Source organism: Vibrio profundum (genome assembly GCF_050337555.1).
Classification (GTDB): domain Bacteria; phylum Pseudomonadota; class Gammaproteobacteria; order Enterobacterales; family Vibrionaceae; genus Vibrio; species Vibrio profundum.
On the sequence record NZ_JAKJTA010000016.1, the window covers coordinates 1 to 57,671 of the forward strand.

At 43.1% G+C, this 57,671-nt stretch carries 47 protein-coding genes and 1 pseudogene (1 of these 48 running past the window's edge); 23 read left to right on the forward strand and 25 right to left on the reverse strand.

Translation table 11 applies throughout. The features are described 5' to 3' along the window. From L4C34_RS15125 to L4C34_RS15135, 3 genes and pseudogenes are all read right to left on the reverse strand, one after another. The coding region (locus L4C34_RS15125) for an IS110 family transposase (protein WP_428790183.1) at positions 1 to 390 on the reverse strand (390 nt) is incomplete at its 3' end. A 66-nt stretch (positions 391 to 456) separates the two neighbouring features. Then, positions 457 to 815 (reverse strand): annotated as a pseudogene (locus L4C34_RS15130) (solute carrier family 23 protein). A 57-nt stretch (positions 816 to 872) separates the two neighbouring features. Then, positions 873 to 2,117, reverse strand: a complete 1,245-nt coding sequence (locus tag L4C34_RS15135) for a substrate-binding periplasmic protein (protein WP_428790184.1) — start codon at positions 2,115 to 2,117, stop codon at positions 873 to 875. A gap of 434 nt (positions 2,118 to 2,551) precedes the next feature. Here L4C34_RS15135 and L4C34_RS15140 point away from each other — a divergent pair, with 434 nt between their 5' ends. Next, positions 2,552 to 2,929: a DUF4345 family protein gene (locus L4C34_RS15140; RefSeq protein ID WP_428790185.1), complete on the forward strand. Its 378-nt coding sequence runs from the start codon at positions 2,552 to 2,554 to the stop codon at positions 2,927 to 2,929. A gap of 226 nt (positions 2,930 to 3,155) precedes the next feature. On the opposite strand, the gene L4C34_RS15145 is transcribed toward L4C34_RS15140, so the two are convergent. Both L4C34_RS15145 and L4C34_RS15150 read right to left on the reverse strand, forming a co-directional pair. Then, a complete protein-coding gene (locus L4C34_RS15145) occupies positions 3,156 to 4,145 on the reverse strand; it encodes a GlxA family transcriptional regulator (protein ID WP_428790186.1) in 990 nt (329 codons plus the stop codon). Between the two features lie 441 nt (positions 4,146 to 4,586). Then, entirely contained in the window at positions 4,587 to 4,898 is a 312-nt protein-coding gene (locus tag L4C34_RS15150) for a DUF1330 domain-containing protein (RefSeq protein ID WP_428790187.1), read from the reverse strand. A 368-nt stretch (positions 4,899 to 5,266) separates the two neighbouring features. Between L4C34_RS15150 and L4C34_RS15155 the strand changes: the two genes are divergently transcribed. Next, complete coding sequence (locus L4C34_RS15155) at positions 5,267 to 5,812, forward strand: hypothetical protein (protein WP_428790188.1); 546 nt, start codon at positions 5,267 to 5,269, stop codon at positions 5,810 to 5,812. A gap of 50 nt (positions 5,813 to 5,862) precedes the next feature. On the opposite strand, the gene L4C34_RS15160 is transcribed toward L4C34_RS15155, so the two are convergent. Further along, positions 5,863 to 7,122 carry a serine hydrolase domain-containing protein gene (locus L4C34_RS15160; RefSeq protein ID WP_428790189.1) on the reverse strand — a complete coding sequence of 420 codons (1,260 nt, stop codon included), beginning with the start codon at positions 7,120 to 7,122 and terminating at the stop codon, positions 5,863 to 5,865. Positions 7,123 to 7,448: 326 nt separating this feature from the next. Between L4C34_RS15160 and L4C34_RS15165 the strand changes: the two genes are divergently transcribed. The 6 genes from L4C34_RS15165 to L4C34_RS15190 all read left to right on the forward strand — a co-directional run bounded on the left by L4C34_RS15165 (position 7,449) and on the right by L4C34_RS15190 (position 15,459). Beyond that, a complete protein-coding gene (locus L4C34_RS15165) occupies positions 7,449 to 8,162 on the forward strand; it encodes a helix-turn-helix domain-containing protein (protein ID WP_428790190.1) in 714 nt (237 codons plus the stop codon). A 64-nt stretch (positions 8,163 to 8,226) separates the two neighbouring features. Then, entirely contained in the window at positions 8,227 to 9,204 is a 978-nt protein-coding gene (locus L4C34_RS15170) for a DMT family transporter (protein WP_428790191.1), read from the forward strand. 208 nt (positions 9,205 to 9,412) lie between these two features. Further along, entirely contained in the window at positions 9,413 to 10,972 is a 1,560-nt protein-coding gene (locus L4C34_RS15175; protein ID WP_428790192.1) for a glutamate synthase-related protein, read from the forward strand. A 677-nt stretch (positions 10,973 to 11,649) separates the two neighbouring features. Next, the gene (locus L4C34_RS15180; protein ID WP_428790193.1) at positions 11,650 to 12,198 is read left to right on the forward strand and encodes a hypothetical protein; all 549 of its coding nucleotides are present in this window, start codon (positions 11,650 to 11,652) and stop codon (positions 12,196 to 12,198) included. 48 nt (positions 12,199 to 12,246) lie between these two features. Next, positions 12,247 to 12,978, forward strand: coding sequence for a fimbrial biogenesis chaperone (locus tag L4C34_RS15185; RefSeq protein ID WP_428790194.1), 732 nt, complete (start codon positions 12,247 to 12,249; stop codon positions 12,976 to 12,978). 30 nt (positions 12,979 to 13,008) lie between these two features. Next, positions 13,009 to 15,459, forward strand: coding sequence for a TcfC E-set like domain-containing protein (locus L4C34_RS15190; protein ID WP_428790195.1), 2,451 nt, complete (start codon positions 13,009 to 13,011; stop codon positions 15,457 to 15,459). Positions 15,460 to 15,657: 198 nt separating this feature from the next. Here L4C34_RS15190 and rplY read toward each other — a convergent pair whose 3' ends face one another. From rplY to radD, 8 genes are all read right to left on the reverse strand, one after another. Continuing rightward, complete coding sequence (rplY, locus tag L4C34_RS15195; RefSeq protein ID WP_428790196.1) at positions 15,658 to 15,936, reverse strand: 50S ribosomal protein L25; 279 nt, start codon at positions 15,934 to 15,936, stop codon at positions 15,658 to 15,660. A 386-nt stretch (positions 15,937 to 16,322) separates the two neighbouring features. Next, positions 16,323 to 16,748, reverse strand: a complete 426-nt coding sequence (locus tag L4C34_RS15200) for a hypothetical protein (protein ID WP_428790197.1) — start codon at positions 16,746 to 16,748, stop codon at positions 16,323 to 16,325. Between the two features lie 313 nt (positions 16,749 to 17,061). Continuing rightward, entirely contained in the window at positions 17,062 to 18,057 is a 996-nt protein-coding gene (locus L4C34_RS15205) for a nuclear transport factor 2 family protein (RefSeq protein WP_428790198.1), read from the reverse strand. A 355-nt stretch (positions 18,058 to 18,412) separates the two neighbouring features. Then, a complete protein-coding gene (locus tag L4C34_RS15210) occupies positions 18,413 to 19,633 on the reverse strand; it encodes an MFS transporter (protein WP_428790199.1) in 1,221 nt (406 codons plus the stop codon). Between the two features lie 514 nt (positions 19,634 to 20,147). Next, positions 20,148 to 21,497 carry an ATP-binding protein gene (locus L4C34_RS15215; RefSeq protein WP_428790200.1) on the reverse strand — a complete coding sequence of 450 codons (1,350 nt, stop codon included), beginning with the start codon at positions 21,495 to 21,497 and terminating at the stop codon, positions 20,148 to 20,150. Continuing rightward, positions 21,481 to 22,146: a response regulator transcription factor gene (locus L4C34_RS15220; RefSeq protein WP_428790201.1), complete on the reverse strand. Its 666-nt coding sequence runs from the start codon at positions 22,144 to 22,146 to the stop codon at positions 21,481 to 21,483. The genes L4C34_RS15215 and L4C34_RS15220 overlap by 17 nt, the downstream gene beginning before the upstream one ends. A 12-nt stretch (positions 22,147 to 22,158) precedes the next feature. Continuing rightward, positions 22,159 to 22,557, reverse strand: a complete 399-nt coding sequence (locus tag L4C34_RS15225) for a PepSY domain-containing protein (RefSeq protein ID WP_428790202.1) — start codon at positions 22,555 to 22,557, stop codon at positions 22,159 to 22,161. 220 nt (positions 22,558 to 22,777) lie between these two features. Then, complete coding sequence (gene radD / locus L4C34_RS15230; RefSeq protein ID WP_428790203.1) at positions 22,778 to 24,526, reverse strand: DNA repair helicase RadD; 1,749 nt, start codon at positions 24,524 to 24,526, stop codon at positions 22,778 to 22,780. Positions 24,527 to 24,699: 173 nt separating this feature from the next. On the opposite strand from radD, the gene rsuA reads away from it, so the two are divergent. The 3 genes from rsuA (at position 24,700) to L4C34_RS15245 (ending at position 27,393) form a co-directional block, all read left to right on the forward strand. Further along, positions 24,700 to 25,401: a 16S rRNA pseudouridine(516) synthase RsuA gene (gene rsuA / locus L4C34_RS15235; protein WP_428790254.1), complete on the forward strand. Its 702-nt coding sequence runs from the start codon at positions 24,700 to 24,702 to the stop codon at positions 25,399 to 25,401. A gap of 172 nt (positions 25,402 to 25,573) precedes the next feature. After that, entirely contained in the window at positions 25,574 to 26,740 is a 1,167-nt protein-coding gene (locus tag L4C34_RS15240) for a Bcr/CflA family multidrug efflux MFS transporter (RefSeq protein WP_428790204.1), read from the forward strand. After that, the gene (locus L4C34_RS15245; RefSeq protein WP_428790205.1) at positions 26,740 to 27,393 is read left to right on the forward strand and encodes a DUF2913 family protein; all 654 of its coding nucleotides are present in this window, start codon (positions 26,740 to 26,742) and stop codon (positions 27,391 to 27,393) included. The genes L4C34_RS15240 and L4C34_RS15245 overlap by 1 nt, the downstream gene beginning before the upstream one ends. Before the next feature lie 239 nt (positions 27,394 to 27,632). Here the strand turns inward: L4C34_RS15245 and L4C34_RS15250 are convergent, their stop codons facing one another. Beyond that, positions 27,633 to 27,788 carry a hypothetical protein gene (locus L4C34_RS15250; protein ID WP_428790206.1) on the reverse strand — a complete coding sequence of 52 codons (156 nt, stop codon included), beginning with the start codon at positions 27,786 to 27,788 and terminating at the stop codon, positions 27,633 to 27,635. Between the two features lie 91 nt (positions 27,789 to 27,879). On the opposite strand from L4C34_RS15250, the gene L4C34_RS15255 reads away from it, so the two are divergent. The 6 genes from L4C34_RS15255 (at position 27,880) to nspC (ending at position 38,414) form a co-directional block, all read left to right on the forward strand. Continuing rightward, positions 27,880 to 28,551: an ABC transporter ATP-binding protein gene (locus L4C34_RS15255; RefSeq protein WP_428790207.1), complete on the forward strand. Its 672-nt coding sequence runs from the start codon at positions 27,880 to 27,882 to the stop codon at positions 28,549 to 28,551. Then, the gene (locus L4C34_RS15260; protein ID WP_428790208.1) at positions 28,532 to 30,982 is read left to right on the forward strand and encodes an ABC transporter permease; all 2,451 of its coding nucleotides are present in this window, start codon (positions 28,532 to 28,534) and stop codon (positions 30,980 to 30,982) included. Before L4C34_RS15255 ends, L4C34_RS15260 begins: the two co-directional genes overlap by 20 nt. Positions 30,983 to 31,325: 343 nt before the next feature. Next, entirely contained in the window at positions 31,326 to 32,474 is a 1,149-nt protein-coding gene (gene nhaA, locus L4C34_RS15265; RefSeq protein ID WP_428790209.1) for a Na+/H+ antiporter NhaA, read from the forward strand. A gap of 550 nt (positions 32,475 to 33,024) precedes the next feature. Further along, entirely contained in the window at positions 33,025 to 35,913 is a 2,889-nt protein-coding gene (locus L4C34_RS15270; protein ID WP_428790210.1) for a pyridoxal phosphate-dependent class III aminotransferase, read from the forward strand. A 13-nt stretch (positions 35,914 to 35,926) separates the two neighbouring features. Continuing rightward, positions 35,927 to 37,171, forward strand: coding sequence for a carboxynorspermidine synthase (locus L4C34_RS15275; RefSeq protein ID WP_428790211.1), 1,245 nt, complete (start codon positions 35,927 to 35,929; stop codon positions 37,169 to 37,171). A 109-nt stretch (positions 37,172 to 37,280) separates the two neighbouring features. After that, positions 37,281 to 38,414, forward strand: a complete 1,134-nt coding sequence (gene nspC, locus L4C34_RS15280; protein ID WP_428790212.1) for a carboxynorspermidine decarboxylase — start codon at positions 37,281 to 37,283, stop codon at positions 38,412 to 38,414. Positions 38,415 to 38,465: 51 nt separating this feature from the next. Here the strand turns inward: nspC and L4C34_RS15285 are convergent, their stop codons facing one another. Both L4C34_RS15285 and L4C34_RS15290 read right to left on the reverse strand, forming a co-directional pair. Next, positions 38,466 to 38,978 carry a glycine cleavage system transcriptional repressor gene (locus L4C34_RS15285; RefSeq protein WP_428790213.1) on the reverse strand — a complete coding sequence of 171 codons (513 nt, stop codon included), beginning with the start codon at positions 38,976 to 38,978 and terminating at the stop codon, positions 38,466 to 38,468. A 127-nt stretch (positions 38,979 to 39,105) separates the two neighbouring features. Further along, positions 39,106 to 40,008 carry a DUF3943 domain-containing protein gene (locus tag L4C34_RS15290; RefSeq protein ID WP_428790214.1) on the reverse strand — a complete coding sequence of 301 codons (903 nt, stop codon included), beginning with the start codon at positions 40,006 to 40,008 and terminating at the stop codon, positions 39,106 to 39,108. A 264-nt stretch (positions 40,009 to 40,272) separates the two neighbouring features. On the opposite strand from L4C34_RS15290, the gene L4C34_RS15295 reads away from it, so the two are divergent. The 3 genes from L4C34_RS15295 (at position 40,273) to L4C34_RS15305 (ending at position 43,089) form a co-directional block, all read left to right on the forward strand. Next, positions 40,273 to 41,508 carry a CinA family nicotinamide mononucleotide deamidase-related protein gene (locus L4C34_RS15295; RefSeq protein WP_428790215.1) on the forward strand — a complete coding sequence of 412 codons (1,236 nt, stop codon included), beginning with the start codon at positions 40,273 to 40,275 and terminating at the stop codon, positions 41,506 to 41,508. Positions 41,509 to 41,765: 257 nt separating this feature from the next. Continuing rightward, on the forward strand, positions 41,766 to 42,002 hold the full coding sequence (locus L4C34_RS15300) for a hypothetical protein (protein WP_428790216.1): 237 nt from the start codon (positions 41,766 to 41,768) through the stop codon (positions 42,000 to 42,002). A gap of 313 nt (positions 42,003 to 42,315) precedes the next feature. Further along, positions 42,316 to 43,089 (forward strand): substrate-binding periplasmic protein, encoded by a 774-nt coding sequence (locus tag L4C34_RS15305; protein ID WP_428790217.1) that lies wholly within the window; start codon positions 42,316 to 42,318, stop codon positions 43,087 to 43,089. 175 nt (positions 43,090 to 43,264) lie between these two features. Here L4C34_RS15305 and yfaE read toward each other — a convergent pair whose 3' ends face one another. The 4 genes from yfaE to ubiG form a co-directional block, all read right to left on the reverse strand. Then, a complete protein-coding gene (gene yfaE / locus L4C34_RS15310; protein ID WP_428790218.1) occupies positions 43,265 to 43,546 on the reverse strand; it encodes a class I ribonucleotide reductase maintenance protein YfaE in 282 nt (93 codons plus the stop codon). Beyond that, entirely contained in the window at positions 43,546 to 44,679 is a 1,134-nt protein-coding gene (gene nrdB, locus L4C34_RS15315) for a class Ia ribonucleoside-diphosphate reductase subunit beta (protein ID WP_428790219.1), read from the reverse strand. Before nrdB ends, yfaE begins: the two co-directional genes overlap by 1 nt. Before the next feature lie 96 nt (positions 44,680 to 44,775). Beyond that, the gene (gene nrdA, locus L4C34_RS15320; protein WP_428790220.1) at positions 44,776 to 47,058 is read right to left on the reverse strand and encodes a class 1a ribonucleoside-diphosphate reductase subunit alpha; all 2,283 of its coding nucleotides are present in this window, start codon (positions 47,056 to 47,058) and stop codon (positions 44,776 to 44,778) included. A gap of 452 nt (positions 47,059 to 47,510) precedes the next feature. After that, the gene (ubiG, locus tag L4C34_RS15325) at positions 47,511 to 48,221 is read right to left on the reverse strand and encodes a bifunctional 2-polyprenyl-6-hydroxyphenol methylase/3-demethylubiquinol 3-O-methyltransferase UbiG (protein ID WP_428790221.1); all 711 of its coding nucleotides are present in this window, start codon (positions 48,219 to 48,221) and stop codon (positions 47,511 to 47,513) included. 318 nt (positions 48,222 to 48,539) lie between these two features. On the opposite strand from ubiG, the gene gyrA reads away from it, so the two are divergent. Together gyrA and L4C34_RS15335 are read left to right on the forward strand one after the other, a co-directional pair. Then, positions 48,540 to 51,218, forward strand: coding sequence for a DNA topoisomerase (ATP-hydrolyzing) subunit A (gene gyrA / locus L4C34_RS15330; protein ID WP_428790222.1), 2,679 nt, complete (start codon positions 48,540 to 48,542; stop codon positions 51,216 to 51,218). 292 nt (positions 51,219 to 51,510) lie between these two features. Further along, the gene (locus L4C34_RS15335; RefSeq protein ID WP_428790223.1) at positions 51,511 to 54,006 is read left to right on the forward strand and encodes a bifunctional diguanylate cyclase/phosphodiesterase; all 2,496 of its coding nucleotides are present in this window, start codon (positions 51,511 to 51,513) and stop codon (positions 54,004 to 54,006) included. Positions 54,007 to 54,257: 251 nt separating this feature from the next. Here the strand turns inward: L4C34_RS15335 and L4C34_RS15340 are convergent, their stop codons facing one another. After that, positions 54,258 to 55,361, reverse strand: a complete 1,104-nt coding sequence (locus tag L4C34_RS15340; RefSeq protein ID WP_428790224.1) for a phosphoribosylaminoimidazolesuccinocarboxamide synthase — start codon at positions 55,359 to 55,361, stop codon at positions 54,258 to 54,260. A gap of 215 nt (positions 55,362 to 55,576) precedes the next feature. Beyond that, positions 55,577 to 55,981 (reverse strand): SulA-like leucine-rich domain-containing protein, encoded by a 405-nt coding sequence (locus L4C34_RS15345; RefSeq protein WP_428790225.1) that lies wholly within the window; start codon positions 55,979 to 55,981, stop codon positions 55,577 to 55,579. Between the two features lie 148 nt (positions 55,982 to 56,129). On the opposite strand from L4C34_RS15345, the gene L4C34_RS15350 reads away from it, so the two are divergent. After that, positions 56,130 to 56,603 carry a GNAT family N-acetyltransferase gene (locus L4C34_RS15350; protein WP_428790226.1) on the forward strand — a complete coding sequence of 158 codons (474 nt, stop codon included), beginning with the start codon at positions 56,130 to 56,132 and terminating at the stop codon, positions 56,601 to 56,603. Between the two features lie 150 nt (positions 56,604 to 56,753). Here the strand turns inward: L4C34_RS15350 and L4C34_RS15355 are convergent, their stop codons facing one another. After that, on the reverse strand, positions 56,754 to 56,945 hold the full coding sequence (locus L4C34_RS15355; protein ID WP_428790227.1) for a hypothetical protein: 192 nt from the start codon (positions 56,943 to 56,945) through the stop codon (positions 56,754 to 56,756). Between the two features lie 257 nt (positions 56,946 to 57,202). Beyond that, positions 57,203 to 57,671: the 3' end of a J domain-containing protein gene (locus L4C34_RS15360; protein WP_428790228.1), read on the reverse strand. It continues 563 nt past the right edge of the window; only the last 469 of its 1,032 coding nucleotides appear in the window; its start codon lies off the right edge, out of view; its stop codon occupies positions 57,203 to 57,205.

Below are 57,671 nucleotides of genomic sequence, written 5' to 3' on the forward strand. Positions count from 1 at the left end.
AATATATCCACAGCGAATTTTTCGAATAGTACAAATCACTTGAGCTGATTCAGTTTTGGCTGATGTAAACCTCATCGTAGGTCGAGAAGCCGCTTCAGCAATAGCATCGGCATCAATGAAGTCGTTTTTATTTGTTTTAACGTAAGGTTTCACGTATTGAGGAGGGATCAACTTAGCTGTGTGACCATATTCAGCACACTTTCTAGCTAGCCAATGGGAGCCGCCACATGATTCCATTGCGATAATTACAGGCTCATGGAAAGATAAAAATTCGAGGAGCTTTTGGCGAGTAAACTTCTTCTTAAACAATTGATGCCCAGACTGGTCGTGACCAACTAAATGAAAAGAGTTCTTACCTAAATCGATTCCAATAATGTATGGGATATTCATCTGGTACTTTCCTTTTTAAGACTAAACCTATTCGAGTTTAGCTGTAGGGAGGGACGTACCATCTCATTAGATATGCTGGATACTGTCGGGTAGCTGGCGCAATATCTCTGGGACGGCTTCAATACCTAACCCGACACTAAATAACAAGGCGACAATGAGCATTGCACGTTGCCCAAGTGGTTTTTGGGTGATGATGCGAATGCCAGTGGCGACTACGCTACCAAACATAACTAGGGTAGCGCCCCCTAAAACAGGCGTGGGGATTTGTTCAATGAGGTTGGCGAAAAACGGCAGTAATCCTAATATCCACAAAATTGCACCAATATAGGCCCCGACATATCGGCTAGCAACCCCGTCATTTGGATCACGCCATTGTTTTGTGCGTAGGTCGTGCTTGGCAGTGAACCAAAAATCGCCGAGATCATGCTATAAAGACGTCACGAGCATTTTTTCGGTAAGCAGAACGCCTAACTCTTAGTGTTTTATGGAGATTTTTGTCTGGATACGTTAGTCGTGAGAGTTTCGGAGGACAATCTCAGAGCCTCTTCGACATTAACTCCAAATGTAATTGCGCCAATAGCTTTGTTCTCTTTGAAAACGCTTATACTGATTTGAGACTGGAATAGATGTGTTGAATGGTCATATTTTATGTCATCGATGAACGCTTCTTTTGACTCTAGTCCAAAGGTATTAATGAATTTAGACTCATCCCCTTGCCAATAATCGCTCGTTATATCACTTTGACCAACATTTAAACCGTGTTTGTTCATCGCAAATATTTCGGTGTATAAGTTTGGGTGATTTGTTTTTATTTCTCTTAAATATGACGATAATTTATTCGACATAATCCGTTGGATTAACTCTCCTGATTGTGATTTTCGTTCTTCAATCCAAGTTTGGTCAAGCTTACTGATCTCCTCGAAATCTATACTGTCCATCTTCTTATTCGATGCGCTAATCGACTCAATCAATACGCTAGACTCAGCGACTTTAGCGATTGCTCTAGCCTGAGTGTCTAGAACCGATTTAAACTTTTTATTTAACTTTGAGCCTACTGGTTCACAGCTTTTAATGCTTTCATTTAGTAGTGCAAAGTAATTAGGGTTATTTTTAATAAATTTGTTGGATATATAGGCACCTAGTGTCGAAAATCGGATGAATTCTCTGCCAAACTTTCCCAAATCTATCCCCATTTTTTGAGATGTTGCCTCGATTTGAGTGCTATCGGATAAAAGAAGGTCCACTCTTCCTATACTTAATAGTCCTAATGCTTGCTCAATCGACAGGACAGGGTGGACTTTTTTGTATTGATTGTCTGCTAGCCATCGCTCTTGACTGCTACCTAATACAACAGCAATGGATGAATCATGATAATCGCCGTTGACTTCTGGGAGTGTTTTAGTCCAATACCAATACCAAGATTCGAGTACTAACGGAGTGGAAAATTGGGCAACGGAATCTAACGCTGAATTTTGTTCATAGCTGAATATAATATCCACCACAGATGCCCTTAGAAAACCAACCGATCTTTTCCAAGGATACACAGAGATTTTGTAGGGAGTTTCCAACTTATCTAATGAGCATTTCATTAAGGCCACGACACTTCCGGATAACCCCGATGTATCCTCTACTTGATAGGGCGCATTGATACTCATCCCTATACGAACTTCATCCGCTAACGTAATACTGGAGTATACTAGGATAAAAATTAGTATGATTTTTTTCATAGGGTTGGCACACATTACTTTTCTCTAATTCACTAAGTTTAGTTGGTTGTGTAGCTCTAACGACTTTCTTTTGTTATTTGCGTATACGCCTGACCTCGGAGGCCAATAGTGTTTGATCGGAAATCTTCGTCCTTTTCTAATCATTAGCTTATCTAAAGGGTAATCTTGTTTATTTTCATTAGGTTAGAGTGGTGGCTCTTCTTGAGTTACGGCAGGCAGATGCCGGAATATGAGTAGATGAGATTTGTGCTCAACCTGTCCGGATCAGACTTTAATTGTCCTCTTTAAGTCTAGTAAAGAATTGAGAGAAATATATGCTGGAACTGCATACGAGGAAGCATTCAGCGTGACAGGATCGGAACATATTTGAGATCTGGGATAGCGTTAAACGAATTCAACCTCAGAAATTAAACCTAATATTTGAGGGGATTAGTATGATGGACACTATCTTGCAGGGCTTGGTGCTGTTAAGCAGTTTATTTTTGGCCGGTCTAGGTATTAGAACGGTGTTCGTACCTAAGTCGATGGTTGAAGTTCTCGATATTGGAATAGAAACAGCAGCAGGTCTCAATACGGTGCGGGGGTTTCTCGGTGGTTTGTTTATAGGTTCTTCAGTTATATTGGTGACTGGGCTGGTCACCGGCAATACTACTTTTTTCCTCGCAGTGGCAATGACAATGAGTGCTGTCGTTTTTGGTCGATGGGTCGGCATCGCTGGGGATGGTTTTGACAGAAAAATTGGCTTCCCATTGGTTATGGAGATGATTATGGTGACCATTTTTGTTGTCGCTTACACGTATCTCGGAGTTTAATTTTTAATGAAAGATTAAACTTCTAAGTATTTGGGAAATTTCTTTTGGTAAGCGGCTGGGTTAGCCTTATCGACTGTTTAAATACGCGGCGGAAGAAACAGACGCTCTTATTTTTTCTTTTGCCACAGCATGAGACCCAATGCCGAAAACCCAGTTCCGCCGTCAGTATGTTATTCGCACTGCAACAAACCTTTTCTCAGGATATTAAGCAATATGAAAACTAAAGTTAGTCTTCGGTATGCTGAACAGTAACCTTCTTTTTATAGGCAGAAGGCGATAACCCTGTGGAGCGCTTGAACACTCGGCGAAAAAAGCTAACATTCTTGTAGCCGACATCGTATGAGATCTCATCAAATGAACGTTGACTGGTTTCAAGTTCCCTCTTTGCCGCTTCGATTCTCACCATTTGGAGGTAGTTCAACGCCGTTTCCCCTACGGCTTGTTTGAATCGGCGATGGAAGTTTCGTGGGCTCATCGCAGCACGTTCAGCCATCGCCTCCATCGATAAACTTCGATTCGAGTTTTTTTCAATCCATTCTTGGATTTTTAAGATCACAAAATCTTGGTGATTTTTCTCAGGAAGAAAAATAGGGATATTAGGTGAAGGCTTGTGGGTTAGATCCATAAAAGCATACAGCGAAGATTGTAAGGCGATAGCACTTCCACAATATCGGTTTATTAAATAGGACGTTAGATTGAGATCCGCAGTTGTCCCTCGGCTACATAGCAAGTTCCCCTCATCAATAACTGCCTGATCAGTGCATAACTCAACCTTTGGATATCGTGCTCTAAAATCTTTTTCAGCTGCTCGGTGCGTCGTGGCCTTTTTTCCATTGAGTAGCCCCGTTTCGGCAAGCGTAAAAGCGCCTGTGCCTATAGAAGCGAGATCTGCGCCTTCTTTATGCCACTTAACCATCCACTGTATTTGTAAATTTAAAGTCGGATCTGAACCATTGAACCTAGGTCCTTGAGAAGGAATAATAATGAGATCAGTATGGACCACCTCGTTTATCGAACAGTGTGGTGTGATTGGCACTTGGTTGGATGCCATCACGGCTTGGCCATCAACTGTGGCAATCTTTACATCAAAAAAAGGAGATTGCTTAGCTTTTACATGGCCGCTCCATAGAGCACCAGCATGTAGCAACATATCCATCGGCCCTCCAATACTTGAGAATAAACAATGATCGGTAGCTAAGATGATCACTTTTTTCATCAATTACTCCAATATAGGAAAACGTTCCTCAAGCTTCAGCTTGCTGCTTAACCAAGCGTCTTTGATATTCTGGTATAATTATCATCCAGTAGACCCTGAGGGCTCACCTTCAGATTGGGAAATGAAATGGAATGATTTTCACTTTATATAAAAGAAACTGGATTGCTGAAAGGTTTTCAAAAAGATACGTTAAGGTTAGATACATAAGTTTATATCTCAACAAAAACTATTATTAGCTCCATTCCGGAAATATAAAGTCCAATATGGACAGAAATCAAAAATAATAATATAGATATAATAAAACCAGCCCACATGAGTGGGCTGGTTTTGGTTTTTTTGTCAGAAATGAACCTTGAAATTGAGCTACAAATATGAGTCGTTAATCGCTATGTTACCCATTATTTTAATAACCTATTCATTGGTAGTGGTTATTATCTAGAATCAGGGTTGAGGCTGTACCAAATTTTCCATTTGATATGCCGTCATTTTTATCTCTGCACCTTCTTCTCTCAATGGAATAAGAGTCTTATATTCATCACTTTCAAATACCGACTGAAGGTTTTCCATACTTGGGAATCTAAGGACAACGTTGAGCTCGTGATCACAATCGCCACCAGTAATGACATACTGTGCCTTTCCCATAACGATTGGCTCTGCGCCATAAGGCATGGCGAGTTTTTGTACTTTTTTAAAGTACTCTTGAAGTTTTTCTGGTTGTTTTACTTTAATCGTTCCTATCATATATGCGCTCATGTCGCCTCCTGAATATATAGTTTATAGAAATAGATACCTAACTTCATTAGGCGTTCCCAAGATAACATACGGTGTTAACCGTTATACATCAATAAAATGTCACATGGGAATCGTCGTTTTATAAGTCATGTCATAGGATCAAAAATATTGCTACATTAGATTATAAGTTGGCAATAATAGACCTTTAACTTACAGGCCTAAGATGATTTTTTGAAGAACTCTTCCGATGAGCATGTTGACAGACGGGATGCCACAGCCATTTTGCAAATATTAGACAAGCCTACTCATTTCTATCGCGTACCTGGCCATCAAATATTCTGCTGAGTGCTAAGCTAAAATAAGGTTCAATTTTACTAAGAGTTTGATAGATGAAACCTTATTGCACATTGCTATTGCTTTTAACCGCTTGCCAAGCATCGACGGTATCTGAGCAACGTAAGGTGGCGAAGGTAGCGGTTCCAGATGATGCGTATCACGCCTCGATCTGTAGCTTTTCTCTATACAGTGGAGAACATTGCGCTAGTAAAGTTGCGAGCAATACTAAACGAGAGACGCTGCGTAGAGTCGAGTTATTAAAGGCGCTGGAACCGCAATATAAAAACAAGTTACCCGGTTTTAAATCCATTTTCTATGCTTCGCATCCCTCGGTTAACAGTGATGGAGGGCCGGTGCCATATCATTTATTTGTTTTATCTGACATCGTTCCCGAAAAAGAAACTGGAGGGAGCGTGTATGTATTCACGCACCGCTCTTATGACTTTGTCCTACTATGGAAACCCGACAGCCATGCGCTGTCTCGCTTAGCGAAAGCAGGTACACCCATTCATGAATTTGTTGATTGTTCCGCTTTGGTTTCCAATACCAATCTTAACTGGGCGAAGTACTATTCTATTGTGAGTGTTCCGTGCGGTTGAGTGTTAGTAGATCCTTTTTAAAAGGCTCTGTGATTGTTTTGAACATACCTTTAACTCTTTGACTTAGGTTGGGTTTTGTGCTGGTGATTGCCAACTATTAGGGGCTTTAAAAAGTTCTTTTGTATAGGGTGCGATGCTGAAGGATGACAATAAGAAGGCAAATTCATTTTATTCAAAATATTAAGTAGCCTCTCGTCATGTGCAAGTATCTCCATTGTTTTCGACAACATAAAGTCGTGGAAACCATAAATGGGTGCTTTGCTGCTAGAGTAGGCAAAGTAAGTATCGTAGCAAGGTGCATAGACCAACATTGAAACATAACCTGACGTTAAGCCGGGAGTAAAGTAAAGGGGGCCACTGGGTGTGTCCCGTTTGAATACCCCAAAACTATAGCCTGCAGCAGAGCTTGAACTATATGCACGCCCATTCTCGGTGTCGGTAAATTTAAACTGATTAAGGCCGTAGAAGCCTTTGGCATTCGGAGAACTAATTCTAGTATGCATCCACTCAACCATATCAACGGGCGTGGAAAGCAAAGCTCCGGCAGTTCTGAGCCAAGATCCGTTCATGTTTGTTTCGTCAAATTGATTGCGAAAATAACCGTGTACCATTTTATTGTGTATAGACTGCTTGTAGCCGGTAGGGGAGTAGTAAGTTTGCTTCAGGTTGGTTTTCTCAATGAGATGAGTGATAAGTTGTTCGGCAGGTTGGTGGTAGACTTTGGCTAAGATCATCCCGAGTAAAACATAATTTGTATTTGAGTACTGCCAACCGTGTCCCGAAGAGAAAGCCTTTTTACTGTTGTACGACAGTTGTACTAACTCGCTTGAAAGCCAAGTTTTGTCTTTCTCAACAACTAAGTTTTTCCACCAATCTGGCGTTGCATCGTAGTCTATAATACCACTGGTTTGATTGACGAGTTGCTCAACAGTTATGTCTTTCCACTTTGAGTACTGCGGAAGAAGCTGCCCTAGTTTATCGTTGAGTTGAAGCTTTCTTTCATCAATTGCTTTAGCAATCAGGGCAGCAGTGAAGGTTTTGGTGATACTACCGACTTTAAACATGCTGTCTTGCTCAATTGCTGTGTGGTTCAGCATTGAAATACTGCCAGTGACAAAGCTCTGTGGGCTTGGGTTACTTGGGGTTAAGATTGCCATTGAAACCGCATTGATATCAAATCGGTTTTGGGCTACTTCAACGACTTGCTGAAGCTGTTGGCTGGTGGATGTGCTTTTGGCAAAGGCATTCGTCGAGCAGATAACGATGCTGCAGCTAACAATAACCTTTCTTATGTGTACCTGTAAATCCATTTTCTGGCCCCAATTTTCTTATGGGTTAATTTATGCGTTTTTGCATTTGAAATGTCACTTTACCAGCTAAGTCAGGTGGTTAGAAGGCAGTTGGTTTCTTTTGGGTGAGGGTGGTGACGCCAATGTTTTGATCTAGAGACAGTATTCTCGCCCTATAAAGGTGCCCATTATCTTGTCGTGCATGGATTCTGAGTTTGAATCCCTAATAGTCTTTCTGACTAATTGTTTTAAGCCCATATAAATAATGAGTGAACGTTGAAGGTTCTGTTTATGAACAAGTCATAGGCGTTATACTGTGGCTCTGATTTATATAACTCGCTGCTTCTATGAAAACCAGTTTAAGTATCCGCGCTTACACCAAACAACTGAAAAGCCATGTGCATGGTCATTACCATCAACTTGTGTTGCCCATTCAAGGTAAAATTGATATCGATACGGCGGGCTATGTAGGTAAAGTGACAGTGGGGGAATGTGTGGTGATTTCAGCGGGTGTGCCCCATGCTTTCAAAGCCAATGAAGCCGCTCGCTTTATTGTGGTGGATCTAGATAGATTGCCAGATTATTTACTTAATGAACATTTGGTTTTGTTTTCGGTTTCATCTCCTATGCTTAGTTTTCTCCATTTTGTTGAAAAACAGCTTGAATATCAGGTAGACAGTGGAATAGAAGCTTCAATTGTTAATGTTTTTTATATGCTGTTAGAGCAGCAAGAATCCGTTCAGCTTCTTGAACCTAGGATTCGTGCGGTACAAGAGATGATTGCTGAACAATATGATCGGCCATTAACGATAACGGATTTATCCAAAGCGGCTTGCCTTAGTCCAACTCAGTTTAAAAAAGTCTTTAAAGATAATTTAGGGATGAGTGTCCACAAATATATTACCGAACATCGCATGGAAAAAGCCAAAGCACTACTCACCCATACGGACTTACCCGTTCAGATTATCGCTGACAAAGTTGGGTATAGTAACCTTTCTGCTTTCAGCCGCCGATTTTCTCTCCATTTTGGTATGTCTCCACGTGAATTTGCACGATCCTGAATAAATCGTCTGGACGAACAATAATTCCGTCCTTTTGACAAAATGTTACTGTCCTTTTTCCGCTATGATTTTCATCACGAGTAAATATTACACTTTGGTGGTAATCACTTTGACAACGATCCAAAATCGACTCAGTCCATATCAAAAAGGCTGCCTGTCTATATTGTTCGCGTCTCTTTTATGGGGAACAACGGGAACGGTTGCTAGCCTTGCTCCAGAGATTAGCCCCCTTGCTATCGGCGCTTTTTCGATGGGTATTGGGGGGATGGTTCAAGCAAGCTTGGCATACACTGAGATAACACAGCACTGCAGAAAAATCCTATCGCATAAGAAGAGGTTATTCATCAGCGCGCTGGCGCTCGCAATTTATCCACTTGCCTTCTATTCATCTATGAATTTAGCAGGAGTCGCGGTAGGTACTGTCATTTCAATCGCGACCGCCCCATTTTTTTCTGTATTACTAGAATGTCTTTTTGGCAAAAATACTTATATTACCAAACAATGGATTTTAAGCTTTGGGATTGGGGTAGTAGGGATTACGCTACTCGCCTTCTCTGAGCTTTCGGGGATGACTCATGGAGATTCAAGTTTAAGATTGCTCGGCATCGTTCTTGGCATTGCCGCAGGTTTGACATACGCCATCTATTCTTGGGTTGCGAAAACTATGATAGATGAAGGTGTTCCGTCGCAGGCTGCAATGGGCAGTATTTTTGGCATCGGTGCAACACTACTCATTCCAACCCTCATTTTTACAGGGGGCACCCTGTTTTCTTCTTCAACTAATGCGCTAGTCCTTGGCTATATGGCGGTAGTTCCAATGTGTTTCGGCTACATCGCTTTTGGTTTTGGATTAAGGCATGTTGAGGCAAGTAACGCGACCTTACTTACATTACTTGAACCTGTGGTCGCTGCAGCATTGGCAGTTGTCGTTGTCGGTGAACTGATTCCACGACTCGGTTGGTGTGGCATAGGGTTGATTACTATCTGTTTGTTGATTCAATCTAAAAGTGAATGGTCGCTGACTTTGTCGTGGAGCAAATAATTTTAGTGACACCTTGATGAGTTATCATTATTTTTTGAATATATTCTAATTTCAATCTCCTTTTTAACTCAATTTTCAACCAATAATGATGTCAGGTGCTGGAGTTTTGGTTGCTCTATGTACAAAATAATACGCCCATCCATTTCATCTTTTCCTACTCTAATAGATAAGCCATAAAAAATGGATCTTAGAATGGAGTCGGTGACCCATGAACACACCAATAATTGCAGACAATAAACCTATCAAAGTAGAGTTAAACAAAGGCCAAGAGTATTATTTTTGTACATGTGGGCGTTCCCAAAAGCAGCCTTATTGTGATGGTTCTCATGCGGGTTCTGGGTTTTCGCCCAAAAGCTTTATCGCGGAAGAAAGCGGCGACGCCTATTTATGCCGATGTAAACATACTGCCAACCCTCCATTTTGTGATGGTTCTCATAAACAGTTTTCGAATGCCCAAATTGGTCAGCAATTAGCAGGTGTCCAGATACAAAATGTGGGAGATGCTCCGGTTGCAACGGCCACCGAGGAAGAGCCGACAGTCGAGTTTATTCATCAGTTAGCGCGAGAGGGGCTGAGTAAAGTCGGCCACCATGGGCCGATGACCTCGATGGGGGTGCCGAGGCATCTACTGCCCCATTGGGATGACCTACAAATTATGGTCGCGCAGATGGCCAGACAACCACTGCTGGAAAATATCAACGTTGGCACCGAGTTGATTATTGGCCCTCAAACAAGGAAACCACTAAGACTGGCTATTCCTTTGTTGGTCTCTGATATGAGTTTCGGTGCGCTCTCAGAAGAGGCGAAAACGGCACTTTCGATGGGCGCGGAGCTAGCAGGGACAGGAATTTGTTCTGGTGAAGGTGGAATGCTGCCCGAAGAACAAGCGGCCAATTCACGCTATTTCTACGAATTAGCCAGCGCGGGCTTCGGTTACGATGAATCAAAATTGAAATCGGTCCAAGCATTTCACTTTAAAGGGGGACAGGGGGCTAAAACAGGCACTGGCGGACATCTTCCTGCGAATAAAAATGTAGGGAAAATCTCTGAAGTACGTGGTGTTGTAGAAGGGACATCGGTGGTTTCACCTTCAACCTTTAAAGACCTTCATACGGCGGAAGACTTTAAAAAATTTGCTGACCATGTGCGGGCAATAACGGGAGGTATCCCTATTGGGTTTAAGCTCAGCGCCAATCACATTGAGCAAGATATTCAGTTTGCTCTCGATGCGAGCGCTGATTACATCATTCTTGATGGCCGCGGTGGTGGTACTGGCGCAGCTCCTGAGATGTTCCGCGATCACATTAGTGTGCCAACCATTCCAGCTCTTGCTCGGGCGAGAGCGTATCTCGACAAACAAGGAGCTAGCGGGCGAGTTACCTTAATTGTTACCGGCGGGCTGAGAGTTCCGATGGATTTTGTAAAAGCCATGGCGTTAGGGGCCGATGGCGTCGCGATTGCTAACAGTGCCATGCAGTCGATTGGCTGTGTTGCTGCTCGTATGTGTAACACTAATAACTGCCCCGCAGGGATCGCAACTCAAAAGGCAGATTTAAGGCAACGGCTGAATGTTGAAAAATCCTCTCAACAATTAAGTAATTTTTTTAACGCCTCAACTGAGTTGATGCAAGTGATGGCGAGAGCATGTGGGCACGACCAGCTGAGTATGTTTAATATCAACGATCTCGCCACATGGAATCGTGAATTGGCGTATTTATCGGGGGTCAAATATTCAGGAGTGACAGCGTTGGGGGACTCAATGAAGTAAGCGGTTTTCCATTAAGGCATTGATCTTTGGTGAGCCCTTTTTGAACGGCATGGTAAGACTCTAAATCGCCCCGCCAAAACAACTATATGCACCACACTTAGAACGATATTAACGGCTAATTATACAATTCATGAGGACATTGGCCGTGTTTATGACCACTTTACACATTGAATGGCTTTTGAAGGTATTCGCGTAAATGTGGCTATTGGTACATTGTTGATTGAGTCTCGTACTGCGAAATTAGGCAGCCCCTAGTTTTAAATAGCATAAATGGATCAGCAGCACATTGTTTACATTTACTGAATCAAATACGAACTGTAATACAACTCGACCTCGATGTTAATTTTCTGGTTGATGTTTAACCAGATGTTGAATTGAAAAGGCCTTTTACTAGGTGATTTCTGCGTTTACCAAGCTTAGGAACGAATAATAATACATTGGGTGAATTGGTTTTATGTAAAGTTGATTATGAGGATATGAGTTAATCTGTCATTATATTGAATCTACTCACTTTTCCTCACAAAGTCAGTTTTGCAACAAGTCTGAAATAACAGTATGCTCATCATGCAGTATTCTTTTCATATTGCGGTATGGAATATTTTATGGACAGAGTACGCAGTAAACTTATTCAATCTCCCATACACGCAAAGTCACCAAGGAACTAGGAGACCAAAAATATGCCGATAAAAAATGTAATTACCACCTCGTCTATTTTGATAGTTATGGGTATAGGGATGGCCGGTGTTGCTCATGCAAAAAATTCGAAGCAAAATCAATCCAGCTCAGACCAAAGTACAGTGACTATTGACCGTCATAATATGATTGACAATCTCAGCCTTGTAGACAGCTTTTCAATCAGCGCGGACGACATAGAAGACGCCATTATCAAGGGCGAAGGCAAAACGGTAACCCTTGGTACTTTTTGTGCTTATTCGAACCATAAAGATAAAGAATTACCTGTTACTGCCTCAAGTTCAGATGGCGCTTATAATTTGGTAGGCAGTGGCGATTTATCAGGTTTAAAGGTTAACTATCAGATCGCAATCAATGGCGTAAGTATGCCTTACAATAAAGCGACCATTGTGACCGCAAAAGGTGGAACGAACCATATAAGCTGTAATGGGTTTGCTGAAGAAATTGAGCTCACCATTGCTGCAGACGATCTTAAGGCCGCTAAAGCTGGTTCATATGATGCGAAGTTAGATTTGGCCACTTCCTCAACATAGCTATATGATTTTTAATCTATTTATTTCCATTGATGTTGTAGGTTTGTAATGCATAAAACAGTTATTTCCGTCATGCTTTTTCTTTTTGCGCCACTACTTTTCACACCACTACTCTATGCGAAAGCACTGATTGGTGTCAGTCCGCAAGTGGTAGAGCTTGGTAAGGATAACCGCAACGAGTTTGTTACGGTTAAGAACTCTGGAGATACTAAAGCGTATATCGGTATCTTTGTTTATGACTCTGACAAACCTCAAAGTGAGCAATCTCAGAAGGATACGCTAAAGCGAGCCTACAAGGTGATTGTTTCTCCAAGAAAAATGGTTTTGCGCCCTAACCAAATCAAAAGGGTGCGAATCACTAACTTAACCAAAAACGTTAAAGCAGATAGGGTGATTGATATTGTTGTTGATCAAGTCGTCCCAAACCACAAGACATCATCGGTAGCGACTGCTGGAGGCATGGGAGTCAAAGTTCAAGGTTCAATATTACGAGTGGTTAGAGTGTATATCAGGCCTAACGTGCTAAAACCTCACTTAGATTACAAAGTCTCTAGCCAAAGTCATCAAAAAGAGGTTTTACTTACCAACAACGGAAACACAAGTATCAATCTGGTTGAAATAAAAGCTTGTAAAGCAGATGATCAATGTCAATCCATTGCCCCTGTCACCTTGTTTCCAAACCACAAAGATAGCTTGCTCGTCCCTAGTGGCTCAAAATATCTTAGGTTTGGGGAAAAAGTCGTTAATAAAGTTGATGACGTCGTGATTAAAGTTGGTTAAGGATAATCTCTAGACATTAGCTGAACGATCATGGAAGTTTTAAAAAATAGAAAGCGCTATGCTTTCTATTTTATTTTTATAATCATCTTTTCTAGTTTCTCGATTGCGTATAAAGCTTATGCAAATACCGAGATCCCCGAAGGTTTTGAGAATATAAGCGATGATGAAACAACCATTGTTGACGTCTATTTCGGCAAGGAAGATTTAGGCAGCTATCTAGCCCATTTCAATGATGAAGAAATCACGTTCGAAGAGCATGAGGAGCTTTTTAATAAACTGAAAGGTGTGATAAAAAAAGATTACCTTGCGATCATTAGTAGAAAGCTATCCGAGCCTTTAAATGCCAATACTAATCTTGCATGTACTCACGGAGAGCGCTGTGGCTATATAGTGCCCAAAACCTTATCTGTCATACTTTATCGTAACCGTTACAGAGTCAGCGTATTCATTAACCCTGAATTTTTACAAAAGAAGTCGAATGCCGCAGGCTATCTTGCAGACTCTAGCGCTGGGTTTAGTGCGATTAATCAGCTTAGTGGCAATGTAATCGGAGGAAACCCAGCGAGTACAGACTATACGCTTTCACACAAAATGCGCCTTGGGTACGGAAACTGGGGTGCTAAATTGGATGACAGCTTTTCAGGTACCAATAGCGATACCCAAAATGCTCATTATTACTCGATACAAAACATCAATGCCAGCTATCGTAAGCAGCAATATATGGCTCAGCTGGGTATCCAGGATACACTCGGTACTCTGATTATTCCCCAATACAAAGTGCTAGGAGCAAGCGTTTCAACGAAGACCGATTTGATGAATAACTATCAATCTCAGATAGCCACGCCACTTGAAGTCTCGCTCGTCTCTCCCAGTTATATTGAAATATACAAAGATAACCGACTCGTCACTACACAATACTTCACTCAGGGAAATCATTACTTAGACACGAGTTTGCTCCCTACGGGCACGTACAGCATTCAGCTTAAGACGATTGCCATTAATGGACAGACATCCAGTCGTACTACCTATTTTGTTAAAACGGATGCTCTTCCTCTGTATAGCCTACCTAGCTTTTATATAAGTTATGGACAGCTCGCTGATATAAGTAGTACGGAAACCTTCCCTCGGGTTAACGGCGTAGACAGCATTAATATATCTGCCGAGCAACGACTCCATCATTTTTTTGGGCTTGCAGAACATACGGTCTTATTGGGCAACAAAGAATTTATCGGCGAACTTGAATTTATTAGCCAGCTCCCACAAGTGTCTATCATTGCTTCATCAGCGGCCAGCAATTTGGGTGATTATGGTGCAGGGTTAGCGGTCAGTGGCTATGTTCATCACGTAAACATTAGCACTATATACCGAAGAATATGGGCAAACGAGAGCGCTGATAGCCAGCGCGTTAACCAATACGTATCCGATAGCCTAAGCTCCACTAGCCGTATTAGCACAGACTTTAGTTATCAGCTGTCTGACACTATGTTGGACTTTGGACTAGGGTACGGCCTTGATAACCAGCAAAGCACTCACTTTTATTCGTTCGGTGTCGACCATAAATTTCATCTCAGTGACCACACGTCATTAAATATAAATTTAGACACCAGCACCAACCAAGATGAAAATAGTCTTTTTCTTACTTTCACTTTCAATTTTGACGACGTAGGTGGATTTGATTACGCAGTCTCGTCCTACGCTGAACGAATTGACGATAAGAATGAAGACCACACAGACGACACGCTTGGAATGAGTGTAGAAGCAGGTAAACACTTCAAGGTCGGTGACTCTAGTAACTACTACTTATCAGATTTAAGCGCCAGTTCAAAATCTCGCTATTTGACGCAATTTATTTCAACGGAAACGCCGACAGCAAACTTAAATGCGCAGACGACTGTCAATCGAAGCGACAGCACGACAAGCACCTTATACAATATTAAAGCGTTCACGAGCCATGTGTACACGGGAGCTCATCATGGGGCTTTCTCTGGCAACGAAAACGACAGCGGTGTGATGTTACATGTTTATGCGCCTAAAGAGGGGAAATACGATGTTCTCGTTAACGGGCGGGTGACGATGACGATAGAGAACAACAAAAGCTATTTCCTTTCTTTACCGAGCTTTAAGACTTACGACATTGCAATTTCAAGCCGCAGTCACGATTTGCGAGTATTAGACTCCAAACGTGAAGTCACACTGCATGATGGGAGCGTTCAAGATCTCGATTGGCGTGCGCAGTCTACGTATCTATTGATTGGCCAATTTGTCTCTCCATCGGGTGTCCCTATCAGTCATGCGGATATCGAAGGAGGAGCGGAATTTGCCCAAACTGATGAAGAAGGGTTTTCACAAGTTGACGTTTTGTCTGGGCATTCATTAACGCTTGCTACCAGTAACCATCACCATTGTGAGGTCAATACCGATAATATTCATCCTGAGGATGACGTTGCGTATGTGGATCACTTGGTTTGTCACCCACTTTAAATGCTAGCTTTTTTGTGCTTTAACTTTGTACAGGACATCGCTGCTAAGGCAGGGAATACTTTTCAAGTGCCAAAAACGGTGAAACCCTCGATGTTGGTAGCATCGAGGGTTTCGAATTTCTAGATAGTCCGGTTGGTAAAGCCGAGTATCTTATATGCAAAAGGTTGGATTAAATCCGGCTAATTCCTTGGTAGGAAATTAGATACGGATGAAGTCCATGTGCTCAACTTTTGGCTTGAAAGCGTGACGTTGAACGTCTTGTGGCTTAACCTTAACTTCTGCGCCATCAATCACTAGAGTGATTGTTTCGTAGAATTCAGGCTTGTCCATTTGGTTTACGACTTCGCTGTGCTTAAGAGCGATAGCTACAGGTGCTGCTTCACCACCGTAAACAACTGCTGGGAATTGGCCAGCGTGACGTAGGCGGCGGCTCGCACCTTTACCTAGTTCAGTACGTACTACTGTTTCAAATTTCATAGATTTTACTCTCAATTTAGTAAAAGTTAATTTTACATTGAGCAATGCGACCTTGCTCAATGAGGCCACTTGAAAGGTTTTTAACAAAAACGACTCAAGCGAGCGCGGATACTAGCACTGTCTTAGTCGTGGAGCAATAGGAATTCACCTCTAACGCTTATTTGTGAGAGAATTTTCAACCGATTAGGGCAAACATACCATTTGTGATTAAGGTTTGTTCAGATCGCTAGATTCCATCACGATTAAAGTTACCTTGGTAATCTGAAATTGTGGGTGAGTATTACTGATGTTGCTTGCCGGGAATTGTAATCGTGTTGATAGCGTATAGCTACCGCTTAGGTTGAAGTTAATGACGCAACTCGGAGAATCGTCAACGTGATCTTATGTTATTGATTTAACGTTTTTACCCGTTCCAATAACCAATCGAAAGCAAGGTTATAATCATTGAAGTATTGGGTGGTTAGTATGTTATCAGATTCGTTAGCCTTTGATTCATAGCCGGCTATGACCATTTTTTGCATGCTCATTTTCAGCAATACAGCTTGAACCCGAAAGTTTCTTTCGGTAAATTTTTCGACGCTGCTGTTGAAGTATTCCATAACTTCTGGAGTACAAATCTCCCATTCTCGCATATCGATTAAGATCCCCCACTTAAACTGTTTTAGTTTTTCGGATATAACGAGCATTTCAGCAATCTCTTCGCGTGCTGTTTCTAGATTCCACGATCCTGTAAGTTGCGCGATAAGTATGTTTTCGCTGAGCATGGAAGTATCTAAAATGTATTCTCCATGTGAGTTTCTATTTTTCGTCATGACTTACCTGTCATTTGAGAGTCTGTGCTTCTCTCTAGTATAGGTTACTGTGTCGCAGTCGAGGGAGGAGGGGATTGTGGTTATTCGTTGCTTTTAAAGTAGGTATGGCGGGTTGAAAAGTACTCGATATACAGAAGCGCTAATGAGGCCAGCGCCCATTAATTAACCTAGAGAATCTTCGTGAGGAAACTTCGGACAATACCCTTTTAAGTAGGGGGCTAGGAGCTTAACTGGGTGGCAAACACCGCGTTGGTTATTTTAAACACCAACGCGGTGGATATAAGCATCTCTTATGAGTTTATCGACTAATCGACTAAGCGTAGCTTGGCCCTTGTTGCTGTTCTTTCATTTGCTTGAACACGTCGTAGCCTAGCTGATGTAGGATATGAACAATGTCGATGGCGACCCAGTTCTCTTTGAGTAGTTCACCTTCCCTACGCCATAGATCCATAACCCGCATCTCGATATGTTTACCTGTTGGGGCTAGCCCTAGCCAACCACTGTCCCCAGTGTGGGTGCCGTGCATGTGAGGCCAGCCCCCTGTGGATACGTAGTTATTATTGGCGAGCATGTTTACTTTGATATCGACGCTTCTGTCTGGGAATGCGAATACAAATGGGCCTTGATGTTGATTGCGGAATCCTTTTACACCTCTGGTGGTGCCAATTCCCGCAGGGCCATACCACATAAAGTCGCTGTGCCAGTAGTTTTCGAGATCCATCGAAAAGAGATTTTGACCATCAAAGCGCCCTAGACATGTCAGCATATCATTAACGAGTTGCGCGCTTTTTTCGCCGCTGGCAGTACAAGCTGAAAGGTCTGTGATGCCATCGTTTGTGGCAGGTGGGGGAACAAGTCCGTCATGTCCTAGGCTGGTGCGTAGCGGGTTGACGCCTGCTTGGTTCATCGCGTCAATAAAATCTGGAATCAGGTAACATTCTGTGATCTGCTGATTTTCAACGCAAACCATCTCGGTGTAACGTAAATACAAGGTTTTTCCCGTTGCGGGGATACCAAATAAATCATGTTCAAACACCCCAACAAAATAACCAGTGGAATTATACCACTGACGGCCTTCATACTTGTCATTCATGATGATTTGTGGCAGACGTTCTACATCTGGCAGCGCGTGTGTGAGCACAGAAAGGAACTCATTGTGTGCTGTCTCTGGGCCTCGAAGATCGTTAATCGGATGGGCGACAGACCAGCGAACATCTGGGTTCAAGTAGTTTGATGCCAATGCTAAACGTTCGTTTTCGGATGCGTGAAAGTAGTCTTGGTAAAATTGTTCGATGATATTGTGCGGCATGATTTACCTCTTTGATAAGTGTCACTTTTCGGTGCCTAGGAAATAAAAACTTACACTTTTGAATACGTAACCAAATTACCTTGAGTTGAAGTTTTGTCAATGAGCCGTGGGGTAAATGTTTTGTTTGTGTGCGAAGAGTGGGGTTGTCACTTGCGTAGAGTTATCATCCTACATGTAATCTGTTATTACGTGCTCATAAACTAAGTTGTCTTGCTAATAAGCTAAGTTGTCTTGCCAATAAACTAAATTGTCGTGCCAACTGAAAAACTGATGCAGGGTAAGCGGAGTGAGGCAGACCATTTCATCGTCAATAGATGGATGATCTTCCTCCCTCTGCCATTGAATAGAAGGCTGGCTAATGTTCTTTAATTTGGCTGATAGCTAGCGCCGTTAACAATAAAATTACACCTAAGCTTATTACTGGAAGTGGTATCCAAATGGCTGCAATCGCTCCACCTAAAGCTGCCGAGGTTGCTTCTCCCAACACTAACAATGCTTGATTATTCCCCAATACTTGCCCTTGCTCAGATTTTGAGACTTGTTGTATTAACCAGGTTGTACAAGTTGGCAAGGCCATGACCGTTGGAATAACGGCCAACCCGTAGGTTAACCAAATCCAGTTAAATTGCGCCGGAACCGTAACAAAGATAACGATGGCTCCTCCGATTAATAGCAAGCCAGCCAATAGTTTTTTGGTGGTATAGCGATTACTCAAAGGTCCGAGAATGAATATATTCGAAAAGAAGCACATGGATGAAACAAAAGCGATTAAGTATGAAAATGTTTTTAACGTTGGATTCCAAGAGTCTACAATATACAGAGGTATTACTCGATAAAGCCCTTGTACAGAAAAAAAGATAGCAAAGTTAATCATATAAAACTTAAGTAGCTTCTTTTGGCTGAAAATAGATTTGATTGCGCCTAAAGAGTTACCTAAGGTTAATTTTTCTACTTTTTGGCTTTGGTTAATTATGTATTGATCATCAAAATCCAACCATAGCCATAACATTAGAAAAGGCACTAGAATGGAAGTGATAAGAAAGGGGAGGCTATAATTTAGAGAAACACTCGCTAGCAATGGGCCAATAATATAGCCTAGGCTACAAGCAGAATAACCGTAACCGATGAGTTTATTTTTCAGTGACTCATTGTGAGTGCGGTCGGAAATCACTGATTGTGAAATTGCCATGTTAGATTCACACAAACCAGTTAGAAAAGAGGACGCAAATAACAAGCCGAGGTGTTTAAATTCAATACTTAATGCTATTCCAGCAAAGCCGATAGTACAGGCCAGTAGGCTCAGCATTAGCACTTTTTTTCTGCCATAAACATCGGATAATCGGCCGATGATTGGAGATCCAAAAAATTGTCCCAACGGGTACATGGCTAACAAGCCGCCTGATAAAGTCGCACGTAATGAAGTAGAAGCGGTTGTTGGTAATAGCAGAAAATGCTCATCCATTAGCATAGGGATAAACATTGTTATGGTTAAAGCGTAGCCAAGGAATCCTAACAAAATAACGGCATAAAGTGATAAGAAATCTCTAATTCGTATGCTTGGTAATATTGCGTCCATAAAAACAGTTCTCAGGTTGTAATTAAAATGCTGCTTGCTTAGTAATGATGCTAATGGGGTACCTGCGATTGATACGATCCATAGAGTGGTCCCATATTTCTATCAGAGAGTAGAAAAGATGAAGCCGTTACCACAGGCGGATGACATGTATATCCGGTTAAAAAATAGTCTCGAATGCTTTTGACGGCCTGAAGTGTTAATGATTCGATATGGGTGGGGTTAACTAGATAATATCTTTATTGATTTGTCTCATTACATCGTGAGCTGATCAGCTACTTGATTAAGCTATTGAGGTTATGAAACTGGTTGGTCATTGTCAAATGAAAGCTGGAATATAAAACTGATAAATGAATAGATGTGATCTTTATCTAATTAATGGAAAGGAAATTCGAGAAGAAAGTTTAATGGAGCATGCGTGGATTGTGTCATTGGTAAAGAAATTTTTAAAGGCGATACCTGAGTGATATCGCCTTTAAAAGTGTTGGTGTTTTACACGAAGTAAGATTGAACCAAGTTAAACTGGCTTAGCGATATTCAGTGTTAAAGTGGCTTTTAACCCGCCCAGTTTGCTTGGCGCTAGTTTGAGTTGACCTCGATAGCTGTGAGCCATCTCATGCACGATATTGAGTCCTAAACCTGTTCCTGGGGTTTGTTCATCTAGGCGCACGCCGCGTTTAATGACTTGTTCCATTTTTTCAGGTGGGATGCCGGGACCGTCGTCTTCAATGAATATTTCGATGAGGTCACTACCTGTCTTCTGGCTATGTACGCGAATAATAGAGTTTCCCCACTTGTAAGCATTTTCGAGTAAGTTCCCGACCATTTCGTCGAGATCTGTTGGCTCAACGGCGACTTCAAGCTCCGGCTCAAGTTCATTGATCAACGCCATCTCTCTTGATGCGTACACTTTATCAAAGGCGTTGGAGATAGCATCGACGCGTTCGCTGACGGACGCTTTCACGGATAGAATGTTCCTTGAACCTGCCATTCGAGCTCGTCCTAGATGGTAGTCAATTTGATCTTGGATTTGTTCAATTGGAGGACGCAGAGTGTGCTGTTGCGGCTCACTAAAATGTGCTATTTCATTTTTTAGTACAGATAGCGGTGTTTTTAGTGCGTGGGATAAGTTACCCGCGTGGTTTCTTGCGCGCTCAAGCAATTCTTGATAGTGGAATAACAAGGCATTGAGATCGGTGACCAGTGGCGCAACTTCTACGGGGTAGTAGCCATTGAGGGTGTCTTTTTCGCCTCGCCTTAGGGACGCAAGCTCTTGTTTCATTTTGTTGAGTGGCCATAACGACCAGCCAACTTGCAAGCGAATCAAGAACAAGATCCCGACGTACAGCGAGCCTAAGATCAACCAAAGTTGGCCCGTTAGGCGTTGCAATGTTTTTTCTATTGGGTGTTCATCTGAGCCTATGGTGATTGCAATAGGATATGGGTAGTCAGGCAGGTAGATGGTTTGAGTAATATAAATTAATCGCTCACCTTTGGCCCCTTTTACGACTTTACGAAAGGCTTTTTCTTCCACGTCTATATTTTTGTCCCACAGTGAGCGTGAGCGTAGCATTTGGTTTTTGGTTTTGATCGCCCAGTATAGGCCGCTATAAGGCTGGCGATAACGAGGATCAGACAATTGAGTGGCGACACTCAAATGGTCTTTACTGCCGACTTCAATATTGGCGGTGATTTGATCCATAGAAAGTTGCAGCTGACTTTTCACATCCCCAACCAAATATTCTTTCACGAGGAGAGGAATACCGACGCCAGCCGCTAAAATCATGGCGCTAAGCCAGATGATAGCCGCTAGAAGTAGTCGGTTTTTTAAGCTGAGTTGCTTAGGGAAGTTAAAGTTGTTGAGCATTCAGCTGATATCCAAGTCCGCGAACGGTTTTGATGGCTTTCGGTGATAACTTTTTACGGATTCGGCCAATAAAAACTTCAATGGTGTTGGAGTCGCGATCAAAGTCTTGTTTATAGATATGCTCGACGAGCTCGGTACGGGAAATGACCTTATTCGGATTGTGCATGAAATAAGCGACGACTTTGTATTCCAACGCGGTCAGACTCACGACTTGGCCTTGCCACAGGACTTTGGACGTGCGCGTATCTAGGCTGAGATCGCCAATTTGTAGTACAGGAGAGGCATTGCCTGACGCTCGACGCAGGTGAGCGCGAATTCGTGCTATTAACTCAGCAACTTCAAATGGTTTAGTAAGATAGTCATCAGCGCCGGAGTTTAGGCCTTCTACACGTTGCGTTAGCGTATCGCGAGCACTTAATATAATGACTGGCGTATTGATGTTTTCGTCGCGGATGCTTTTTAAAACGGTAAGGCCATCGATTTTAGGCAGGCCGAGATCGAGGACGATGGCATCCCATTCTTCCGAAGTGGCTCGATATAATGCATCGATGCCGTCTTGTGACCATTCAGGGACCCAGCCATTTTGTTCTAACGCTGAAATGATTTGTTCGCCTAAGCGTACATCGTCTTCTACAACAAGTATTTTCATTGGTGATTACTCTTACTTTTTGATCACATCAATAATATTATGACCTTTGAGCTCAGTTAGCCCCAAAGTTGTGGCGTTATACTTCACTTTAATGACATTGTTTTTATACATTAGTTTGAGCTCGTAAAACCACTGGTGGTCGTCTTTTTCTAGTTCCACTTTGATGACTCGGCCGTTTAGTTGAGTGTCGACCGCATCATAAAGTTCGGAGAAGGGCTTAATTAAGCCTTTTTGCACGGCGTCGTATACTTCGTCTTGGTCTTCGTCAAAGGTGACTTTAGTGCCCGGCTTGTATTCGTCTTGCACAAGTTGGTGCCCATTGGTTTCGCCATGGTCGTTCGCATAGGCAGGCAAAACCGCAGAAGTTAAAAAAAGGCAAGTTGCCAAAGTCGCGACAGATTTAATTTGCATAGTTGAGTGAAACCTTTTCCGAGTGTTGCCGATAGTATATGGCTGCCAAGATTAATCTTAGATGAATTCTTTATTGGCTTGGTTAGCAGTTTACCTTATGCGCAGTCGGACCACATACTCTTGTTATGTGAGACTTCGTGGTTTTTGAAGAGCTTAGTCTTTTAAAAGCTAAGGTTTTCTAAAAGCTAAGGTTTTCGAAGAGCCCAGTCTTTTGGATACTTTAGTTATGACGGTTGACTAACTCTTCTGAAAAAATCTTGTCACGGATTTTCCAAAATCGGCCCGATTTTCTGGCAATAACAAACAATGGCGGGCGGAAACGGTGTTGGTTACGCACCACTCTGGTGGCCGTTAAATCTTCAAAAGGACGGTGCCTGTCGGCGAGGTGTGAGCGCACAAACTTATCATGAAAGGTTTGCTTTTGTTTTTTGCTGTGTAACGACCAAAATTCATGAACCTGAGTTTGTTCCTCATCACAATAACTTACCTTTAAACAGGTTCGATTTGAGGCGTCTTTGTAAGTCGACAGTTCAATGTCGTGACACTCGAATACCAAGGCATCTTTTAGATTCAGCGCATCTTTGAGTTTTTTATCTGGGTCCACCAAGGTGGCATCGCATTCGTGGCAAATACGAGCGGCAATATCATTATCTGCGCCGCATTCAGGACAGTATTTAGCGCGAAAACGATAATTACAATGCTCACGCTCTTGCGTGTCTTCGTCGGTGAAATAGCCTTGGCAGCGGCGGCCAAAATGCTCGACTAAGAAGCCTTTGCTATCGAGCTTCCCCCAAAAATTATTGTTGAAGCCACAAGCAGGGCAGGGAACGGTGACCAGCTCGCTGCTGGAGTCGGGTTTGGGGTCGCCGACCTCAGGTTGGTATAAATCGTAATTGTTTCCTGCGTAATCCAACACAATACACTCGGTTTTTCCGGGTGAAAGTCTTAGCCCTCGGCCAACAATCTGTTGATATAAGCTGACGGACTCTGTGGGTCTTAAAATCGCGATTAGGTCTACGTGAGGGGCGTCAAATCCCGTTGTTAGAACAGAGACATTAACTAAAAATTTGAGTTGGCGAGTTTTAAAGCGTTCGATAATTGCATCACGTTCCAGTGTGATGGTATCGCCGATCACGATATCGGATTGCTCGGGCGGAAGTAGGGCTAAAATCTCTTGGGCGTGACGAACCGTCGCCGCGAAAATCATTACGCCTTGTCGGTCTTGTGCATATTGAAGAACTTGAGCGATGATTTGAGGGGTGGCGCGCTGTGATTGTTCAATCACCATATCTAACTCGGCTTGCTTAAATTTCCCCGTGTTAGCGGGCTTTAATTGCGAGAAATCATAGCTCAATACAGGGGCATCTATCATGCGTGCTGGAGTAAGAAAGTTTTCATCCAACAAGTAGTTGATTGGCAGTTCAAAGATACAATCGCGGAAAAAGCGCGGTTCTTCGCTGCGAACTTGTCCTCGGGTGTGGTACTGATAAATCCAGCCCATACCAAGGCGATAGGGGGTGGCGGTGAGCCCGAGCACTTTGATGCCGGAGTTCAGCTCTTTCAAATGTTGGATGACTTTTTGATAGCTACTGTCTTTTGCATCTGGCACGCGGTGGCATTCGTCAATAACGAGCAGGGAATACTGATTCTTAAAGTCGTCTAAGTTGCGCGCTACAGATTGAACAGACGCAAACACGACTTGCTTATTTGTTTCTTTGCGGCCAAGCCCTGCTGAATAAATCCCGCCTTGTAAACCATAGCCTTCATATTTGGCGTGATTTTGTTCCACCAGTTCTTTCACGTGTGCAAGTACCAGCACTCTGCCTTTGGCGAGGCGAGCGAGTTCAGCGATGACTAAACTTTTACCGGCTCCCGTCGGCAAAACTATAACCGCAGGGCTTGAATGCTGGCGAAAATAATGAATAACGGCTTTTACTGAATCGGCTTGATAAGGGCGAAGAGTATACATGGGATGTGTGATGAATTATCGGAGATGGCAGCGTGCGAGCATTCTACACTAAAATAATATTTTTTTGTCTGTATGTGTTCTACGTCCATGGGTGAGTCAGTCACAATGTCACCCGTTACTGTGATCTAGCTCAAGATGAGTATACAATGACGCCGTCCTATGATGAGGTAAACATGCGATTAGATAAATTTCTATGTGACGCGCTAGGAGCGACACGTAAAGAAGCGACCAGAATAATTAAAAGCGGCGATGTAACTGTTAATGGTGATACGTCGAAAAGTGGTTCAGTAAAGGTAAGCAGCGATTGCCAAGTTGAATGGCAAGGGCGAGTGCTAGAACCGCGTGGCCCACGTTACATCATGGTAAACAAACCTGAGGGGTTTGTATGTTCACATGAAGATGGTTTCAATCAGACGGCATTTGCTCTGCTTGACGAAGTGAAAATGGAAGATCTCCATTTTGCTGGTCGCCTTGATGTGGATACGACTGGGCTGGTGTTGATCACTGACGACGGGAAATGGTCTCACAGAATTACCTCACCAAAACATAAATGTCAGAAGGTATATCGAGTCTGGCTGGCCGATCCCGTGCAAGAACAATATGCCGAACAGTTTGCTACTGGCATTCAGTTGAAAAACGAAAAAGAGTTAACCTTACCTGCTCAGTTTGAGTTGGTGGATGCTAGCGACAATCAGGTTTTGTTGACGATTCATGAAGGCAAGTATCATCAAGTTAAACGTATGTTTGCAGCGTTAGGAAATAAAGTCGAGCATTTACACCGTGAGCAAATTGGTTCTCTTGTGTTAGACGAAGATCTTGAGCCTGGAGAGTACCGCTATCTTTCTCAACAAGAAGTGGATTTGTTTACTGCTTAAATGGTCACTTCGTTGACCGCCGTTAAAACTGGTTAAGAAATTAATAGGCGCTTGCTGATGTTCAGCATAGCGTCTTATTTTGTTCGAAACTTTCTTATTATTAACTGAGAAATGTAGCGAAAAGTCTGCAATATCATCCAAACCTGAAACCGCTGTGGAGCAACCAAATTATATGACGTGGCTTATTTATCTCATACTTGGCGCGATCGGTGCGCTGACGCCGCTTGCTATCGATATGTATGTACCGGCGATGCCAGATATCGCAAAAGATCTTGCAGCCAACACGGGCGCTGTTCAGCTGAGTTTAACGGCCTATGGCGCGGGTTTCTCCCTTGGTCAGCTTTTCCATGGCCCAGTCTCCGACAGTTATGGTCGCCGTCCAGTATTGATACTCGGGGTCTTCTTCTTCGCTATATCCGCTTTGCTCAGTGCAACGGTACATAGTATTGATACGCTAAACTTATTGCGTGTGGTTCAAGGGTTTGCGGGTGCGGCAGCCGCTGTCGTTATTCAGGCCGTGATTCGTGACATGTTTGAGCGGGAAGAATTTGCTCGGGTGATGTCTTTTATCACTTTAGTTATGACGATAGCGCCTCTCGTGGCACCGATGCTTGGTGGCCACTTAGCGATGTGGTTTGGTTGGCGTTCAATATTCTGGGTGCTTGCTGTTTACGCCGTGATTGTCGTGGTGATTGTCTACTTTAAGATTCCGGAAACCCTGAAAACGGAAAACCGACCCCCACTGCGATTCAAGACCACGTTGGCCAACTATGGGAAGCTAGTACGTAATCCAATGGCGGTTGGCTTGATGTTATCTAGCGCATTTTCTTTTGCTGGTATGTTCGCCTTCTTTACCGCAGGCTCGTTTGTTTATATCCGTATCTTTGGCGTTTCGCCAAACGAGTTCGCGTATTTATATGGGCTGAATGTGATTGGACTTATTCTTTTGACTATGTCGAATGGCCGATTAGTCAAACGTTTAGGGCTGCATTTTATGCTTCGTTTTGGCTTATCGCTGCAGCTAATAGCGGGTATTGGTTTGTTGACGGGCTGGATTCTCAATTGGGGCCTTTGGGGAACCGTACCATTCGTTGTTTTGTACATTGGCACCATTTCTATGATTGGCAGTAACTCGATGGCTCTATTGTTGAGCAGTTACCACTCGATGGCTGGCACTGCGGCCTCATTGTCTGGTACTCTCCGCTTCGGGATGGGGGCCATCATAGGTGCCGTGGTCGCTGCTCTACCAGGGTTGGCGATTTGGCCTATGGTCTGCGTAATGGCAGGCTGTTCTATACTCTCAATTTCTTTGTACTGGATTTTTGGAAAACAAGCCTAGTGTCTGAATACGTTGTTGAAATACAAGCGGTGGTCAATGCCGCATTAAATGAGCTATCACAAGAGCATCAATCAGGAAAACTGTCGGATGCGCCGATTGCGAATAATCACTTTTTGATTCGTTGGGTTACGCGAGCAATTAAGACTCAGCGTTTCCACCATTGCGTGGCTAAAGATCTTATCGCGTGGCAGAAAATTGGCCGCTCTAAGGGCAACCAAGCAGGGTTCTGGGATCTGTTTAAACGAATCTCGCTGTTGTATGGAGAGTTATTAGGCAAAGACAACACAGATATCTTAGATAGCGATATCGAGAGCTTTCTTGACCGAATGGAAGGCTTGGATTGGGAAGTCTCAACTTCAGAGCCGCTGACCAATTGTGGTAAGACTCAGTTATTTACTGATGGACAAAAGTCATTAGGGTTATGTGCGAACCAATGTGATGACTGTTTTGACGGCGCAGTACTGGTTAAGCCGATGAGCTTTTTCGTTCGCGGTAACCATACAGAGTTTGTAGAACAAGCTTACCAAGCTGGCTTTTTACTCCACAAAGTCACCGACTATAAATCTTCGGTGAAATATCATGGCGAATATCTTATTTTCCCTAAAAATCAGGGCCAACAGTTAGCGGAACTGCCGTTCTCGTTACTCGGCTAGCTATTGAAATAGCGTTCCTGCCTAGCGAGGATCTCAGGAGCGCTTTTACTCATTCAGCACAAAACTAATTCAGCATAAATATTTATGAAATGTATTATTTAGAGATTATTAATAACACTACTTGATTTCTCATCTCGAAAAATAGGCCTGATTGGTCGATGTCCCATATAGCGAACGGGTAGGAACTTCCCTCACTACATCAGGTTACTTAGGTAAAGTTTGGCCGTTCAGAGGGGGGGCTAGATTCGGCTACCGTTATAACACTTTTTGCCGTCTACTTTCTGAACGTATTGCTTTTTGAAAGGTGTTTTATCTTTATAATCAGCGCCTTGAGGCTGGTTGTGTTCAGCAGGATACTTTGAATTTTGATCTTGTTGAAAAGAAACCATTTGCATAATGTGTGATCTCACGTGCAAAATACTTCCTACCTGTGTGGATTTAGTGTAGATTCACTGCCCGGCGATATTTGAGTTTTTGAGAGTATACATGTTGCAACTTAATAATCTTTGTAAAGGCTATTTGGACGGGGGAGAATTTCACCCTATTTTACAAGGAGCTAAGTTGTCACTTTCCCAAGGCGAGCAAGTGGCCTTGATGGGGGAAAGTGGTTCTGGGAAAAGTACCTTGCTTAATTTGATAGCTGGATTAGATACCATTGATTCTGGTGAAGTCTTGTTTCCAGATTTTGCTATGCATAAAGCAAAAGAGAGCAAACGTACTGCTTACCGACGAGGCAATATCGGCCTCATTTTCCAGCAATACAATCTACTTCCTACCGTGAATGTTGAAGACAATATTCGATTTTGTCGAGAACTAAAAGGGCTCCCAGAAGACAAAGGTTTGTGGCGACAAATCATTTCAGTGCTCGATTTGATGCCACTGCTTAAACGTTTCCCGGAAGATATATCCGGTGGACAACAGCAACGTGCTGCCATCGCCAGAGCTCTTTATATGGAGCCTTCTATTCTGTTAGCGGATGAGCCAACCGGAAGTCTAGACGAAAAAAACGCCGAAGCGGTCATGCGGTTACTAACCAGTCTGACTCGTCAGTTGAAATGCACTTTGCTCCTTGTCACACACAGTGAAAAAGTCGCCGAACATATGGAAGGGCGCGTTCGTCTCCAAGGAGGCGTACTGCATGCTATCACCCGTCATTAAAGCGCTGCTAGGTCACTATCGACGTTACCCGTTTCAATTACTGTTGGTATGGCTTGGATTAACGCTTGGCGTTTCTTTATTAGTTGGCGTGACTTCGATCAGCAATAATTTACGCCAAAATGGCGAAAGTGGTGAGCGGGTTTTCTCTGATCCTCTTCCATACAAAATCCGAACAGAAGCCGCGGGCGGCGTGTTGCCTGAAACTCTGTTTTCAACGCTTAATCGGGAAGGCTTTCATCAGTGTATTGCGTTTAAGCGCGTGCCTGTCAGCTTTGGTGGGCAAGGTTTAGTTGCTTTGTTAGGTGTCGACCCTTCGACTTCACTTCCTAACCGAGAAGGTAGCCCATCTGAGTCATTATATTCCATTGCGCCAGTTCCCAACGCCTATTCGGTATTAGTGAGCCAAAGTTTAGCGAATGGCTTACACCTGAACAATGGCGATAGCATAACGGTGCTAGGTCACCATGCGGTTGGCCCTGTAGTGATTGATAGCTGGGGGCTGCTGAAAGAAAATCAACTGCTTACCAGCGCCAAACTTTACCATCATATTGCAGACGCTGGTGTCGCTATTATTGCCTGTGGAGCGATGCCGCCAGACAAGCTGGCTGTGTTGAAGCAAGCTTTGCCGCAAGGGGTCGTGCTATCACATAATACCCAAAATGAAATTGAATCGATTACCAAAGCGTTTCATATGAATTTGACAGCTATTGGTATGTTGGCATTTTTAGTTGGTTTATTTATTTTTTATCAGGCTATGTCGCTATCGCTAGCTCAGCGCCAGCCTTTGGTTGGTATATTGAGACAAATGGGCGTGTCAGAGCGGCAGTTAACTCAAGCATTTTTGCTGGAGTTGGTCGTGTTGATACTCGTGAGTTGGCTGTGCGGGAACATACTGGGCGTTTGGCTTGCCTACCAAATGATCCCCGATGTGTCTCACAATTTGTCTTCTATGTATGCCAGTAGCTTGATTACAATGACAGGTTGGAGTTGGCGTTCGAGCGGCTTGAGCTTGTGTTTGACTATCGTCGGTTCAGCCGTGGCATGTTGTTGGCCTTCAATACGTCTTCTTAGGGCGCAACCAATACGTTTAGCAAAGCGTCTTTCTCTGGTGCGATTTATGAGCGTAGAGTTCGCTATTCAAACCTTGTTTGCGACGATTTTTGCTCTGTTGGCGGTATCTTTGTACAACGCGCCAAAAACGGAACAGACTGGGTTTGCCATCATTACCTTTACTCTGCTCAGTGTGGCGTTGTTTACCCCGTTTTTGATTTGGCAGTTATTTACTCAGTTATCACGCTGGCTCAGTTCTGCGAAAGCTCGTTGGTTCTGTTCCGATACTGCCGCGAGCATGAGCTATCGAGGCGTTGCTTCTATGGCGTTTATGTTAGCAATAGCGGCGAACGTCGGCGTGGAAACCACGGTTGGAAGCTTCAGGCATACGACAGATGCTTGGTTGTCACAACGGCTGGCAGCGGATCTGTACGTATATCCAGACATGGATTCAGCGGAAAATATTAATACGTGGTTGGAAAGCCAGCCTGATATCGCTCAGGTTTGGCAACGCCATGAAAAAGAAACACTGACACCCCATGGCCCGTTGCAAGTGATAAGCACGGGGTTCTCAGACGGTGAAAAAGGCGTGATTCCGGTTAAAGAAGCGTTACCGAATTACTGGTATTTGCTCGATCATGGCAAGTCTGTGATGATCAGTGAGTCTATGGCTAATCGCTTGTCTCTACAATTAGGTCAAACCGTTAGTCTCTATGGTGGGTTAGCGGGAGGCTGGAAAATTGTCGGTATTTACTTTGATTATGGCAACCCCTATAACCAAGCTATTTTGTCGGAGAAAACATGGCAACAAGCTTTCCATGATAGTGGCAGCGTATCGCTGGGTTTGAAGTTATCCGCAGCCAGTCACTCGGCGCAGCTGAAAAAGCGCATCGAGACACATTTTGGTTTGGGTTCGGACCGTGTGTTCGACAGTAAAACTATCCACCGAAAAGCGATGCAACTGTTCGATCGAACATTCGATGTCGCTGACACTTTAGGTAACATTACACTGGTGATTGCGGTCTTTGGTTTGTTCTTTGCCACTTTGGCTGGGGAAAACTCCCGGCAATACCATCTATCGCTTTTGCGCTGTTTTGGACTCTCGATAAAGGAAATTACTCTAATGGGAGGCGCGCAGCTGCTGTTTCTTGGCCTGCTATCGATTTTTATTGCGATGCCACTTGGACTCGCTTTGGCGAAATTCATGGTGGATATCGTGATTCGGCAGTCGTTTGGTTGGTCGATGCCATTGTACTTTTCTCTGACCCAATATATGACGACAGTCGGCGTTATCATGGCATCATTGCTATTGGCGGGCGCAATCCCAATTTTACGCTTAGTCAAGATGAGCCCGATGAGGCTGTTAAAAGACGCGATATAATCGTGTTTCTTTATTCACCAATTCGAGTGCATTAGCACAGTGGTACGCATCCGCCTTGAGAAGTTTCAGCTTGCTGGGTGGTGAAAAGTGTATTTTATGCGACTTTGTGCTCGGTTTGGTATTTGAATCTTAAAAGTGAGAAATTATTTCAATTCAATTGGATATTTCTACCTGCGCTGTGCTATTAATTTATAGGTAATCCCTTACACCTGTTGAGGCTTAGTGTCAGAAAAACTTACAACAATTATTGGTAGAAATGAGTTTCTGAGCTTTTGGAAAGCTTTGCATTCAGTTATATTCTTTATTCATCGTTTCATTCAATAATAACCATAAGGCGATACAAATGGGCGAGCTAATTCGTGACTTTTTCAAAATGGAATCAGCAGGAGGAGTACTACTCGTAATTGCCGCTGCGATTGCCATGATGGTCGCTAATTCCCCTTTAAATGATGTATACCAAGGCGCGTTGCATAGCTATCTATTTGGCATGTCTCTGTCTCACTGGATCAATGATGGCCTGATGGCCGTGTTCTTTTTGCTGATTGGATTAGAAGTAAAAAGAGAGTTAATTGAAGGCGCGCTTCGGTCGAGAGAAACAGCTATCTTCCCCGCAATCGCTGCGGTTGGAGGCATGCTGGCCCCCGCATTAATTTATGTGCTATTTAATATCAACGACCCACAGGCTATCCAAGGCTGGGCGATTCCTGCCGCAACCGATATTGCGTTCGCATTGGGTATTATGGCTTTGTTAGGAAGCCGAGTACCAATCAGTTTAAAAGTATACTTACTGGCATTAGCCATTATTGATGATTTAGGCGTGGTCATCATTATCGCGTTATTTTATAGCAGCGATCTTTCAACTGTTGCTCTATCGATTGGTTTTTTGATGACGGCTTTGTTGTTTATCCTAAACGCGCTGAATGTGACTCGCCTGACACCATACATCATTGTCGGAGCGATCCTGTGGGCTGCGGTACTCAAATCTGGCGTACACGCGACATTAGCTGGGGTAGTGATTGGTTTTGCAATTCCTCTTAAAGGGGCCAAAGACGGGAAGTCCCCTCTAAAAACCATGGAGCACGGTTTGCACAAGTACGTGGCGTTTGGGATTTTGCCTTTGTTTGCTTTTGCGAACGCAGGTATTTCGCTACAAGGCGTATCTTTATCTGGGTTAACCTCTGTGCTTCCGTTAGGGGTGGCATTGGGTTTGGTTGTCGGCAAGCCGCTCGGTGTGTTTAGTTTCAGTTGGGCGGCCGTTAAAATGGGGATAGCGAAGTTACCTGAAGGGGTGAACTTTGTTCATATCTTTGCAGTTTCTGTACTCTGCGGGATTGGCTTTACCATGTCTATCTTCATTTCATCGTTGGCCTTTGGCTCGGCCAACCCAGAATACGATACCTACGCAAGACTGGGAATTTTAATGGGTTCCACGACTGCGGCGGTTCTAGGTTACCTATTATTACATGGTTCGTTGCCTAAACGTAAAACCTAACAACTTGTTTACATTGTAAATGCGTAAAAAAGGTGGACTTAGAGTCCGCCTTTTTTATTTGTATTTTCGGTTAAAAAGTGAGCGATTTTTATTGGATTTTAGGTAAAAAGTGTTGCCATGGTGCTTGTTTTTATGATAATTTCTCGCGCAATCTCGGAGGCTGTGTAGCGCATGAAACTCTGGGGGATACGCGCAGTGATGATTCACGCTGATGGTGATACTGCGTAGGGTAGGTATCGACGAGCATTTGTCGGTAGACGGGACACTAGCGCTGCTTTAGTTTTTGCACCAAAGTTGCGTATTAATGGGAAACCCAACAGTGAAAAAAGTTAACTTACACACCACAATCAGCACCTTACTTCCTAGTTGCCCAGTACTTCATACCAGTAATATTACTGAACCTTGAAACTGACAATTTTTAGTCGTCAGCTTGATGACTTCCTATTCTGGCTGCTTGTGAGTACGTCGGAAGCTTCCTATATACATTTATAATTTGAATCGCTCACTGCGTGTAAGTGAATAAATCATTTGATATTTCAAGGTAATCAAAATGAGCACAGTCTTTGACGTTGATAACAACAATATCGCCGCTAACTTTTCTGCAGACGTTCCTATCATGGAAGGTCTCTATGACTTAACCCCAGATCAAACTTTACTTGATCAAGCTGAACATGAATCCGATGTGCGCTCGTATCCGCGCCGCCTACCCATCGCAATTAAGCGTGCGTATGGTGCTTTGGTTGAAGATACTCGCGGCCAGATCTTTCTCGACTGTTTAGCAGGGGCAGGTACTCTGTCCTTGGGTTACAATCACCCTGAAATCAATCAAGCGCTCAAAGAACAGCTCGATTCTGGATTACCTTACCAGACACTTGATATCACGACAGATGCGAAAGCTAACTTTATCAATAAAGTTAAAGCGTTTCTTCCAGCAGAGTTTGCACACAATTCTGTTATTCAGTTCTGTGGTCCGTCTGGTGCCGATGCCGTTGAAGCCGCGATTAAACTTGCAAAGCAAACGACAGGCCGCAATACCATGTTTGCGTTTCGCGGTGCATACCATGGTATGACTAACGGTACCATGGCAATGATGGGCAACTTGGGTACGAAAGAACGCCGTACAGGGCTGATGTCTGACGTGCATTTCATGCCATTCCCATACAATCTACGATGCCCGTTTGGTTTAGGCGGTGAAGCCGGAGCCAAAGCAAGTATTCGTTATATGGAACGCCTCTTAAACGATGATGAAGCGGGTATTATGAAGCCTGCTGCGATCATCGTTGAGCCAGTACAAGGTGAAGGTGGTGTTATTCCAGCACCGGCACTTTGGCTACAAGAGCTGCGTCGCATTTGTGATGAGCATGGTATTTTGCTCATTTTCGATGAAATTCAATGTGGTGTGGGTAAAACAGGCCATCGCTTTGCTTTCGAAGAAGCGGGTGTGTCGCCAGATATCTTATGTTTGTCCAAAGCCATTGGTGGCGGTTTGCCGATGTCGATTCTGGTGTTTAACAAAGAAATCGATACTTGGAAGGCAGGCGAGCACACTGGGACGTTTCGTGGCAACCAACTGGCCATGGTCTCGGGCGCTAAAGCCCTTGAGATTATTGAGCGTGATCAATTAGTCGATCATGCACAAGTAGCAGGTCAATATCTTCGTTTAGGTTTAGAGCGTATTCAAGAGCGCGTAAACTGCATTGCGGAAGTTCGTGGTAAAGGTTTGATGCTAGGCGTTGAGATCCGTAATCCAAATGGTGCAATGAACAAATTTGGTGAGCCTGAATCTGATGGGCCGTTAACGTTAGCGATTCAACGTGCAGCATTAGAACGCGGTTTGATGGTAGAGAAAGGTGGCCGTGATGGGTCAGTCGTTCGTTTCTTACCGCCGATGATCATCACTTTTGAACAAATTGACTTCGCCTTAAAAGTGCTAGAAGACGCGATGATTGCTGCTGGTGCAGGAACGCGTGAACCTTCTTCAGATAGCCAAGAGTGGCGTAAGCACTTTATCCACACAGGTGAGACTGGCGCAGATGAATTTTCTGTAGTGATGAACCACACCACTGCGGTGATGAAAGACGTATTTGAACAAACTAACGCCCCATACTCTGGGATTGAACCTAAACAGCTAGAACAAGCAATTAATGCTGTGGATCTTAATAACCAAACGGCTAATCTGTGTGATGTTGTCGACGCAACTGCGGATTTAGTGGCGAAGAATTCAATATTCGTTCAACACCCTGACTGTATCGCGCATTTGCATACACCTCCTTTAATGTCAGCCGTTGCTGCTGAAGCCATGATTGCTTCATTGAATCAGTCGATGGACTCCTGGGATCAAGCGTCTTCTGCGACGTATGTGGAGCAAAAAGTTGTCGATTGGCTCTGTGATACCTATCAGATGGGCGACAAGGCAGACGGCATTTTTACCAGTGGTGGCACGCAAAGTAACCAAATGGGGCTGATGCTAGCTCGTGATTGGGTTGCCGATAAACTGTCTGGCCATTCGATTCAAAAACTAGGCTTGCCAGACTATGCCGATAAGCTGCGTATTGTTTGTTCTGAGAACTCTCATTTTACCGTGCACAAGTCCGCATCTTGGATGGGGCTGGGCGAAAAAGCGGTGCTTCCTGTAGCGTGTCATGCAGATGGTACGATGGACGCAACTCAGCTAGACGCTGTTGTTACGCAAGCGATACAAGATGGCTTGATTCCGTTTGCGATAGTCGGTACGGCAGGCACTACCGATCATGGCTCGATTGATGACCTAGATGCGATTGCTGATGCGGCAGATAAATTTGACTTGTGGATGCATGTCGATGGCGCTTATGGCGGCGCGCTTATATTGAGCAGCCATAAGAACCGTTTGAGTGGCATTGACCGTGCAAGTTCAGTAAGTGTTGATTTCCATAAGCTGTTCTATCAAACAATTAGCTGTGGTTCACTGTTGGTGAAGGACAAAGCGAACTTTAAGTTCCTACTACATCATGCAGATTATCTGAACCGAGAGCACGATGAGTTGCCAAATTTGGTTGATAAATCCATTTCAACCACGAAGCGCTTCGATGCATTGAAAGTCTTCATGACAATGCAAAATGTTGGGCCAAATACGTTAGGTAAAATGTACGATCACTTGCTAGAGCAGACTCAAAGTGTTGCTCGTATGGTCGAAGCCCACTCTGGCTTTGAGTTATTGGCAGAGCCTTCATTGTCTACCGTGCTATTTAGAGTGAACAGCGCGAATGGTGCTGATTTGGATAAGTTAAACCAAGCAGTGCGCATTGAAGCTTTGACTCGCGGTGTAGCCGTGCTAGGTGAAACGGTTATTGCAGGCAATACTGCTTTGAAGTTTACGATTCTGAACCCTTGCCTTAAAGCGTCAGACTTCGAGTCTCTACTAGAAAAAATTACTACACTAGCTTCTGAGCTAGCGAAATAAAGGAACAGATATAATGGCAATTCTACAGATTGGTGCCGGTGGCGTTGGCTGGGTAGTCGCGCATAAAGCAGCACAAAACAACGATGTATTGGGCGATATTACTCTGGCTTCACGCACGATAAGTAAGTGTGAAAAGATCATTGAGTCAATCAAAGGTCGTAATAATCTAAAAGATACTGCGAAGAAGTTAGAAGCTCGCGCGGTAAACGCAGATGATGTTGACGCACTTGTAGCACTTATCGAAGAAGTGAAACCGGATCTGGTCATTAACGCAGGACCTCCTTGGGTTAACATGAGCATCATGGAAGCTTGTTATCAAGCTAAGGTTTCATACCTAGATACATCGGTTGCTGTAGACCTTTGCTCTGAAGGGCAACAAGTGCCACAAGCGTACGATTGGCAATGGGGCTACCGCGAAAAATTTGCTCAGGCGGGTATTACTGGCATTCTTGGTGCGGGCTTCGATCCGGGCGTTGTAAGCGTATTTGCCGCTCATGCGGTGAAGCATTTGTTTGATGAGATTGATAGCATTGATGTGATGGATGTCAATGCTGGTGACCATGGTAAGAAGTTTGCGACAAACTTTGATCCTGAAACCAATATGTTAGAAATCCAAGGTGATTCTTTCTACTGGGAAAATGAAGAGTGGAAACAAGTTCCTTGTCATTCTCGTATGCTTGAGTTTGATTTCCCACTAGTGGGCTCTCATAAAGTGTATTCCATGGCGCACGATGAAGTTCGTTCGATGAAAGAATTTATTCCCGCGAAACGCATTGAGTTTTGGATGGGTTTTGGAGACCAATACCTTAACTACTTCAACTGTATGCGTGATATCGGTCTGCTTAGCCCTGATCCTCTAACACTGCACGACGGTACAGTAGTGCAGCCACTGCATGTATTGAAAGCGATGCTGCCAGATCCAACCTCTTTGGCTCCTGGCTACACGGGTAAAACGTGTATCGGTACTTGGGTTCAAGGTAAGAAAGACGGTAAAGAGCGCAGCGTATTCATCTACAATAACGCTGATCACGAAGTGGCTTATGCGGATGTAGAGCATCAAGCGATTTCATACACCACTGGTGTTCCGGCAATTACTGCAGCACTGCAATATTTCCGTGGCGAGTGGGCGGAAGCAGGCGTGTTCAACATGGAACAATTGAACCCAGACCCGTTCTTAGAAACGATGCCAAGCATTGGCCTAGATTGGCATGTTCAGGAACTGGAAGTTGGTCAGCCTGATATTAAAATCTTAAAATAAATTCGCTTCGGGTCTATATTCTGTGTAATGAATTAGGCCCGCTGATGTGGTTTAAATCCCAAAGCCGATGTTGTCTACATCGGCTTTGTCGAATTTCAGAGTGATGGATATGCAAAACAAAGAGCTTAAAACGCCTTATTTCATGATTGATGAAGCCAAGCTGGTTGAAAACCTAGAAAAAGCGAAACGTTTGAAAGAGCTTTCTGGGGTGAAACTTGTATTGGCGCTAAAGTGCTTTTCAACATGGGGGGTGTTTGACATTATCAAACCTTACCTTGATGGCACGACAAGCAGCGGGCCATATGAAGTGAAGTTAGGCCACGAAACATTTGGTGGCGAAACGCACGCTTATAGTGTTGGTTATAGCGAAGATGATGTTAGAGAAGTCGCAGATATCTGTGACAAGATGATATTTAACTCACAAAGCCAGTTAGCTGCCTATCGCCACATTGTTGAGAAAAAAGCGTCTTTGGGCTTACGGCTTAATCCGGGCGTGAGTTGTGCCGGCCAGGATCTTGCCGATCCAGCTCGCCAGTTTTCTAGACTGGGTGTGCAGGTTGATCAGATCAATAGCGAGACCTTTGAAAGTATTGATGGTGTGATGTTTCACATGAACTGTGAGAATAAAAGCGCAGACTCATTCATTGGTCTTCTAAACGATATCTCGGCCAAGTTTGGTCATCATCTCGATAAACTGGATTGGGTTAGCCTCGGTGGTGGCGTTTTCTTTACTTGGCCTAATTATGAGATCGATAAACTAGCAGAAGCATTAAAAACTTTTTCTGCCCGACATGGCGTACAGCTTTATTTAGAGCCGGGTGAAGCGATTGTCACCAAAACCACAGATCTTGTGGTGTCGGTCGTCGATATTGTTGAAAACGGTATGAAGACAGCGATCGTTGATTCAGCAACAGAAGCCCACCGTCTTGATACACTGATATACAATGAACCAGCATCAATCCTAGAAGCCTCTGATCAAGGACAACATGAATACGTGATTGGCTCTTGTTCATGTTTGGCTGGCGATCAGTTTTGTGTGGCTAGCTTTGAAGAGCCGTTAGAGATTGGTCAGCGTCTGCACATTATGGATAGCGCTGGTTATACCATGGTTAAATTGAATTGGTTTAATGGCCTGAAAATGCCGTCGGTTTATTGTCGTCGTACGAATGGCAACGTGCAAAAGTTGAACGAATTTGACTATTCTGACTTTAAACGTTCGCTATCTCAATGGGGCGTTCGTTAAGCGGCTTTAACTCTATCGAATAAACTTATCGAATAAGGTTATCAACAGCTCTTACGACTGAATGATGACCTTAGTTTCGATGCCAATATATTCTAGCTCTTGGCTTATTGCCTCTACGGAAGTATGTGGGGAGAAGCGAAGGGCAAGATTGGCGGTAAAGGAATTCGATGCCACTCCATGATCATCGGCAATAAAGACGCGCTGGCAGTCCATGTCCAAGATATGCACTTGGTGTTGTTTAAGTAGTTCGGTGATCTCGCTGACGATCCCAGGGCGATCGATGGCTTGACAGCGAAGTTGAGAAACTAGATCTTGTTCTTCGGTTTGTGACGCGGTATTAGCAAACTGCACTAACAGATTTGGCTGGGTTTCAAAAGCGTGCCTAACGGCCTCGACTTGCGTTTGAGGGAGCTCGATTTTAATCACTGCAGCCACTTGGTTGTCAATAAAATTGATCTTGCTAACTAGCCAAGTTCCGCCGTTGTCATGAGTCGAGGCTGCGAGCTGCTTAATCGTCGCAGATGTTGCTGTCCCGACGAAATTCACGATAAAGGTGCTTTTCATGTTTCGTCCTCCGCTCTAAAATTCTTTATTCTTGCTGTAAGTTTAGAAGGAAGGAGAAACGTAAACTTGACCTTGCTCATATTCTAAGAAGCTAACCACTTAGGGACTCGCAAAACTTAGCTCAACGTTAAAACGTGAACTTAATTTCGCCCCCATAATAAATGCTGTCTTGGTGTGCGCCAGACTTAATAGCGAAGCTGTGTGCGTCGGGGTTATTTGCCCAAGGTGAACTGGTGAACTGAAACTGTGCGTCTCCGTCCCACATTTCTTTAGACCAAGCGTCGATATGTCCGATAGGGTTGAGTATGAATAGGGTCACATCCCCCCAATATTTTGATCCCCACACCTCACCACCATCCGCGAGTATTTCTTGCTCCTTCTCAAACATATACTCACCGGTCACTGCGCCAAAAAACGGAGTGACAAATAAGTCTTGCCAAGATGGGACTTCCGCAAAAGCCTCCACACCATACTCCCAAAAAAATGTCGAGAGAAAGGCGGAGTATAGGAATGATTGAAATTCATCGTATCCAGCATGGCGAGCGGCGGTGTAATACACGCCGCCAAAATAGGGGTGCATGACATAGTTTAAATAGTGCTCGTCGCTATCCCAATCTGGCCCTGAGGATACGTTATTCTTCCATTTATTACCTAAATCGCTAATGTCACGACTGTCTTCTTCCCACTTAGTAATTGAAGAGGGCAATAATGTCATGATGCCTAATGTGACAACGCTTAGGCCCAGCGTTGTATATGTTTGTGATTTTAGGTATTCCCAATCAGGAGTTTCTTTGATCTGGAAGTATTCTGGTATTTCTTGTGGCTCATTTTGAATTGGATCTTCGGAGTCGTCGGCTAAGTTGGCGAAATGTACATCATATAGCCATGGCTGAGGGGAGTTTTGCAAGGCAGCCGCGCTCTTTTTATATGGGTTCAAGTTAAACTCGTTGGGATAATAAGAGTTGTAGTCTAACGCATGAGCGTTAGCCGACAACGATAAGGTCAAGACCGTTAGAGTTTTTTTAAACACACAGCACTCCATATGGTAAATCTAATCCTTTAGATTGTTCAATTATCCAATAAAATCAGCTCGATGGATATTTGTCATTTAAAATTTTAGTGAGTGGTAAACAGTTTTATCGTTTTTTATTTAAAAAGTGGGTGTTATGTTCAATATATGGTCTTGTTACCGGAGTTTGGTAAAGAAGTGTGTCTAGCCATTGCAAAGATACTGCTATCAAGCTGAGATGTAAGGGTTAATGGGTATTTCTGAGATCTAGGAGGAAACGAAAATATGATAAAAATAGCGATGTTGAGTACTGGGGAAGAAGTACTGCATGGCGATATTGTTGATACGAATGCGGCATGGTTATCCCGTTTGTTTTTTGAACAGGGTTTCTCTCTCCACAAACGAGCGACAGTTGGCGATGGTTTGGCTGTATTAACGGAAGAGCTCATGATGCTCAGCTTTAACTGTGATGTTGTGATTGTAAATGGTGGACTCGGGCCAACGAGCGATGATTTGAGTGCGGAGGCGGCGGCAAAGGCTGCAGATCAACCCTTAGTGTTATTTGATGCTTGGCTAACTCGTATGACGGAGTTCTTTCTACAGCGCGGGATCGCTATGCCTGAAAGTAATAAGAAGCAGGCTATGCTACCGGAAAATAGTACGATCATTGACAACCCAGTGGGTACGGCGTGCGGCTTTAAAATGACAATCAATGATTGTTTGTTCTATTTTACTCCCGGTGTGCCATCGGAGTTTTTCCTCATGGTTGAGAACCAAATATTACCGGATCTGAAATTACGCTACCCAGATACCCAGGGACAGAGTTGCAATAAACTGTATACACTGGGAATGTCTGAGGCTGGCCTTTCAGAGATATTGTCTAAGATTCATTTACCTGAAGGTTATCAATTGGGTTACCGCTCGTACATGCCTTATATTGAAGTTAAGTTGTTTAGCCCTCAGCAAGACACTTTGAATCGAAAAAAAGTACAGAAGGTCGTATATGACAATATTAAGCAGTGGGTGGTATCGACTGATGCTTCAATGCTGTCGCATATTGGTGATCTCCTTGATGAAAAACAAATGACAATTGCCGTCTCTGAACAGGCCACGCAAGGTTGGTTGACGCATTGGCTGCAGTCAGATGATAAGGTAAACCAGTTTTGCGGCCATTGTTGGGTCTTGTCTAATGACATGGTGGTCGGTGACGGTGGACAAGATGAGCTTGCCGCTACGTTTGCGCTGGCTGGTGCGACACGTGATAAGTGCAGCAGTGATATCGCGCTAGTGACAGGTAAGTTAACCGATAAACACTTCACATTGGTCTTGTCGGCTAGGGAAGGGGAGTGGGGGCAATCTTTGGCCTTCAGACGGACGCTTTCCAAAGAGGACCAAAAGTCCTTAATAGGAACGATTGCTGGCGATATGCTGAGACGCTATTTATCTAATCAATCACCGTTTAGTCAGTATTTGTCGTTGGAGATCGGTAAACAGATGCATATTCCTGCAAGCATGCTATGAAGATAACGAGAACAAAAATTCAGACTTTTAATTGGATGTCAAATTGTGATGTTATAACATTTTTTGTTAACGTCATGAATCATTAGGCTTATTACTTTTTCCATTGAAAATTTATTTATAATAACTAATCGATCTATATTCTAAGCCGATGATTTTCAATTCTCGTGGTCACTTGTCTTAAATTTAAGCCTCACATCGGCAGTTTTTACGCATACACTGAATACTCGTTGTATGCACTTTCTAAGGAGGCTGAGCCGATGTTGCGTCAATCTAAAATACTGGTTTGGTACAGGGTTGCGAGTCAAAAAGTCCTATTAGGAGAAACACTTAATAGTGATGGACAAGATGTAGTTTCCTTATGGCACCAAGTTCCACCAGAGAGCAACCACGTAAGCTTTAATGGTTATCGCTTGTCGTTGCTTGATGATGACGGGAGGGAAATTGCGGATAAACCTATTTCGGTGATGACTGCCGACGAGTTTTTACAAGGCTGATTGAGCTTGCCAAGCAGCATCTTTAGCGCTGTGTTTTAAACATTCCCAAGATTTACTATCGACTCATTCGCACCTGCTACTTTAAGCAGGTGCTCTATTTTTATCTTGAGTTTTGTACGATTGCTCACTTCCTACTATTATTGTTCAGTTCCTACTACGATTGTTCAATTCCTATTTCGCTATTTTAGTTGATCACTATAGATTGACTTTTTACACGAATACGTTATTCAGTAGAGCTGTGTATATGATATCGAGTGATTGTTCGTCTATATTTATATCAATGATCTATCGTTACTTTTGTAGGTAAGTTAGTGTGTTTTTGTCTAAATATCTAATACCTTCTCTTTTGTTGATGAGCTTTACGACTGGGGCTCAACAAGTGCTAACAATAGCGAGAGGAAATGAAAATTATTCTCCTTACGAAATGAAAAGTGTGGAGGGAGAGTTGTATGGGTTTCATATTGATTTAGTAAAGCTCGCAGCAAAGCAAGCAGGATACACGGTGCAGTTTAATAGTTTACCTTGGAAGCGTGCTATGCAAGACGCTAAAGATGGAGCCGTAGATGCCATTTTGTACATTAGCCGTACAAAGGAGCGAGAACAATTCTTGTACTATCTTGATAAAAATAAGATTTCTGAAGTTAGGTTTCATTTCTTAATCAATGTTAAAAATCAAGGGGATATCAAGTTTAGTGGAGACGTTGATGAAATCTTAAAAGGCAGAATGCTACTGGTTCAACGAGGGTTTTCATATGGAGCTCTGGTGGATAATCCTATGTATAAAAAGCATGAAGTCGCGGCGGCAGAACAGCTAGTAAACATGATTGCTAAAGAGAGGTCTGAGTTAGGGATCATGAATATTTACGGCTTCAATTATATGTTTCGAGACCAACATCAGGTCATTACATTAGGTACGCCAGTGAAGACCAAAAAAGCTTACATCGCTTTTTCTCGTAAAGGTAGTTCGCTAGAGGTAACGCAGCGGTTTGCCGACGCGTTGGAGGCCGTAAAAGGCACCGAGCAATATCAAGTACTTTTGAAGCGCTACTTATACCCGGCTAAAGTGAAGGTGAGTCATCCAGAGTAAACATAACCCTGTTAATTCACAGCGATTTTGAGTTCATGGACAATAGTGCTTAATAGCTTAATAGCTTAATAGCTTAATAGCTAAGTCGTGTTAAGACGTGGCCATCGACTTGTTTAGCCGGAAACTGACTTGAAATTGGTAAGAGATAGGGCGCAGAGGAACAGCGCCCTAAAAGTTAAGCTTGTTGTTTTTCTTTTTGGCGATAGATGACGTTAGAGAGCTCGACATTACCTTTTGCTCGGCATATACAAGGTAATACACTATTCTTAGGGGTGTATGCCATGGCAAACCCAGTATATTCAACCTCACCTGAAAGCAAATCGCACCGACAAGCCCCGCAGTGTCCATCTCGGCAGTTATACTCAACTTCTAGACCCGCTTGCTCCATTGTTTCTAAAAGCGTATTTGAGGGGTTAGACTCGATAAAGATAACGTTGTTGATGCGAATTTTCGCCATTAGAGTTCAAATCCCTCGAAGTCATCGGCATTGATTTCATTGTCAATTTGGCCAACAAGGTAAGAACTGATCTCAGCTTCTTGTGGAGCCACTTGAACGTTATCTGAAGAAAGCCACGCATTGATCCATGGGATTGGATTTGAGGTTGCTTCAGGGTACGCCACAGGTAGACCGACTGCTTGCATGCGGATATTGGTGATGTATTCTACGTACTGGCAAAGAATATCTTTGTTCAGACCAATCATAGAACCGTCTTTAAATAAGTATCCAGCCCACTCTTTTTCTTGTTCAGCAGCAGTTTTAAATAGATCGAAGCAATCTTGTTTGCACTCTTCTGCGATTTGCATGAAGCTAAAGTCATCTTGGCCATTACGCAGCAAGTTCAGCATATGCTGAGTGCCGGTTAGGTGCAGCGCTTCATCACGAGCGATCAGTTTAATGATTTTCGCATTACCTTCCATTAGCTCGCGCTCAGCGAAAGCGAAAGAACACGCAAAGCTAACGTAGAAGCGAATCGCTTCCAAAGCATTAACTGACATTAGACATAGGTAGAGCTTTTTCTTCAATTCGTACAAGCTTACTTTGACGTCTTCGCCGTTGATTGAATGCGTGCCCTCGCCATAGCGATGGTAATCGTTCGTCAGTTGGATAAGATCGTCATAGTAGTGTGCGATGTCTTTAGCACGATTGAGAATGTGTTCATTTTCCACAATGTCGTCAAAGACAACACTTGGATCATTCACAATATTACGAATGATATGTGTGTACGAGCGCGAGTGAATCGTCTCAGAGAAAGACCAAGTTTCAATCCAAGTTTCAACTTCTGGAAGTGATACTAGTGGCAGTAGGGCAACGTTGGGACTACGGCCTTGAATCGAATCAAGTAGCGTCTGATATTTTAGGTTTGAGATGAAAATATGCTTTTCATGCTCTGGTAGTTTATTGTAGTCGATACGGTCGCTAGACACATCAACTTCTTCTGGGCGCCAGAAAAAAGACAATTGCTTTTCGATAAGCTTTTCGAAAATCTCGAATTTCTGTTGGTCGTAGCGAGCTACATTGACAGATTGACCAAAGAACATTGGTTCTTTGAGCTGCTCATTTTTGTTTTGAGAAAATGTACTGTAAGCCATGATTGTCTCAATTCCTTCAGAGCCCCTCATCTGAGGGGCGTTTTAATATGTATTGCCAAATCGCGCTGCTGTAATGGTTACGACAGTTGCGATCTCTTAGATCTTACAACCGCCGCCTTCGCAGTCTTCATCCGGTGTCTGCACGTCTCCACTCTGCTCATCTTTCGCGCCATCGCGAGTATTATGATAGTAGAGTGTTTTCACGCCAAATTTATAGGCGGTGAGTAGATCCTGCAGTAGTTTCTTCATTGGCACTTTGCCGCTTTCGTAAACATTTGGATCGTAGTTCGTATTCGCTGAGATAGCTTGGTCTACAAACTTCTGCATAATGCCGACTAAGTGCAGATAGCCATCGTTAGAACCAATGTTCCAAAGCAGCTCGTAATTATCCTTCAATTCTGTGAATTCAGGAACAACTTGTTTCAAAATGCCGTCTTTTGAGGCTTTGACAGAGACGTAACCACGTGGTGGCTCAATACCGTTCGTCGCGTTTGATATCTGCGATGAAGTTTCAGACGGCATTAGGGCGGTCAATGTGGAGTTTCTTAGGCCGTGTGTCACGATCTCTTCACGTAGGCCATCCCAGTCATAATGCAGTGGCTCATCACACACAAGATCGATATCGTTTTTATAGGTATCGATAGGTAGCAAACCTTTGGCATAGTTTGTTTCATTAAACGATGGGCACTTGCCTTGTTCTTTCGCAAGGTTGACTGACGCTTTGAGCAAGTAATATTGCATTGCTTCGAATGTGCGATGTGTCAGGCCGTTTGCGCTGCCATCTGAGTATTTCTTACCATTCTTCGCTAGGTAGTAGGCGAAGTTAATAACGCCAACACCAAGGGTGCGACGGTTCATGGTTGATTTACGTGCCGCTGGTAGAGGGTAATCTTGGTAATCTAATAGTGCGTCAAGAGCACGTACAACTAGATCGGATAGCTCTTCAAAGTCATCCAAAGATTTAATCGCACCTAGGTTGAAGGCAGAGAGAGTACAAAGTGCAATTTCACCTTGGTCATCTTCAACGTTAGTCAGTGGTTTAGTCGGCAAGGCGATTTCTAAACATAGGTTTGATTGGCGTACTGGTGCAACTTTAGAATCAAACGGGCTGTGAGTATTACAGTGGTCAACGTTCTGGATGTAAATACGGCCAGTCGATGCACGTTCTTGCATCAGCAGTGAGAATAGCTCAACCGCTTTCACACTTTCTTTTTTGATCGATGGATCGTTTTCGTAATTAACGTACAGGCGTTCGAACTCTTGCTGATCTTCAAAGAAGGCATCGTATAACCCAGGTACGTCAGACGGAGAGAACAAGGTGATGTTTCCGCCTTGTACTAGGCGAGAGTACATCAGTTTGTTTAGCTGAACGCCGTAATCCATATGACGAACACGGTTTTCTTCAACACCACGGTTGTTCTTCAATACCAATAAAGATTGCGCTTCACCGTGCCAAAGAGGATAGAAAACAGTTGCTGCACCGCCGCGAACGCCGCCTTGAGAACAGCATTTTACTGCCGTCTGGAAGTATTTATAGAATGGGATACAGCCAGTGTGGAAAGCTTCACCATTACGGATCTCAGATCCTAGTGCGCGAATACGACCGGCGTTAATACCAATACCAGCACGTTGGCTGACATAGCGAACGATAGAGCTAGAGGTTGCGTTGATAGAATCTAAGCTGTCACCACATTCGATCAATACACATGAGCTGAATTGGCGAGTCGGGGTGCGCACACCAGACATAATTGGCGTCGGGAGCGAGATCTTAAACATAGAAGTCGCATCGTAAAAGCGCTTGATGTAATCCAAACGAGAGTCTTTTGGATACTTCGCAAATAAGCATGTCGCAACTAGCATGTATAGGAACTGCGCACTTTCGTAGATTTCGCCTGATACACGATTCTGTACGAAGTACTTACCTTCGAGCTGTTTTACAGCAGCGTAGGAGAAGTTGAGATCGCGTCTATGATCGAGATACGCGTCGAGCTCAACAAACTCTGCATGTGTGTAGTCTTCTAGCAGGTGCTTGTCATACTTACCCATATCGATAAGACGAGATACATGCTCGTATAAAGCAGGTGGTTCATACTGCCCATAAGCTTTTTTACGCAAATGAAAGACGGCAAGTCGGGCTGAGAGATACTGATAGTCAGGTGTTTCTTCTGAGATCAAGTCAGCCGCTGATTTGATGATGGTTTCATGAATGTCTGAAGTGGTAATACCATCATAAAATTGTATGTGGGCTTTTAGCTCTACTTGAGATACAGATACGTTAGTCAGGCCTTCAGCAGCCCATGTGATCACTCGATGTATCTTCTCTAAGTCAATGCTTTCTTTGCGTCCATCACGCTTAGTGACAGTAAGTTTTTGGTTCATTTTGCTTTATTTCCCTAGTAACTCTCATTTAAGCCGTGTTTTTGCATCATTGTTATAAATTTCTAGCAGGCTTATCAAACTAATTCTGGGCATATATTGGAGTATAGGCACAATATATGGGGGTGCACCAGTTGATGAGTTACAAGATAGTGCTATTGAGGTTTGTTTTCAAGGCACAGAAATGGGAAGAGTTGTGGATAACTAGAGAAATGAAAAAAAACAGTAAGTGGATACTAACTTCTGACAAAAGGGCTGGGTTGATTGTATAAAACTTACGTTTTTAATCCGTCGCATAAGTAGCCAATAACAAAAAAAAAATTCTTGATCTTTGATCTAAATTGATCACGAAAAGAAATGATTTAAAATTGGATATAGAGCACGCAAATTGTTTAAAAAAGCGGTGGTCATATGCTACCGCTTTCGAAATGTGATAAACCTGACGTTTTCGTGGTTTATTGTTGCTTAGTTGTATGAACTATGTAGTTCACATCAACATTCTTCCCGAGCCTATAGCTGTCAGTGAGAGGGTTGTACTGAAGGCCAGTGATTCCCATTTCTTGCAACGGTGTTTGGTCTACCATTTTGATAAGTTCTGCTGGTCGAATAAACTTCTCGTGCTCATGGGTACCTTCGGGAACGATTTTTAGCAGCTTTTCAGCACCGACGATAGCGAACAGGTAGGATTTTAAGTTGCGGTTCAACGTTGAAAAAAAGACCTGACCACCAGGTTTGACCAACTTAGCACAAGATTGAATGACGGATAGTGGGTCAGGGACGTGCTCCAACATTTCCATACAAGTGACGACGTCATAAGTGCCAGCGTGATCGTCTGCATGATCTTCAACTGTACTTTGGATATAGTCGAGTTTCGTACCCGTTTCGAGAGCATGTAGTCGAGCGACTTCTAAGGGTTCTTTTCCCATGTCGAGTCCAGTGACAGTCGCGCCTTCTTTCGCCATACTCTCCGCTAAGATACCGCCGCCACAGCCAACATCTAATACCTTCTTACCAAATAGTCCATCGGAATTATCCAACACATAAGTCAGTCTTAGTGGGTTGATTTGATGCAAAGGCTTAAACTCGCCATCTAAATCCCACCAACGTGATGCCATTTCTTCAAATTTTTTGATCTCGTTAGGATCGACGTTTTGCGTTTTAGTCATATTTTGATTCCGCACTCACACGAGTAAACATGGTTGTCCAAATTTAAGCGCATTATAACGGTATCTTGATATCCTGCGATACTTAAGTGAAACAGGGTTATCAAATATTATTTCTAAGCAGTAATTTTGCATGAAATCTGACCACTTAGTTATGCCTAATAGCGAGTTCGATTAAGATTTCAACAATCAGGTCTAAACAATGCTCACAAGTTAGTAAAAGGCTAGGGAAAGTAATGCCGAAGCTCATCAATCTGTGTTATATTTTCATACCTTATGCGTATCAAATATGCGATCAAAATGTAGAGGGACAACAGCTCTATGAGCGATCTAGCGAAAGAGATCACACCCGTAAATATTGAAGATGAGCTTCGAGGTTCATACCTAGACTATGCGATGTCAGTTATCGTTGGTCGTGCTCTGCCTGACGTGCGTGATGGCCTTAAACCAGTACATCGTCGCGTACTTTATGCAATGAATGTGCTTGGTAACGATTGGAATAAAGCCTATAAAAAATCTGCCCGTGTCGTCGGCGACGTCATTGGTAAATATCACCCACATGGTGATAGCGCGGTTTACGATACGATCGTGCGTATGGCTCAGCCATTCTCCCTACGTTATATGTTGGTTGATGGGCAGGGTAACTTTGGTTCCATCGATGGCGATTCTGCCGCGGCGATGCGTTATACCGAAGTGCGCATGGCGAAGATTGCCCATGAACTGCTGGCTGATCTAGATAAAGAAACCGTAGATTACGTGCCAAACTATGATGGCACGGAACAAATTCCTGCTGTACTGCCAACGAAGGTGCCTAACCTGCTTGTGAACGGTGCATCTGGTATCGCGGTTGGTATGGCGACCAACATTCCGCCTCATAACTTAACCGAAGTGATTGATGGCTGTTTGGCGTACATTGGTAATGAAGATCTTACCATTGACGAGTTGATGGATTACATTCCGGGCCCTGATTTCCCAACAGCCGCACTTATTAGCGGTCGTAAGGGTATTGTTGACGCGTACAAAACGGGCCGTGGCAAAATCTACATGCGCTCAAAAGCGGATATAGAAACAGAAAAAAATGGTAGAGAAACCATTATTGTTACGGAAATCCCGTACCAAGTTAACAAAGCGCGCCTTATTGAAAAAATTGCTGAACTTGTAAAAGACAAGAAAGTAGAAGGCATCAGTGCCTTGCGCGATGAGTCGGACAAAGATGGCATGCGTATTGTCATCGAGTGTAAACGTGATGCTGTTGGTGAAGTTGTTCTAAATAACCTCTACGCGCAAACACAGCTGCAAACGACATTTGGTATCAACATGGTTGCCCTGAACAATGGCCAACCTCAGTTGTTTAACCTGAAAGACATGATCAAGTGTTTTGTGGACCACCGCCGTGAAGTGGTGACTCGCAGAACACTTTATGAATTGCGTAAAGCCCGCGACCGTGCACACATCTTAGAAGGTTTGGCGCTAGCGCTTGCCAATATAGATGAGATCATTGAGTTGATCCGACGTGCAACTACGCCAGCAGAAGCAAAAGCTGGACTGACTGCTCGCGGTTGGGATCTTGGTAATGTTGCTGCTATGTTAGAGCGCGCTGGCACCGATGCCGCACGTCCTGATTGGCTTGAAGAGCAATATGGCATCCGCGACAATCAGTATTTCCTTACTGAACAACAAGCTCAGGCTATCCTAGATCTACGACTGCAAAAGCTAACAGGCTTAGAGCATGAGAAGATTTTGGACGAATACAAAGCGTTGTTGGAAGAAATTGCTGAGCTGATGTACATTCTGGCTAACACTGAACGCTTGATGGAAGTGATTCGCGAAGAGCTAGAAGCCGTTCGTGAACAGTTTGGTGATGTTCGCCGTACCGAGATCACTGCTGCTAGTCACGATATCGACATGGAAGAGCTAATCGCTCGTGAAGATGTTGTTGTGACGCTGTCACATGAAGGCTATGTTAAGTATCAGATCCTGAGTGATTACGAAGCTCAGCGTCGTGGCGGGAAAGGTAAGAGTGCAACACGAATGAAAGATGAGGATTACATCGAGCGTTTGCTGGTGGCCAATACTCATGATCATATTCTGTGTTTCTCTACTCACGGTAAAACGTATCGCTTAAAAGTGTATCAATTACCGCTTGCTAGCCGTACCGCACGTGGTAAACCGATTGTTAATCTTCTACCTCTGGAAGAAGGTGAGCGTATCACCGCGATTTTGCCAGTGTCAGAGTTCAGCGACGACAAGTTTATTTTTATGGCGACAGGCGATGGTACAGTGAAGAAGACTTCACTTGATCAGTTTGCTAATGTTCGCTCTAACGGTTTGATTGCAGTCAACTTACGTGAAGGCGATTCGTTGATCGGAGTAGATATTACTGACGGTCAAAGCGATATTATGCTGTTCTCGAAAGCTGGCAAAGTCGTTCGATTTGCAGAAGATAAAGTGAGACCGATGGGCCGTACAGCGGCAGGTGTTCGCGGTATGAAACTCACGGAAGACGCAGATCAAGTTGTCTCTCTTATCGTACCATCACATAATGGTGACGTTCTTACCGTCACGCAAAATGGTTATGGTAAGCGAACAACTCTAGCAGAGTACCCGACGAAAGGTCGTGCGACCCAAGGTGTAGTATCAATTAAAGTCTCAGAGCGTAACGGCCCAGTTGTCGGAGCGATTCAAGTTGCCGAAGGTGATGAGATGATGATGATTACTGATGCTGGTACTTTGGTTCGAACTCGTGTCTCAGAAGTAAGCCAAGTTGGGCGTAATACTCAAGGTGTTACTTTGATTCGTACTGCTGAAGACGAGAATGTAGTGGGATTGCAGCGTATCGACGAAGTCGAAGAGTGCGAGCTAAATGAAGAGGGTGTCGATGATTCACCAGAATCGGAAGTATCAACTCCTGACGTTGAACAGAACGAATCTGAATCTGACAAACCTGAACAAAACGAAACTGAATCTAACGAAGATAGTGATGAAAGTTCATCTGACTAGACTTTACGTAACGTATTCTACTTCATAAGAATTCTGGTTAATTAGAAAGCCGAGCAGTAATGCTCGGCTTTTTCTTTTTGGAGTTAGGCTTCGCTTTATCAATCCGCACTACTCTATCTAAAACTTAATCACCCTCTATCTAAAACTCCCCCCCTTAACCAAAGAACGATATCTTCATATTCAAAAACTGATCGCATTGCTTGCCTATGGATAGTGTGGAGAGATCCACTACACTTTATGTGTATAAACGGGAATGACGGTTTTCAAATACAATTCGGTGGCTTCGATAAACATGAATAATCAGGCGACATCAGATTCAGAACGTTTGCTTTTGAGAAGCATCCAAATATTGCCTGCAGCTTTAATTTTTATATTTATGTGCATCATTGCCGTGGTTCTGATCCGTGAGGAGAATCGTAGAACACAAGATCTGTTAAATGGCCTACAACAAGATTTTGTCACCAATCAAAAGAAAATTATAAAAAATCAAATTAATAATATATATCAACAACTTGAATATGAAAAAAGTTTAACCATTGAACTTCTAAAACTAGATATTAAATATCGCGTCGAAGAGGCTTACGCTGTAGTCAATGGTATCTACAATGCAAATCCAGATCGACCTAAAGAGCAAGTCACTAATTTGATACGAAAAGCGTTATATGACGTCCGTTTTAATGAAGGTAGGGGGTATTATTTTATTTTCCAAATGGATGGCGTTAACGTTATGCACCCTTTATTACCCCACATTGAGGGTACTTCAAAAATTGGTGTGCAGGATCTAAAGGGAAAATTCATCGTCAAGGAGCATATCGATTTAATTAAAGCATCAGAAGATGGTAGCGCATTTTATCGGTGGTGGTATCGAAAGCCGGGTCATGGAGAGTTGGAGTTTGAGAAAATTGGCTATGCAAAACATTTTGCTCCTTATGATTGGTTCATTGGAACCGGGGAGTATGCCGCTGATGTAGAAGAACAAATTAAGAATAGAATGTTAAAGTGGTTAACCGAACTACGTTATGGAAATGACAACTATGTATTTGTCATGAATATGGAAGGAAAAGGCTTAGCACATAAAGATAAAAGCATAATAGGAACAACAGAAGCAGCTTTACTTAACCTCTTTAAGGAGAAACTTGAAGCTAATCCAGATGAGAGGTCCGGTTTTGTTCGTTACGATAGCCCTTATTTGCCCCAAAGACTCAGCAACCCAGATAAACTTAGTTATATTAAGTTGATTGAACCATGGGGCTGGATAATCGGCACAGGCGTATTTACCTCAGATATAGAAAGTATAATAAACCAACAAGTTCTTGAGTTAGAACGGAATAATCAGGAGCAGTTATATCGTATACTTTCTATATTGGTGATGTTAACTGGGATGTTGGCTATATTATCTATCGGAGCAAGTAAATTCATAGGTCGTAGATTTTCTCTTTATCAAGAACGCATTTATGAAAATATCAAAGAGCTAGAGGAAAGTAGAGAAAAGCTACGTGAATTGGCTATGATTGATACGCTTACTTTAATTCCCAACCGTACCATGCTAGAAGAAAATATACATAAAGGGATACAGCTAAGCAAACTGGTTGAAGAGTATTATGCAGTTTTATTTGTAGACCTGGATGATTTTAAGCGTACCAACGATAAATATGGCCACCATGTCGGCGATGAGCTTTTAAAATCTGTTAGTAATAAGTTTAAACAGTTATGTGGAAAAAAAGATGTACTGGCACGTTTCGGCGGTGATGAATTTGTATTCGGATTTCAAGTTACCTCGAAGGAAGAAGCAAAAGAAAAAGCAGATTTGATTAAAGGATTATTTGACGAACCATTTGTTTTGGAAAATACGGTGGTAATGTGTACATGTAGCATAGGTGTCTCTGTATTTCCCACCGATGGCAATACAGTTTCCAATTTATTGTCCAAGTCGGACATCGCTTTGTACCGCTCTAAAGAGCAAGGTAAAGGGCAGGTTCTATTTTATGACCATAAAATTAATGACGAGGTTCAATACGATTTCTCTATTGAAGAAAACCTACATCATGCACTAAGAAACAACGAAATATCTATATATTACCAACCGAAGTTAGAGGCTAAGACGGGGGTAATCCTTGGCGTTGAGGCGTTATGTCGTTGGAATTCTTCTGAACTTGGTTCCGTACGACCTGATGATTTTATTCGTATAGCAGAAAAAACAGGGTTAATTGTTTCTATTGGGAAATATATACTTGAAAAGTCGTGTGATGGACTTCATGAGTTTAACGCTGCAGCAGCTGATCCCATCAAGATATCAATCAATATATCGCCTATACAATTATTACACATCGATTTTTACGACATGATTATGGAAACGGTGAAAGAAAAAAGCACTCAACCTAGTTCTATCGTGTTCGAAATAACGGAGAATGTAATTATTGAAGATTTAGATAAAGTAATCTCAGTATTGTCTAAGATACATGAGGTAGGATTTGGTATATCCCTAGATGACTTTGGGACAGGGTATTCGTCACTCCGATATCTAAATTCTTTCCCGATAACAGAGATCAAAATAGATAGGGCGTTTGTCATGCGTATAGGCATTAATGAACATGATGATACCCTAATAAAAACAATTGTATTAATTGGCCTATCTATGGGGTTGAACATAGTAGCGGAGGGCGTCGAAAATGTTGAGCAGAGAGATAGATTACGAGAGCTAGGGTGCCATGAACTACAAGGTTATCTATTTGATCCAGCATTATCACTAGAGAAGTTAGTGAGTAAATATTCAGGCCATAAAAGTTAATCTATTTATAGATGAGTGATTTATTCTTATGCATGGCCCATTATTCTATCGCTGGAGCCCCCGACAGAGATCTATCCGTTTTATACTTCCAGATAAGGCGATTTTAGCTCTTTAGATACAGCTGCATTTTGGGCTAGAAAATGCCGACTAAGAAGCCGGCATATCGATCATGTGGGTTTCAGCGTAAAAATATGGCTAATCCGCTAATCCGCTAATCCGCTAATCCGCTAATCCGCTAATCCACTAATCCACTAATCCACTAATCCATAATCTCTTTTTAGGATCTCAATGATTTCTGCTTTTGGGTTACCGGCAATGGAGATTTCTTGCCCTGTAATTTTTTCAGCAATATTGATGTAAGTACGCGAGAGAGCCATGAGTGATTCTTGTGGTAGCGCATTGTCTTTCGCTAAGGCTTCACGTTCTGGCATCCGATCTTTGTCCAATAGAATATCTGGGTCGGGGAAGTAATTGAGAAGGAATTGGCGGAAGCCTTCTTTAGAATTCTCGACGATATTTCCTTGTTGGTACTCGGTTTTATCCCAAATTCGCGATGAATCTGGCGTGCCCACTTCGTCCATATAGATGAGCTTTTCATTGCCTTGGGCATCATTGACGTAACCAAACTCAAACTTAGTGTCGACAAAAATCTGTTCGACTTCATCAAGCGCTTGAGAAATGACACCAAACCCTTGCTTCAAATACTTTTCGTATAGATCGATATCTTCTGTATTTGAGAAGTTAAATGCTGAAAAATTGTCTTCAATATTACGACGGCTGATATTCACATCGTCGGCTTCAGGAACACCTGAGATCCCTTTTAAAATGCCTTTGGTGGACGGGGTAACCAGTATATCTGGTAAGGTTTTATCTTTTTCCAAGCCATCAGGGAGGTCAATGCCGCAGAAATTGCGTTCGCCTTTTGCGTATGCTCGCCACATTGAGCCCGTTAGATACTGACGGCAAATCGCTTCAACCTTAATAGGCTTCGCTTTTTGTACGATCCAAACGAATGGGTGCGGTATATCTAAAATATGACTATCTGCAAGACCGTGATCTTTGAACAATTTAAACCAATGGTTGGAAATAGCGTTGAGAGCTGCTCCCTTTCCCGGAACGCCATTTAAGCCACCTTCTGCGTGCCAGATGCAATCAAACGCTGAGATTCTATCGCTGATAACCATGATGGCAAGTGGCGCATTGGGTGCGACATCGTAACCCTTTTCTTTGATAAGGCGTTGGCTATCTTCTTCACTCAACCAGTATACAGAGCGAACTTTACCGCTGTGTACAGGTTTATGAGTACGGATGGGCAGATCATCGTTAACGGCGAGAACTTGGTCAGCGAGATTCATCGACATAATCCTATCTAAAATCGTGGGTGAAACTAAGGCAGTGCTTAGTTGAAAGCTTCAAGTATGACGCATAATACCAGAACTATGAGAAGTCGCCAGTAAAAAGCAAACGTTTGCTTTGGGCGTGTTCACCTGTATATAAAAATCAGAGTAATGACTCGATGACAGTTCTTTTGCTTAAGCCACAGGCTTCGTTAGGTATTGCTAATACTGTGTCAAACAAAGAAAACTTCACAGCTGTGGCGTTTGGCTAGGCGCTTTAACAAACCTTGGTTGACCAACTCGATGTTATCCGAAGCGACGACCGCGCTAGCGTTACCCGCTTTAATAGCTCTAATGACAATTTGCAGCTCTGACTGAGAATGCGAAGGCTTCATTTGGATGATTTTGTTGAAGCTCACTTTTGATTGGGAAAGCTGTTCATGATTGAGTCTTGGGCATTCGGCTGTGAGTAAAATCCACTGGTCCTGTTCGGAAAGTGTTTCTAGTTGCGAAATGAAAGTATGATCTAAGGTGCGAAACTTACCAGGGTAGCTGGGTTTATTTTGTAGCGAGCTAGTTTGCGGCACATAAGGTTGTGGAAAATAAGGCTGTGGTGAATATTGCTGTGATGAGTGCATAAATACTGTCCTTATAAACATACTGTACGCATAAACAGTAGTTCCTTTTTATCTTCAGTACAAGAACTAATTTGGAAAAAGTAAATCGAATAGAAATTGCTGTGAAGTTATTGTATAAATATTAATGGGATATATAAAGAGATAAGCAATGTTGGTGCCCTTTATGAAAGCAGATTACCCTCAATTACTTCAATGGATAAACAACGATGACCTTGATCTTTACTGGAGTGGGCAAACTTACCAGTATCCTCTCACCATTGAGCAAATCGCTGAGCACGTCAGAAAACCAGAAGTATTTGCTTTCTTGTATGTAGTCGATGGGAATCATATAGGCTTTGTTGAGCTTTATAAGGAAACGGATAAACATTGCTGGATCTGTCGAGTGTATATAGCGGAAGGATTCCGCGGGCAAGGCCATTCAAGAGTTATGCTAGAGCAACTGATGGCTCGAGCTATTCAAACGTTGGGGAGTGAACGCTTTAGCTTAGGCGTATTTGTAGGAAATGGAGCAGCGCAGCGTTGTTATCATTCGCTGGGGTTTAAAACGACAGCCATTGAGTCTGAGATCTATTCATACCGAGGAAAAAGTTATGATTTGGAGGTCATGGAAAAGTATTGTTAATGTTTCTAGCTTTGAGGTCTGTCTACCTTTTAACGATGTTTGGGAAGCTCTAGGATCTAAAGCCCTCAATCTTAAAACACACGTAGGCCGTATCTCAAAGTGGTTGAGCCTTAGGCGGGTTTGTTTTCAAAGGCGTTGGGGGGCGACTCGTTAGTGTTCCGGTGTAGATTGAGCTTCTCGTTTGATTTGTTCCAATTCACCGAGGTTAAATTGTCGGACATCGAGTACCGCGAGTTCGTAACATTGCTTGCAAGATAGGTTTGATTTCCCATCCAAATAATCGTGTTTTTTTAACAGGCTAGGCTTTTTGCACCAGTCACAAACTCCTTCAATTGTAAACATATCTTCCCTCTATCTTGATGTTTTCCATGATATTACAACTCAATTATGTCATAGGTATTTAACTTGGGTTAACACTCAGGGCGTCAATTGAGAATGGGATCGATTGCTTGCTCAATTTTGTGTACTAGAGCCGATTTTAGATAAGTGGTTGTCCTTTCTGGCAGGATCGTTGTCACATGTTACCCATGTAGGCAATCTGTTGTTCACGTAAACAAATCTGTTACTTGCGTAGACCTATCTGTTACTCCCGTAGACAATCACGGATTACTTTTTTTGTATGTCACGACGATTTTAAACGCTGCATTCAATCGTTTCATCTCATCTTCACTGCCGTTCATGTCGGGATGATAAACCTTTGATAGTTGTTTAAAACGAGTTTTAATTTTCTTTTCGTCAGGAATCTGGCCCGTTTTGAAGCCAAGGACTGCACACGCCATTTGTAGTTTGTTCGGCTTTCCTTCTTGAGTTGGGGGGGAGGAAGGTGAATTTGTAGAGCGTTTCTTGAGCTCTCGGAATAGAGTTTCAAGTTGTTTTTTCTGTTGTTTGATCACTCTGGCTTGGTCAGTCATTATTTTTTGATGGTCAGGCTGGATAGTGGGTTTGGCCTGAGTTGTAGGGCGTGCTAGCTTTTTGCGTCTCAACAGAAACAGCGATGAAAGAGATACGACGATTATAAATATTATTGAGTGGCCGACCAAACTGAGTGCGAAAGTCGATTTCGGTGTT

Bases quoted from the DNA above. Each gene is read 5' to 3' on its own strand.
- L4C34_RS15135 (WP_428790184.1), bottom strand. From the start codon at position 2,117: ATGAAAAAAATCATACTAATTTTTATCCTAGTATACTCCAGTATTACG.
- L4C34_RS15140 (WP_428790185.1), top strand. From the start codon at position 2,552: ATGATGGACACTATCTTGCAGGGCTTGGTGCTGTTAAGCAGTTTATTT.
- L4C34_RS15145 (WP_428790186.1), bottom strand. From the start codon at position 4,145: ATGAAAAAAGTGATCATCTTAGCTACCGATCATTGTTTATTCTCAAGT.
- L4C34_RS15150 (WP_428790187.1), bottom strand. From the start codon at position 4,898: ATGAGCGCATATATGATAGGAACGATTAAAGTAAAACAACCAGAAAAA.
- L4C34_RS15155 (WP_428790188.1), top strand. From the start codon at position 5,267: ATGAAACCTTATTGCACATTGCTATTGCTTTTAACCGCTTGCCAAGCA.
- L4C34_RS15160 (WP_428790189.1), bottom strand. From the start codon at position 7,122: ATGGATTTACAGGTACACATAAGAAAGGTTATTGTTAGCTGCAGCATC.
- L4C34_RS15165 (WP_428790190.1), top strand. From the start codon at position 7,449: ATGAAAACCAGTTTAAGTATCCGCGCTTACACCAAACAACTGAAAAGC.
- L4C34_RS15170 (WP_428790191.1), top strand. From the start codon at position 8,227: ATGATTTTCATCACGAGTAAATATTACACTTTGGTGGTAATCACTTTG.
- L4C34_RS15175 (WP_428790192.1), top strand. From the start codon at position 9,413: ATGAACACACCAATAATTGCAGACAATAAACCTATCAAAGTAGAGTTA.
- L4C34_RS15180 (WP_428790193.1), top strand. From the start codon at position 11,650: ATGCCGATAAAAAATGTAATTACCACCTCGTCTATTTTGATAGTTATG.
- L4C34_RS15185 (WP_428790194.1), top strand. From the start codon at position 12,247: ATGCATAAAACAGTTATTTCCGTCATGCTTTTTCTTTTTGCGCCACTA.
- L4C34_RS15190 (WP_428790195.1), top strand. From the start codon at position 13,009: ATGGAAGTTTTAAAAAATAGAAAGCGCTATGCTTTCTATTTTATTTTT.
- rplY (WP_428790196.1), bottom strand. From the start codon at position 15,936: ATGAAATTTGAAACAGTAGTACGTACTGAACTAGGTAAAGGTGCGAGC.
- L4C34_RS15200 (WP_428790197.1), bottom strand. From the start codon at position 16,748: ATGACGAAAAATAGAAACTCACATGGAGAATACATTTTAGATACTTCC.
- L4C34_RS15205 (WP_428790198.1), bottom strand. From the start codon at position 18,057: ATGCCGCACAATATCATCGAACAATTTTACCAAGACTACTTTCACGCA.
- L4C34_RS15210 (WP_428790199.1), bottom strand. From the start codon at position 19,633: ATGGACGCAATATTACCAAGCATACGAATTAGAGATTTCTTATCACTT.
- L4C34_RS15215 (WP_428790200.1), bottom strand. From the start codon at position 21,497: ATGCTCAACAACTTTAACTTCCCTAAGCAACTCAGCTTAAAAAACCGA.
- L4C34_RS15220 (WP_428790201.1), bottom strand. From the start codon at position 22,146: ATGAAAATACTTGTTGTAGAAGACGATGTACGCTTAGGCGAACAAATC.
- L4C34_RS15225 (WP_428790202.1), bottom strand. From the start codon at position 22,557: ATGCAAATTAAATCTGTCGCGACTTTGGCAACTTGCCTTTTTTTAACT.
- radD (WP_428790203.1), bottom strand. From the start codon at position 24,526: ATGTATACTCTTCGCCCTTATCAAGCCGATTCAGTAAAAGCCGTTATT.
- rsuA (WP_428790254.1), top strand. From the start codon at position 24,700: ATGCGATTAGATAAATTTCTATGTGACGCGCTAGGAGCGACACGTAAA.
- L4C34_RS15240 (WP_428790204.1), top strand. From the start codon at position 25,574: ATGACGTGGCTTATTTATCTCATACTTGGCGCGATCGGTGCGCTGACG.
- L4C34_RS15250 (WP_428790206.1), bottom strand. From the start codon at position 27,788: ATGCAAATGGTTTCTTTTCAACAAGATCAAAATTCAAAGTATCCTGCT.
- L4C34_RS15255 (WP_428790207.1), top strand. From the start codon at position 27,880: ATGTTGCAACTTAATAATCTTTGTAAAGGCTATTTGGACGGGGGAGAA.
- L4C34_RS15260 (WP_428790208.1), top strand. From the start codon at position 28,532: ATGCTATCACCCGTCATTAAAGCGCTGCTAGGTCACTATCGACGTTAC.
- nhaA (WP_428790209.1), top strand. From the start codon at position 31,326: ATGGGCGAGCTAATTCGTGACTTTTTCAAAATGGAATCAGCAGGAGGA.
- L4C34_RS15270 (WP_428790210.1), top strand. From the start codon at position 33,025: ATGAGCACAGTCTTTGACGTTGATAACAACAATATCGCCGCTAACTTT.
- L4C34_RS15275 (WP_428790211.1), top strand. From the start codon at position 35,927: ATGGCAATTCTACAGATTGGTGCCGGTGGCGTTGGCTGGGTAGTCGCG.
- nspC (WP_428790212.1), top strand. From the start codon at position 37,281: ATGCAAAACAAAGAGCTTAAAACGCCTTATTTCATGATTGATGAAGCC.
- L4C34_RS15285 (WP_428790213.1), bottom strand. From the start codon at position 38,978: ATGAAAAGCACCTTTATCGTGAATTTCGTCGGGACAGCAACATCTGCG.
- L4C34_RS15295 (WP_428790215.1), top strand. From the start codon at position 40,273: ATGATAAAAATAGCGATGTTGAGTACTGGGGAAGAAGTACTGCATGGC.
- L4C34_RS15300 (WP_428790216.1), top strand. From the start codon at position 41,766: ATGTTGCGTCAATCTAAAATACTGGTTTGGTACAGGGTTGCGAGTCAA.
- yfaE (WP_428790218.1), bottom strand. From the start codon at position 43,546: ATGGCGAAAATTCGCATCAACAACGTTATCTTTATCGAGTCTAACCCC.
- nrdB (WP_428790219.1), bottom strand. From the start codon at position 44,679: ATGGCTTACAGTACATTTTCTCAAAACAAAAATGAGCAGCTCAAAGAA.
- nrdA (WP_428790220.1), bottom strand. From the start codon at position 47,058: ATGAACCAAAAACTTACTGTCACTAAGCGTGATGGACGCAAAGAAAGC.
- ubiG (WP_428790221.1), bottom strand. From the start codon at position 48,221: ATGACTAAAACGCAAAACGTCGATCCTAACGAGATCAAAAAATTTGAA.
- gyrA (WP_428790222.1), top strand. From the start codon at position 48,540: ATGAGCGATCTAGCGAAAGAGATCACACCCGTAAATATTGAAGATGAG.
- L4C34_RS15335 (WP_428790223.1), top strand. From the start codon at position 51,511: ATGAATAATCAGGCGACATCAGATTCAGAACGTTTGCTTTTGAGAAGC.
- L4C34_RS15340 (WP_428790224.1), bottom strand. From the start codon at position 55,361: ATGAATCTCGCTGACCAAGTTCTCGCCGTTAACGATGATCTGCCCATC.
- L4C34_RS15345 (WP_428790225.1), bottom strand. From the start codon at position 55,981: ATGCACTCATCACAGCAATATTCACCACAGCCTTATTTTCCACAACCT.
- L4C34_RS15350 (WP_428790226.1), top strand. From the start codon at position 56,130: ATGTTGGTGCCCTTTATGAAAGCAGATTACCCTCAATTACTTCAATGG.
- L4C34_RS15355 (WP_428790227.1), bottom strand. From the start codon at position 56,945: ATGTTTACAATTGAAGGAGTTTGTGACTGGTGCAAAAAGCCTAGCCTG.